37 protein-coding genes and 2 pseudogenes are annotated in these 42,956 nt (G+C 55.2%); 16 read left to right on the plus strand and 23 right to left on the minus strand.

Annotated features, from left to right (window positions below):
- The 5 genes and pseudogenes from AC3WJN_RS14420 to AC3WJN_RS14440 form a co-directional block, all read right to left on the minus strand.
- Positions 1 to 539: ISL3 family transposase (locus tag AC3WJN_RS14420; protein ID WP_492329297.1), on the minus strand; the 539-nt coding region annotated here is incomplete at its 3' end.
- Positions 540 to 954: 415 nt separating this feature from the next.
- Positions 955 to 1,398 carry an ABC transporter transmembrane domain-containing protein gene (locus tag AC3WJN_RS14425; RefSeq protein ID WP_005837148.1) on the minus strand — a complete coding sequence of 148 codons (444 nt, stop codon included), beginning with the start codon at positions 1,396 to 1,398 and terminating at the stop codon, positions 955 to 957.
- 26 nt (positions 1,399 to 1,424) lie between these two features.
- Positions 1,425 to 1,940 (minus strand): annotated as a pseudogene (locus AC3WJN_RS14430) (aminotransferase class IV); the annotation flags it as partial.
- 239 nt (positions 1,941 to 2,179) lie between these two features.
- Positions 2,180 to 2,608 carry a hypothetical protein gene (locus AC3WJN_RS14435; protein WP_005836938.1) on the minus strand — a complete coding sequence of 143 codons (429 nt, stop codon included), beginning with the start codon at positions 2,606 to 2,608 and terminating at the stop codon, positions 2,180 to 2,182.
- A gap of 354 nt (positions 2,609 to 2,962) precedes the next feature.
- Positions 2,963 to 3,859 carry a PhzF family phenazine biosynthesis protein gene (locus AC3WJN_RS14440; protein WP_007783351.1) on the minus strand — a complete coding sequence of 299 codons (897 nt, stop codon included), beginning with the start codon at positions 3,857 to 3,859 and terminating at the stop codon, positions 2,963 to 2,965.
- A 131-nt stretch (positions 3,860 to 3,990) separates the two neighbouring features.
- On the opposite strand from AC3WJN_RS14440, the gene AC3WJN_RS14445 reads away from it, so the two are divergent.
- From AC3WJN_RS14445 to AC3WJN_RS14460, 4 genes are all read left to right on the plus strand, one after another.
- Entirely contained in the window at positions 3,991 to 4,863 is an 873-nt protein-coding gene (locus tag AC3WJN_RS14445) for a LysR family transcriptional regulator (RefSeq protein ID WP_327953572.1), read from the plus strand.
- 18 nt (positions 4,864 to 4,881) lie between these two features.
- Positions 4,882 to 5,259, plus strand: a complete 378-nt coding sequence (locus tag AC3WJN_RS14450) for a DUF3899 domain-containing protein (protein WP_122952538.1) — start codon at positions 4,882 to 4,884, stop codon at positions 5,257 to 5,259.
- Between the two features lie 282 nt (positions 5,260 to 5,541).
- Positions 5,542 to 6,081: an RNA polymerase sigma factor gene (locus tag AC3WJN_RS14455; RefSeq protein ID WP_005833729.1), complete on the plus strand. Its 540-nt coding sequence runs from the start codon at positions 5,542 to 5,544 to the stop codon at positions 6,079 to 6,081.
- Complete coding sequence (locus AC3WJN_RS14460) at positions 6,065 to 7,132, plus strand: hypothetical protein (RefSeq protein ID WP_290426462.1); 1,068 nt, start codon at positions 6,065 to 6,067, stop codon at positions 7,130 to 7,132. The genes AC3WJN_RS14455 and AC3WJN_RS14460 overlap by 17 nt, the downstream gene beginning before the upstream one ends.
- A gap of 52 nt (positions 7,133 to 7,184) precedes the next feature.
- Here the strand turns inward: AC3WJN_RS14460 and AC3WJN_RS14465 are convergent, their stop codons facing one another.
- The 10 genes from AC3WJN_RS14465 to AC3WJN_RS14510 all read right to left on the minus strand — a co-directional run bounded on the left by AC3WJN_RS14465 (position 7,185) and on the right by AC3WJN_RS14510 (position 19,662).
- Positions 7,185 to 7,928 (minus strand): suppressor of fused domain protein, encoded by a 744-nt coding sequence (locus tag AC3WJN_RS14465; protein ID WP_290426461.1) that lies wholly within the window; start codon positions 7,926 to 7,928, stop codon positions 7,185 to 7,187.
- Positions 7,929 to 8,174: 246 nt separating this feature from the next.
- Positions 8,175 to 9,125, minus strand: a complete 951-nt coding sequence (locus tag AC3WJN_RS14470) for an ABC transporter ATP-binding protein (protein ID WP_005833735.1) — start codon at positions 9,123 to 9,125, stop codon at positions 8,175 to 8,177.
- Positions 9,122 to 10,144: an ABC transporter ATP-binding protein gene (locus tag AC3WJN_RS14475; RefSeq protein WP_026557784.1), complete on the minus strand. Its 1,023-nt coding sequence runs from the start codon at positions 10,142 to 10,144 to the stop codon at positions 9,122 to 9,124. The genes AC3WJN_RS14470 and AC3WJN_RS14475 overlap by 4 nt, the downstream gene beginning before the upstream one ends.
- A 23-nt stretch (positions 10,145 to 10,167) precedes the next feature.
- Entirely contained in the window at positions 10,168 to 11,103 is a 936-nt protein-coding gene (locus tag AC3WJN_RS14480) for an ABC transporter permease (protein WP_206699011.1), read from the minus strand.
- A 9-nt stretch (positions 11,104 to 11,112) separates the two neighbouring features.
- A complete protein-coding gene (locus AC3WJN_RS14485; RefSeq protein ID WP_005833739.1) occupies positions 11,113 to 12,045 on the minus strand; it encodes an ABC transporter permease in 933 nt (310 codons plus the stop codon).
- 15 nt (positions 12,046 to 12,060) lie between these two features.
- Complete coding sequence (pepV, locus tag AC3WJN_RS14490; RefSeq protein WP_026557783.1) at positions 12,061 to 13,497, minus strand: dipeptidase PepV; 1,437 nt, start codon at positions 13,495 to 13,497, stop codon at positions 12,061 to 12,063.
- The gene (locus AC3WJN_RS14495) at positions 13,494 to 15,569 is read right to left on the minus strand and encodes a sigma-54 interaction domain-containing protein (RefSeq protein ID WP_492329293.1); all 2,076 of its coding nucleotides are present in this window, start codon (positions 15,567 to 15,569) and stop codon (positions 13,494 to 13,496) included. The genes pepV and AC3WJN_RS14495 overlap by 4 nt, the downstream gene beginning before the upstream one ends.
- A gap of 74 nt (positions 15,570 to 15,643) precedes the next feature.
- A complete protein-coding gene (locus AC3WJN_RS14500; RefSeq protein ID WP_492329294.1) occupies positions 15,644 to 17,317 on the minus strand; it encodes a peptide ABC transporter substrate-binding protein in 1,674 nt (557 codons plus the stop codon).
- 68 nt (positions 17,318 to 17,385) lie between these two features.
- On the minus strand, positions 17,386 to 18,411 hold the full coding sequence (locus AC3WJN_RS14505; protein WP_492329295.1) for an asparaginase: 1,026 nt from the start codon (positions 18,409 to 18,411) through the stop codon (positions 17,386 to 17,388).
- A 282-nt stretch (positions 18,412 to 18,693) separates the two neighbouring features.
- A complete protein-coding gene (locus tag AC3WJN_RS14510; protein WP_005833747.1) occupies positions 18,694 to 19,662 on the minus strand; it encodes a GDP-mannose 4,6-dehydratase in 969 nt (322 codons plus the stop codon).
- A gap of 294 nt (positions 19,663 to 19,956) precedes the next feature.
- Between AC3WJN_RS14510 and AC3WJN_RS14515 the strand changes: the two genes are divergently transcribed.
- Positions 19,957 to 21,705, plus strand: a complete 1,749-nt coding sequence (locus tag AC3WJN_RS14515) for a phospho-sugar mutase (protein ID WP_026557780.1) — start codon at positions 19,957 to 19,959, stop codon at positions 21,703 to 21,705.
- Here the strand turns inward: AC3WJN_RS14515 and AC3WJN_RS14520 are convergent.
- Complete coding sequence (locus AC3WJN_RS14520; protein WP_197186401.1) at positions 21,702 to 22,409, minus strand: hypothetical protein; 708 nt, start codon at positions 22,407 to 22,409, stop codon at positions 21,702 to 21,704. The genes AC3WJN_RS14515 and AC3WJN_RS14520 overlap by 4 nt on opposite strands.
- A 269-nt stretch (positions 22,410 to 22,678) precedes the next feature.
- On the opposite strand from AC3WJN_RS14520, the gene AC3WJN_RS14525 reads away from it, so the two are divergent.
- Genes AC3WJN_RS14525 through AC3WJN_RS14545 form a run of 5 tightly spaced genes read left to right on the plus strand, consistent with a single transcriptional unit; the run spans position 22,679 to position 28,446 of the window.
- On the plus strand, positions 22,679 to 23,662 hold the full coding sequence (locus tag AC3WJN_RS14525; RefSeq protein ID WP_005833752.1) for a GDP-mannose 4,6-dehydratase: 984 nt from the start codon (positions 22,679 to 22,681) through the stop codon (positions 23,660 to 23,662).
- Positions 23,662 to 24,903, plus strand: coding sequence for a glycosyltransferase family 2 protein (locus tag AC3WJN_RS14530; protein ID WP_197186400.1), 1,242 nt, complete (start codon positions 23,662 to 23,664; stop codon positions 24,901 to 24,903). The genes AC3WJN_RS14525 and AC3WJN_RS14530 overlap by 1 nt, the downstream gene beginning before the upstream one ends.
- 31 nt (positions 24,904 to 24,934) lie before the next feature.
- A complete protein-coding gene (locus AC3WJN_RS14535) occupies positions 24,935 to 25,891 on the plus strand; it encodes a GDP-L-fucose synthase family protein (RefSeq protein WP_290426457.1) in 957 nt (318 codons plus the stop codon).
- The gene (locus AC3WJN_RS14540) at positions 25,888 to 26,994 is read left to right on the plus strand and encodes a glycosyltransferase family 4 protein (RefSeq protein WP_221843294.1); all 1,107 of its coding nucleotides are present in this window, start codon (positions 25,888 to 25,890) and stop codon (positions 26,992 to 26,994) included. The genes AC3WJN_RS14535 and AC3WJN_RS14540 overlap by 4 nt, the downstream gene beginning before the upstream one ends.
- A 24-nt stretch (positions 26,995 to 27,018) precedes the next feature.
- A complete protein-coding gene (locus AC3WJN_RS14545) occupies positions 27,019 to 28,446 on the plus strand; it encodes an FkbM family methyltransferase (protein ID WP_290426456.1) in 1,428 nt (475 codons plus the stop codon).
- 77 nt (positions 28,447 to 28,523) lie between these two features.
- On the opposite strand, the gene AC3WJN_RS14550 is transcribed toward AC3WJN_RS14545, so the two are convergent.
- The 5 genes from AC3WJN_RS14550 to AC3WJN_RS14570 all read right to left on the minus strand — a co-directional run bounded on the left by AC3WJN_RS14550 (position 28,524) and on the right by AC3WJN_RS14570 (position 33,713).
- Entirely contained in the window at positions 28,524 to 29,420 is an 897-nt protein-coding gene (locus AC3WJN_RS14550) for an NAD-dependent epimerase/dehydratase family protein (protein ID WP_290426455.1), read from the minus strand.
- Between the two features lie 31 nt (positions 29,421 to 29,451).
- Positions 29,452 to 30,219 carry a glucose-1-phosphate cytidylyltransferase gene (gene rfbF, locus AC3WJN_RS14555; RefSeq protein ID WP_290426454.1) on the minus strand — a complete coding sequence of 256 codons (768 nt, stop codon included), beginning with the start codon at positions 30,217 to 30,219 and terminating at the stop codon, positions 29,452 to 29,454.
- Entirely contained in the window at positions 30,216 to 31,319 is a 1,104-nt protein-coding gene (gene rfbG / locus AC3WJN_RS14560; protein WP_197186398.1) for a CDP-glucose 4,6-dehydratase, read from the minus strand. Before rfbG ends, rfbF begins: the two co-directional genes overlap by 4 nt.
- Positions 31,316 to 32,686 carry a sugar phosphate nucleotidyltransferase gene (locus AC3WJN_RS14565; RefSeq protein ID WP_005833764.1) on the minus strand — a complete coding sequence of 457 codons (1,371 nt, stop codon included), beginning with the start codon at positions 32,684 to 32,686 and terminating at the stop codon, positions 31,316 to 31,318. Before AC3WJN_RS14565 ends, rfbG begins: the two co-directional genes overlap by 4 nt.
- Before the next feature lie 178 nt (positions 32,687 to 32,864).
- On the minus strand, positions 32,865 to 33,713 hold the full coding sequence (locus AC3WJN_RS14570) for a hypothetical protein (protein WP_005833766.1): 849 nt from the start codon (positions 33,711 to 33,713) through the stop codon (positions 32,865 to 32,867).
- 216 nt (positions 33,714 to 33,929) lie between these two features.
- Here AC3WJN_RS14570 and AC3WJN_RS14575 point away from each other — a divergent pair, with 216 nt between their 5' ends.
- Complete coding sequence (locus AC3WJN_RS14575; protein ID WP_005833768.1) at positions 33,930 to 34,778, plus strand: DUF1698 domain-containing protein; 849 nt, start codon at positions 33,930 to 33,932, stop codon at positions 34,776 to 34,778.
- A gap of 197 nt (positions 34,779 to 34,975) precedes the next feature.
- Positions 34,976 to 36,163, plus strand: a complete 1,188-nt coding sequence (locus AC3WJN_RS14580; RefSeq protein WP_007783306.1) for a glycosyltransferase family 2 protein — start codon at positions 34,976 to 34,978, stop codon at positions 36,161 to 36,163.
- Between the two features lie 6 nt (positions 36,164 to 36,169).
- On the opposite strand, the gene AC3WJN_RS14585 is transcribed toward AC3WJN_RS14580, so the two are convergent.
- Entirely contained in the window at positions 36,170 to 36,514 is a 345-nt protein-coding gene (locus tag AC3WJN_RS14585; RefSeq protein WP_005833772.1) for a DUF1360 domain-containing protein, read from the minus strand.
- A 94-nt stretch (positions 36,515 to 36,608) separates the two neighbouring features.
- On the opposite strand from AC3WJN_RS14585, the gene AC3WJN_RS14590 reads away from it, so the two are divergent.
- Entirely contained in the window at positions 36,609 to 37,706 is a 1,098-nt protein-coding gene (locus tag AC3WJN_RS14590) for a peptidoglycan-binding protein (protein WP_007783303.1), read from the plus strand.
- A gap of 55 nt (positions 37,707 to 37,761) precedes the next feature.
- Here AC3WJN_RS14590 and AC3WJN_RS14595 read toward each other — a convergent pair whose 3' ends face one another.
- On the minus strand, positions 37,762 to 39,270 hold the full coding sequence (locus AC3WJN_RS14595; RefSeq protein ID WP_007783302.1) for a hypothetical protein: 1,509 nt from the start codon (positions 39,268 to 39,270) through the stop codon (positions 37,762 to 37,764).
- A gap of 143 nt (positions 39,271 to 39,413) precedes the next feature.
- Between AC3WJN_RS14595 and AC3WJN_RS14600 the strand changes: the two genes are divergently transcribed.
- The 3 genes and pseudogenes from AC3WJN_RS14600 to AC3WJN_RS14610 all read left to right on the plus strand — a co-directional run.
- The gene (locus AC3WJN_RS14600; protein ID WP_007783301.1) at positions 39,414 to 40,298 is read left to right on the plus strand and encodes a glycosyltransferase family 2 protein; all 885 of its coding nucleotides are present in this window, start codon (positions 39,414 to 39,416) and stop codon (positions 40,296 to 40,298) included.
- A 105-nt stretch (positions 40,299 to 40,403) separates the two neighbouring features.
- On the plus strand, positions 40,404 to 41,606 hold the full coding sequence (locus AC3WJN_RS14605) for a BMQ_0737 family morphogenetic spore coat protein (RefSeq protein WP_492329296.1): 1,203 nt from the start codon (positions 40,404 to 40,406) through the stop codon (positions 41,604 to 41,606).
- Between the two features lie 167 nt (positions 41,607 to 41,773).
- Positions 41,774 to 42,956, plus strand: a pseudogene (locus AC3WJN_RS14610) (hypothetical protein); the annotation flags it as partial.

Consider the following 42,956-nt stretch of genomic DNA (forward strand, 5'->3'; position numbering starts at 1 on the left):
GGATCTTCTGCTAACCAAATCTTCAGTTCCTGAAGCTCTTCGGGCTTCAGCTTGTCAGGAATCGTATGGAGCAGGCGTTGCTCATGTCTGCCCCGACGATGTGTTCCACGAGCATGAGTGCGTTTTCGGGTAGCTTCCAACGCTTTAGAGAAAAGCTGGATCACGTGAAATTTATCTGCTACCACAAGGGTATGCTTCCAGACCTGGCGTACGGTTTCAGCCATTCCTGGAGCCAAATCCGTGACAACTACATGGGGAGCCTTACGAAAAGGCCATTGCTGCAGCGCGTGTCGTACTTGTTCACGTGAACGTCCTTCTGTGACTTGCCAGATATGACCGGTTTGAGCATCCATGAGGTTCACGCCATACGTATGTCCTTTTTGCAGAGCAAACTCATCCAGACAGACGCCTTCAGGAGCTTCATGTTCTTTTGGTTGAGCAAGGCGTTGGGGGGCCAGTTGGTAGTACCAGCGTTCGAGTGTCGAGTAGGCCACACTCAATTGCTTGGCAACCGAGAGCCAATCCCGACTGCGGCACATATCCACCGCCATCTCTTGAAAAGCAGAGGTGACGGATCCTCGAGGCGGGATACCGTTCCATTCCACTGTCCATGTAAGCACACAACTAGCACAGCGCTGGCGATACACGGGAACGGATACCCAGACGGTCCCCCAAGAAGGAACGAAGCGATGACGAAGAATACGCCGTCCAGGACGTGCATGGTTGGTACTGGCTCCGAGGCAGATCGGACAAAGATGACAGGCAGAATGCGGTTCCAGAACAGCGATCCAATCCGTTTCTTTGTTTTTTCCCAATGTGTGAGATGGAATGATGGAAGTCTGATAAAGTCTGTGCTAAAATCAAGGCACAACGCAGATTTCCTCCTTTTCAGTGGTTGTCTCGACAACTCCCACGATAAAGGAACATCTGCGTTTTTTCAATGTCTAGCACGGGTTATGGTGATGAATCTAAAATCTGGACATAAAACTGTGAAAAAAAGTTTGCTAGTACCGACACATCCCCATCTACACGCTCAATCATTTCACCAGGGGTTCGACTATTATGAAAGGTCATGTCCATATTCAAGCAATGCGCGGCAATATCAGAACGCAACTCATTGGTGGCCGACCACGCAAGATTTTGTGCAATGTAATTTGCCAAAATATTTACCATCTGTGAAGCTACTGCTACTGCTATAAAAAGGATAGCCGTCGTCAACAAACTGTCTTGAAATATCCCAGAAGTGGCCAAATCGATAAAATATCTGACAATTTGCGGAACTAGAAGCTGCAGGCCCGAACCAATTAAAACAATCATCAATAGAATCAGAATCTTGGTCAGTTGCGGTCTAAGATATCTTTTGGTTAGTTCTTTATATTCACTCAATACAGTTTGCATGTTTGACTAGGCTCCTTTAATAAAATCTATTTGCGATCTCGATAAACTGGTGTCAACCAACTCTGATATGACCGATTCTTACCCCGAACTGCGTCAAAATACATTTCTTTTATCTTTAACGTGATCTCACCGACCATACCGCTCCCAACTTTCCGGTGATCCACCATATAGACAGGGGAAATTTGCACACCGGTCCCACAAAGGAAAATTTCAGATGCCACATATAGCTCTGAGCGGTCAATTGTCCGTGTTTCCACTTTGAGACCTGCGTCTTTTGCCAATTCCATAATTGCTTGTCGCGTAATTCCTTCCAATATTCCATCTGAAACCGGGGATGTAATTAAAGTGTTTCCTCGTACCATAAATAGATTGGAAGAAGTTCCTTCAGCAACATGTCCATCTGAAGTCAGCATCACCCCATCATCATAGCCGCTTTGAATCGCATCATCTGTCGCTAGGGCTGCGTTTATATAACTCCCAGTAGTTTTAGCCCTTGGCGGTATAGCATTATCGCCCACTTTCCTCCAAATTGATGTGCCTAAATGTAAACTATTATCCTGATCGACGGAACCACTAGGGAGGAGTTATCAGGAAACCAAATTCTGAAACTGCAATTCCCGTTCCTGTTACCTCCTCTGTAAATAGCGCGAAACCTCTGTAAGCAACATAAATACCAAGAAGTTGCAATAGAACTAGCAATGACCAACGCATTGTATTTATCTCACCTCCAATATAATTATACCGATTATGGAAAAATCTTCAAAACAATAAGGTGCTATTTTTAAGGGATATTTACATTACCGCCACCATCCATGTAACGTGCTGTTTTAGCCACCATTCGAATATGATAATCATCACCTTCGGGAATATCAGAGAAGGTGTGAGATTGTAATCTGCCAGCGCTATTGTTCATTGTGAATGTCTCGGTATCTCCATACAATTCCCATCCATACCAAACATCCTCAACAACTCCATACTGAATTTTTGCTGGAGCAGAACTATCCCCAGTAGTTTGCCAAAACTTAATAGTTACTTCCTCATTAGAATCTGTTGAAAATGCATCTTCTGTATACAAATAACCACCGTTGCTCCAGCCATTATGGAAATCATTAAACTCCCAGTAATCTACTACTCCTGCGTACGCGGAAGAAGAAATTGCCAATACCCCTACAAACAATGCAGTCACGATAAATTTTTTATCGTATTTCATACTTTATACACCCTTTCATAATTTTTGTTAATTAAATTTACTTGTTTTCAACTGTAACAGACCCATCCACTATCAATTTCCATTCACCATCAACTTTTTCGACAGGAAGTGAGATTTCAACATCTTTGTTCTCATTTGCTATGAGAAATTCAGCCTTGATTGTGTCATCAGCCATTTTACCGTTTGATCTACAAAACGGCGGAAATCAGAAACTCATGTCTTCAGGCGAGCACGCTCCGGCCGCTTGCCATCTGCTTATTTGTATTTTTCCTCTTTTTTCAAAACCAACATCGCCCTCAACAAAAAAAACGCCCCTGGCCCCAGAAACGTCTTTTCCACTCGCTTTTCTTTTCCCTACACGCGCATAAGTCCCGCAATCGTCACGTGCGCCGCGCCCGCCACGCGAACAACCGGGTCCTGCCCAGTCGTGTCTACCGTCACGTACAACGTTCCCGGACGGTCGATGGCGTGGCCTTGGCCGATGACCAAATGATGCTGTTCTCCGGCAGGAAGCAGCTTTTCCAGCGCCAGATAACCTGCCAACGCGCCATTCGCGGCTCCTGTAACCGGGTCTTCCATAATTCCGATCGCCGGAGCGAAGTCGCGGGTGTACAAGTCGAAACCGCTGGACGCATCCGTCGTGAAAAGGTGCGTCGTTGTGATTCCGTGCTGTTTGTTCAGGTTGCCCAATTCGGCGAACAAAGGCTCGGCCTGGTCGATCGCCGCGCGGCTGCGGACGGGCACGAGCAGGTGCACGCCGCCAGTCGAGGCGAGCTTCAGCGGGTAGCGCTCGTCCAGATCGTCAGGGGCGATGCCGACCATCCGCGCGACGGCTTCGCGATCGAGCGCGATTTCTTTGACCGACGGCTTGATTTGCGTCATCTGCACCCGTTGCAGCCTGCCCTCCGCCGTTTCCAGCTCGACCGGAATCAGCCCTACATTTGTTTCAAAGACGATGCGGCTGCTTTTGGCAAGCCAGCCCAGCCCGGTGGCGAGCACCCACGAAGAGGCCACTGTCGCATGGCCGCAAAAGTCGATTTCGACGGTCGGCGAAAAATAGCGGATGCGAAAATCTGCCTCGGGGTGCTCGGCCGGCAGCAAAAAGGCCGACTCAGGAAGATTCAACTCATTGGCAATCTTCTGCATTTGCGGTAAAGTCAAAGTACCTGCATCCGGAACCACGCCTGCCGGGTTTCCCGCAAATGGTTCTCGGGTAAATGCGTCAACATGATAGACACGTATGTTTTTCATTCGCTTCCTCTCCCCTTTTCACCTGTGATCGCAGCTCTTGCTTCTCATCTTAGTCGGGAGAGCCGGACTTGTAAAATGAAGCTTTGGCATGTCAGACATGATAAAAACTTCATGGAAGGACGACGGCCTTGATGACGTTGTTTCAAATGGAAGTACTCATTGCGGTCATGAACACGGGCAACTTCACCCGCGCCGGGGAGCAAATCGGCCTCAGCCAGTCGGGCGTAAGCCACACGATCCGCTCTCTCGAAAAAGAGCTCGGCATCTCCCTGTTCATCCGCGAGCGCGGGGGAGTCAGGCTGACCGCTACAGGCGAGCAAATCGCCGCCTCGGCCCGGATTGTGCTGAACCAGGTCAGCCAGATGAAGCGAATCGCGGCAGAAGCGAACGGCGGCTCTCTGTCCGGGACGATTCGCATCGGGGCGTTTCCGAGCGTCTCCGTCCAGATGTTGCCCCGGCTGTTGAAGGCGCTGCACGGCTCCTATCCCGAGCTGGACACGCGGCTGTTTGAAGGCAGCTACCAGGAGATCAAAGAGTGGCTGCGCACAGGCGTCGTAGACGTTGGCTTTCTTCCCTGGCCAGATGATGAGCTGGAAGGCGTCTTGCTTTTGCACGACCCTTTGCTGGCCGTCCTGCCTGTCGGCCACTCGCTTGCGGCAGCCAAGGAGCTTGCGCTGTCCCAGTTGGCGGCTGAGCCGTTCATCATGCCGATGGCGGGCTGTGAAGCTCTGATCGGCTCGGCTTTTGCCGCCGCTAATTTGACGCCAAATGTCGCCTATGAGGTGGCGGACAACGCTACCATTCTCGCCATGGTCGAAGCCGGCGTAGGGGTGACGGTCGTGTCTGCGCTTACTTTGCCCGAGCCGCTTTCGTCCGTAGCCGCACGCGAGCTCTCGCCGCCTTTGAAACGCGAAATCGGCGTCGCCGTGCGCTCCTTGCGCGATGCCTCGCCAGCCGTCCACGCTTTTATCCAACTGGCCCAGCGCTTTTCTACCCTATCGTAAAAAGGACGTGCACTCACCTTGAAAAAATGGCCTGTACTCATTGTTGTTCTTGCTGTCGTCAGCAGCTTCGCGCTCGGCTTGAGCTTCCAGTCGCCTGCCTTGCTGCCCTACATCAACCAGAGCTTTCTGTTCGGCCTCGTCCTGTTGATGGCCGGATGTGCTGTCGTCGTGACCCGCTCCGGTTTTTTCACCATCTTTCTGCGCGGCTTCCAGCAGTTGAAAAGCTTCTTTTTCCGCAAGCCGCGGCTGATGGACAGCGATCTGGTGCGGGGAGACGACCCCGTTTTTGCGCAAAAAAAAGAAGCGGCCATGCGAGCGGCAACGACCCTGTTTCTCTCCTCCGGGACCGGAATGATCGTATTTTCGTTGGTGCTTACCTGTTTCTACTATTTATAAACAGCGTTTGGCTACGGGGGAAGGACCGCTCGATGGCGAGTGGGAAAAAGATTTTCCCCAGCGAAAAAGACGTCCGCGCTTTTCGCGACGTCCCAGGCTGTCGATCAAGTCGGCAGCCTTTTTGCTTTGGCACTTGGCGGGGACTCGCCAGCTACTGCCCGATTTTGCTGCGATCTGACGGATTTGACGGCCCCGTTTCGGAACTCTCCCATTTTTTTATGCGGGAACTGAAAGATTGCCCGCAGCTTATCCGTCTTTACAGTGTCAAGGAGGTGGAACACATTGGATGAGCGTACGGGCGCCCGCATCGAGCAATGGTTTCACGCATACAGCCAGGACGTCTATCGCTTTCTCGTCTACTATACCGGACGAACCGATATTGACGATCTGGTTCAGGAGACTTTTGTTCGTGCGCTGAAAGCTGTGCAACGGCGAGCGGAGATGATTGAGAATCCAAAAACGTGGCTGTTTGCCGTTGCGCGAAACGTAGCGATTGATGAAAGGCGCCGAGCCAAACTAATCGACTGGCTGCCAGATGTCTTTTTGCAGCATCTCGTTTCCCGCGATAAAACACCGGAAGAGTCACTGGAGCTAAGCGAAAACAAACGTCTGCTGTACGAGATACTCAATCAGTTGAAGCGTTCGTATCGGGACGTTTTGATCCTGCGCGGAATCAAAGGTTTGTCGAGCAAGGAGACGGCGGAGGTTTTAGGATGGACCGAAGCCAAGGTCAATCTCACTATGCACAGAGCAATGAAGGCAATTCAAAATAACATGCATGTTTCCATTGCGGAGGTGATGCACGATGCCATCACGAGATGAGCAGATCATCCTGGAAGAGCTGAATCAATTCCCGCAGCCCAGCCTGTCCCGGGAACGAAGACAGGCGATCCTAGAAGGTGTGCGCGAAGCAGGAGGTCGACTGGAAAAAGTGAACAAACGAAAAAGGTATTACGGCTGGATGGCAAACGGGCTGATTACTTGCGGCTTGCTGCTCGGTTTTTTCTGGTTGCAACCATTTTCCGCTCCGGTTGAACAGGCGGGCCATGCAGCTTTGACTCCCGAGGAGCAAACGTATTTTGCCGCTGCGCAAAAAGCCGTGCAAACAGCGAGCGGCATTGCGAAAACCTTTCCTTTTGCCGAGCTTGAAAAAGAAGCGGAATACACGATTGTGCGCGCGAAAGATTACGCAGCCATCGTGACGTTCCAGCCTGGCACGACAGAAGTTCGCACGGTCTCCGCCCAATTTGCGCTCAACGAATTGACGCCGTCCCAGCAAAAATATGCAGAAACGGCACAGCAGGCATTCCAGGAAGCTTCCCAGCAGGTTCACCTGCAAACAGCCCGGTTTTTCAAAAGCACGGGGGTGCACTATTTTTCCTTTCCGCTAGCGGACCAACAGTACGTCACCGTCGATCTTGCCACAAACAGAGTGGTTGACTTCCGCTTGCATTACAACCCGAAAGACGTAGATCCAAAAGTAGTCTCTATCGCGAAAACAGCCTTGCAGCGTTTCGCCAACGACAGCCACCTGTCCTTTTCCCAGGCCGAAAAACGGTCAGACAAAAGCGAAGAGATGTGGCTGCTCAGCAATGAACAAGGGCGCTATTCGGTGACAATCGGCGCGAAAACGGGGCAAGTGTACAAAGTGACCCATGTAACCGATGACTATCACATCAAAGCGCGCGATGAAGCCATTCCCGTGACCAGGCCGCTGATTCAAGCCATTTTTGGCGTGGACGTCAGCGGATATACGGCGCACGGCGGCAAAGACTGGGGCGGCTATGTGCTGCGAAGCCCGGGGAAACCAAGCTTCTCCATTCTCCTGCACGATCTCGATGCAGGCAATCTTTATCAAATCAGCATGGACTAAAAACGCGAGAAAGCTACGGACCCAAAACCACGGTCGGCAGCTTTCTCTTGTTTTACTTGCACGTATTTGCTCTGTTCGGGTTTAAAATGAGCGCGTCATCGCCCAGGGCAAACAGTTTTTCCAACAACGCATCCATGCCGTACTCCAGCTTGTACTCCATCTCTTCCTTATATAAAGGAAGCAAGAAGAAAGCGTGAATCCTCGTTCCGTCTTTTGCCGAAATGACGCTGACTTCTTCGGACAACTGAAACAAAATCACGCCGTTTAAGCCTGTCCCATCCGCATACGGCTCATAGTTCTCGTAGTTCGGAATCGTGTGCCCGTACCCCAGCCACGTATTGTACTGGTGCGGAAACCGCGCCATTTGCTTCATCAGCCGGATCGGCCAGTAGTTGTTTTCATCCTGCAGCGACTCTTCTGTCAGTTCCCAGGAGCCGGGCAAAAACATCATCACTTCCGCCCGATCGACCACCTCTTCCATCTGCTCCTGAATCTCATCCGGAATCGTCATCGGCAAATCGCTCATCCCGTTTGTGTACAACACCCAAAACGGCTCTTCTTCCGTAGGGCTCATCACGTTCACGTCAATATGGATAGTATCGGAAATAATCTCGTGAAAAACACTGCTGTCTCTGCCTGCAAACACCGCTTCAAAGTGGGTCACGATCTCTTCCACGTATTGCATCGGTGCGAGCGGTTCAAAAGCGGCTTGCTGGTTGTAGGTGTATATCGCCGTGCCGTCCTTTGCCTTTTCTTTGCTTTCCACACCGCCAAACAGCTTTTTGAAAAAATTCATGGCAGGTCCTCGCTCTCTTCCTGTTTTCCGTTACATCGGCAGTTTTGGCTGGTTTCGGGAGCGGGGAGCAGTGATTGGCCGATCGCTCCCCCACTTTCCTTTCAGCCCAGATCACTTTACTATATGTAAAAAAATAACTATTGTAAACAGCGAGACATAGAAGCGCTATCTCTCGCCCTTCACCACCAGCATGCGCAAAAGGACGCCCTTTTGACGAGGCGTCCTTCCCGAGTCTTTCCTTTTTCCTTATGCTTCGATCAAGTGGCACGCTACCCAATGTCCGCGCTCCGCCTCCAGCCACTTCGGCTCCTCCTCGGCGCAACGCGCGGTGGCGAGCGGGCAGCGCGTGCGGAAGCCGCAGCCGCTCGGCTTGTTCGCCGGGCTTGGCAAGTCGCCTTGCAGCACGATCCGCTCGCGCTTCACCGTCGGATCGGGGACAGGCACAGAGGAAAGCAGCGCCTGCGTGTACGGGTGGAGCGGCCGGGCGTACAGCTCGTTGCTCGCCGCCAGCTCGACCATTTTGCCCAAGTACATTACGCCGATCCGGTTGGAAATGTGCTTGACCATGGACAGGTCGTGGGCGATGAACAAATACGTAAGCCCGCGATCATGCTGCAAATCTTCCAGCAAATTGACGACTTGCGCCTGGATCGAGACATCCAGCGCCGAGATCGGTTCGTCCGCGATGATGAACTGCGGCTCGACGGCGAGCGCACGGGCAATGCCGATCCGCTGGCGCTGGCCTCCGCTGAACTCGTGCGGGAACCGCTGGGCGTGGTCTTTGTGCAGGCCGACCAGTTGAAGCAGCTCTGAGACGCGCTCCCGGCGCGAGCCTTTGGCGAGTCCATGAATGTCCAGCCCCTCGGCAATGATATCCTCGACCGTCATCCGCGGATTGAGGCTCGCCTGCGGGTCCTGGAAAATCATCTGGACATCGCGATTGAACTGGCCCACTTCTTTGCCGCGCAGTTGGTGGACGTTTTTCCCGCGGAACAGCACTTCTCCTGCCGTATTCTCATACAGCCGGATGATCGTCCGCCCCAGCGTGGATTTGCCGCAGCCGCTCTCGCCGACCAGGCCGAGCGTCTCGCCTTTTTGAATCGTAAAAGACACGCCATCTACCGCTTTCAGGTCAAAGCCAGGCCCGATGGAAAAATGCTTTTTCAAATCGCGTACATCAACTAACGCTTCTGTCATACTCCCTGCCTCCCTGCGGCGACCAATTCCTCGATGCGCGGCGCCCGCGGATCGTGCAGCCAGCAAGACGCCTGATGGCCGCACCCGAAGTCGGTTGTGACAGGCATCTGCTGGTCGCATATTTCCATGGCAAAATCACAGCGTGCTGCAAACGGACAGCCTTTTGGCGGATCAAACAAATCCGGCGGAGTTCCCTCAATCGGCACCAGCCGTTGCTTTTCTCCCTCGTCCAGCCGCGGCAGGGAGCGCATCAGGCCCCATGTGTACGGATGGCGCGGATTGGCGAACACGTCCTCGACCGTTCCGGTCTCCACGACCATGCCCGCGTACATAACGACCATCCGGTGCGCGATTTCCGCCACGACGCCGAGGTCGTGCGTAATGATGACGACAGACAGCTCCTGCTCTGCCTGCAGCCGCTTCAGCAAATCGAGAATTTGCGCCTGAATCGTCACGTCGAGCGCTGTAGTCGGCTCGTCGGCGATTACGAGGCGCGGCTGGCAGGCGAGCGCAATCGCGATCACGACACGCTGGCGCATACCGCCGCTGAACTGGTGCGGGTACTGGTCGATCCGCTTTTCCGGGTCCGGAATGCCGACCAGTCTGAGCATCTCGACGGCGCGCTGGCGCGCTTCCTCGCGCGTGACCTTCTGGCTGCGCACGAACCCTTCCACGATTTGCGCTCCGACCTTCATCGTCGGGTTGAGCGCCGTCATCGGGTCCTGGAACACCATCCCGATCTGCGTGCCGCGAATGCCCAGCAGTTCTTTTTTCGCAAGCCCGCTGATTTCCTGTCCGTCGAAAACGATGCTCCCTCCGACGATTTTGCCTGGCGGGTTGGGGATCAGTCCCATGATCGCTTGTGCGGTGACGCTCTTCCCGCAGCCGCTCTCTCCCACGATGGCGACCGTCTCTCCTTTGTCTACGTGAAAGGAGACGCCGCGCACCGCCTGCACCTCGCCACCGTAAGTCTTGAAGTTGACGCGCAGGTTGTCGATCATAAGCAGATGCTGATTCATCGTCATTTCCTCTCCCTCCCTCATCAGTCGCGCAGGCGCGGATCGAGCGCATCCTGCAAGCCGTCGCCAAATACGTTAAAAGCGAACATCACAAGCGAGATCATGAGCGCCGGGAAAAACAACCGCCACCAGTCTCCGGTCAAAATGACGCCCAGCCCGTCGTTGGTCATCGTCCCCCAGCTCGCCACAGGCGCTTGCACGCCCAGTCCCAAAAAGCTCAAAAACGACTCGGCAAAAATCGCGGACGGAATGGTAAAGGTCAAGTTTACGATAATGACGCCAAACGTGTTCGGAATCAAATGCTTGAGCAAAATCCGGTTGAATTTGGCCCCGAGCACTTGCGCAGCCAAAATGAACTCCTGGTTTTTCAACTGCAAAATTTGCCCGCGCACGAGCCGCGCCATCCCGACCCAGCCGGTGGCCGACAGCGCGATGATGATCGTCAACATGCCCGGCTCCATGACCACCATCAGCAAAATGACGACCAACAAATACGGCAAGCCGTACAGCACTTCAATGATGCGCATGATGATCGTGTCGATGCGGTCGCCGCGTTTGCCGCGCCCGGCCATGTAGCCGGCGATCCCGCCGACCGTCACCCCGATGACGAGGTCGATCAGCGCAGCGACTACCCCGATCGTCAAGGAAATTCTCGCTCCGTACCACGTCCGGGCGAACATGTCCCGGCCGAGTTCATCGGTGCCAAACCAGTGCTCTGACGACACGGGCTGATTTTTCGTCAGCAGGCTTTGATCCGAGTAGCTGTACGGGACGAGGCTCGGTCCGATAATCGCCATCGCCACGAGCGCGACGATAATGAACAGCCCGAGCATTGCCAGCTTGTTTTTCGCCAGCTTGCGGATGACTTGCTGTCCGTTGCTCAGGCTCGGCCGGGCAATGACGTTCGCCTGCACATTTTTGGTCAGCGGCCGAAATAACGGGTCTACTCTTTGTTCCATCGCCACAGGCTATCTCTCCTTGTTGGTCAGCTTGATACGCGGGTCGATCAGCGTATATGCGATATCGATCAAAAAAATCGTCACGATCAAAATCGCGCTGTAAAAAATGGTCGTCCCCAAAATGACGGGATAATCGCGGTTAAAAATGCCGTCTACGAAATATTTCCCGATGCCGGGAATCGCAAAAATTTTCTCGACGACAAACGTTCCGGTAATCAAGGAAGCGATCAACGGGCCGAGAAACGTCACGACAGGCAAAATCGCGTTGCGGATTCCGTGGCGCAGCACGATGATGAACATCGGAATGCCTTTCGCTTCCGCTGTGCGGATGTAGTTCTGGTTCATCACTTCAATCATGCTGGCCCGCATATACCGCGTAATGACGGCGACCGGACCAAACGCGAGGGCGAGCGACGGCAGCACGGTATGCATCCACGTGCCCCATGTCGCCACCGGAAAAACCGGGAGCTTGATCGCAAAAAAGTTGATGAGCAGCGGCGCCATAATAAAGCTCGGAATCGCTACCCCGAGTACTGCCAGGGCCATCGCCACGTAATCCAGCCACTTGTTGCGGTTGAGCGCCGCCACGATGCCAAACGTGATCCCGAACACGAGCGCAATCAGGATCGCTTGCGCCCCCAGCCAGGCCGAAGCGCCAAAGCCGTCGGCGATCATGTCATTGACGCCGCGCGAGTCCGACTTGATCGACGGCCCCAGATCGAGCAGCAGCAAGTTTTTCAAATAGAGCACGTATTGGACGGGCAACGGCTGATCGAGATTGTACTTTGCCCGCAGGTTGTTCAAAATCTGCTCCGGCAACTGATCCGACTCGGAGGCGAACGGATTTCCCGGAATGGCATGCATCAAGGAAAAAGTCAGCGTCACGATGATCCAAAGCGTGACGATCATCATCAAAACGCGTTTCACCAGGTAGTTTGACATGGAGTTCCTCCTCGTTTATCTGGCCAGCTCGTAAATGGCTTGGGCGTATATCGCCATCGCCCGCAGCAGGTCGTCGATCTCGACGTATTCATCGATCAGGTGCGCAGTCGATTCCTTGCCTGGAAACAACGGTCCGAAAGCTACGCCATACGGCATGATTTTCGCGTAAGTCGCACCGCCGGACGACAGCAGCGTAGCGGGCTGGCCTGTATGCTCCTCGTACACCTTGGACAAGGTTTGAATGACAGGGTGGTCTTTCGGCACGTAGTGCGACTTCGAGGTGCGCAGACTATCAATCGTCCAGCCCAGCTCCGCTACCCGTTTTTTCAGCTTTTCCACGTACTCCTCACAGGAGATAGTCGCGGGATAGCGGATGTTCAGGCGAACGCTGCCCCCGTCCGTCTCGCTGTAGCGCAAAATTCCTGCGTTGACGGTCAGCTTGCCGGATACGTCGTCCTCGCAAGCGAGCTGCAAACGTTGCCCGTAATAGTCTTCGTGAATAATGTCTGACAAGAGCGAAAGAAACGAAGAGGCAGAACCTTCAAACGACCGCTCCCGCAAGAAACAGGCGAGCAGCGTTCCCGCGTTGACGCCTTCTTCTGGCGCCATGCCATGCGCGGGCTTTCCGGCCACGGTGAACTTCAGCCTGTCTGGCGCAAGCTGCTCCATCCGCCCGCTTGTCGCTTTTTCCTGCAAAAACTGTTCCCACTGCGACGCAAGCTGCGCCAAAGCGAGCTGCTCTCCAGCCGCAGCCCCGAGGCAAACGACAGCCTCCGCCTTGTCCGGCACGCTGTTTCCTTGATCGCCGGAAACAAACGACAGGAGCCGCAAGCGCCCCTCCCCGTCTGCACTCCCTTGCGTGGGAGCGATGGTGAGGGTCGGGTTGATCTGGCCTTTTTCCGCATGGGTCATCGGAAAGGACGAATCCGGCGAAAAGCCGATCGGCGGCACGCGGTCGTGCTCCATGAAGTGCTTCATGCACAGCCAGCCGCTCTCTTCGTCTGTCCCGATAATCAGCCGCACCCGTTTTGTGAGCGCCAGCCCGGAATCGCGCACCAGCCGAAGCGCATAGTAGGCGGCCAGAGCCGGCCCTTTGTCGTCGAGCGCCCCTCTGGCGTACAGGCGGCCATCGCGAATGGTCGGCTCAAAGGGCGGAGTCGTCCAGCCCTCGCCAACGGTGACGACGTCGATATGGACGAGCACGCCGACTTCCTCTTCGCCGTCGCCAAGCTCAATCGTGCCCGCGTAGCCGTCGAGATTTTTCGTCCAAAAGCCGTCCTGCGCCCCGCGCGCAAGCAGCGACTCCAGCGCCGCCGCCACCCCTTCCCCGAACGGCTTGCCTGCGGTTGCGGTCGTCATATCTTCAATGCTGTTGATCGAAAGAAATGCCTTCACGTCTTCGACAAACGCTGCTTTTTGTAACAACGCCTGCTCTTTCCAGTACTCGCTCATTTTTGTCCACCTGCTTTCCTCTGCTGCAGGAAGGCCAGAAACGATTCGCCCTTGGCGGAAATCTGGCTTCCCTGCCTTCCTTTTCCTACATGGATCAGCTCGTCTTGCTGCATGAGCTTCAAGCGGTAGCGAAGCTGTTGCGACGAAAGCGCCACACCGCGCTCGCCAAGCTGCTCCATCAAGGAGTAACGGCCGCCGCTGCCCGCTCCCAGCTCCTGCAAAATCGCGATGATCTCCTGCAAAAAGCCTCGCCGCGCGTACTCGGCGCGTATCGGCTCGAACCATTCCTCCAGCCCGTCTGTTGCCAGCGGCACTTCCGGCACTTCGCTTAAAAACGGCAAATGATGCACATACGCTTCTTCCTCGACGACATGCGCCAAATACTCGATGACGTTTTCCAGCTCGCGAATGTTGCCGGGCCAATCGTACTCCACCAGCGCCTTCATCGCTTCGCGCGTCAGGGTGAACGGCGGGCGCCGCAAGTCGAGCGAGTATTTTTTCACAAACTGCTGCACCAGCCACGGGATGTCCTCCCTGCGCTTGCGCAGCGGCGGCAAATGAATCGGCAAGATGTTCAGCCGGTAGTACAAATCCGCGCGGAAGGAGCCTTCCGCCACCATTTTCTGCAAGTCCTGGTTGGTGGCTGCGACGACGCGAATGTCCGTCGGAATGACTTTGCTGCCTCCGACGCGCATGATCTGGCGCTCCTGCAACACCCGCAGCAGCCGATTTTGAATCGCTCCGCTGGCATCGCCAATCTCATCGAGAAAAATCGTTCCTTTGTGGGCCAGCTCAAACCAGCCGATATGGCCGCCTTTTCGCGCCCCCGTAAACGCTCCTTCCTCGTAGCCGAACAGCTCGCTTTCCAAAAGCGATTCGGAAATCGCCGCGAAGTTGACGCCGACAAACGGTTCGCGCCTGCGCGGGGAGGCGTTGTGGATAGCCTGGGCGAGCAATTCCTTTCCGGTTCCCGTCTCGCCGAGCAAAAGCACCGTCGAATTGCTCCGGGCAATTTTTTTGGCGATCTGGATCACCTTTTGCACAGAGGGGCTCTCGCCGTAAATATCCTCGAACTGGTATTTGGCAACCAGCCCTTTGCTGTACAGGCGCAGGCGGTAATCGTGCTCCAGCTTTTCGACTTCCGCCGCTTTGCGGAACAAGAGCAGGCTCCCTAAAAAGCTGCCCTCCATGACAATGTGCATCTTGCGGAAAAAGTAGGTTTTGTTCGCCCAATCTACCAGCACGTCCTCGTTTTCTTCACACTGCCGGATCAGCTCGTAAAAGTCAGACGGAAGACAGTCGGCTGCGCGCTCTCCTACCGCTTGCCTGCCTTCCAGGTGCAGCGACTCGATCGCTTTTTGATTGATGAAGCGAATCCGTTCCTTTTCATCAAAAGCGATGATCGCATCCTCGATCCGGTTGACGATCGCTTCCAAGTATTTGCTCAAAAGGTGCGCGTGCTGAATCTCGTTGTTCAGCTCTTTCGTGATGTAGACCAAAGATTGCATGGCTCGCGCCGTCACCTTTTGAAAATTTCCACTGTCAAAATGCGAGTAGATGGCCATCCAGGTGGACAGGTCAATAATCCGGAACCCGATGTCGACCACTTTGCGGATGTTCGGCGGGACGTGCTCCGCTTCGCCAGGCGTGACCGCGATTTCGATATCTGCCGGGTATTCCGCCCCCGGGTAATACGGGTACAGCTCGAAATCCATGCCCGACGCCCGCAGCAAATCCACGTTTTCCTCGGCGGTTTCCTTCGTATCGCTGACCAGAAGCACCTTGACTCCCTTCGGAATTTCCAGCATGCCGCGCAAATTGTGATACGGCAGCATGCGCTTGGCGATGAGAATGCCGGAATCGCCAGGCAGGTACGGTTCTACCAGCGGCACGATGCTTTTCGTGGACACCACCACCAAAGCCCCCGGTGTAATCGGTCGAAACGGAAGCTGATCGACGCGGATCGCTTCCACATGGATGTCTTCAGATATCCCCAATTCGTGGCATTGACTGACGACGGATTGCAGAAACTCGTCCATTTTCGCAACAAACGTAATCGTTTTTTTCGCCATGACACTCGCTCCAAGATGTAGTGTGAAGACAAGAGCACAAGATTCCCTTGCGCTCCTGTCTTTCGTCTATTCTACTATTTCTTTCCGATCTCTACCCATTTGTAGTCAAGTGTCCCTACTGGATGGCGAATGATGCCTTTCACATTCGGCTGGTCCATGAATACTTTTGTGCTGAAATAGATTGGCACAAGCGGCATGTCTTCCATGAAGATTTTTTCTGCGTCGTGCATCAGCTTGAAGCGCTCGGTTTCGTTTGCGGTGTTGCGGATTTTTTCTACCAGGGCGTCGTACTCTTTGTTGCTGTAGTTGATGCGGTTTCCAGGGTGATCGGTGACGAACAGCTCCAGGTAGTTGACCGGATCGCCGTAATCGGCCGAAATGGTGGAACGGGAGAATTGCAGCTTGCGAGCGCGCTGCTCATCGAGGAAAACTTTCCACTCTTTGTTTTCCAGCTTCACGTCTACGCCGAGGTTTTTCTTGTACATTTCTTGCAAAACTTGCGCGATAGCTTTGTGCGCGTCGCTCGTGTTGTAGGTCATGGTTACAGGCGGCAAAGTTGTCCAGCCTTCCTCTTCCATCCCTTTTTTCAACAGGGCTTTTGCCTGTTCAATGTCGTTGTCCTTGATGAAATCTCCGCCTTTTTCGCGGAAGTCTCCGCCTTCCGGCTCAGGGAAGCCGAATGGCACGTGCGCGAGTGCTGGCGCCTGCTTGCCTTGGACTACGTTGTCGATCAGCGTCTGGCGGTCGATTGCCAGGGCGAACGCTTTGCGGATGTTGACGTTGTTAAACGGCGGCATTTCGGTGTTCATCCGGTAGTAGTAGATGGCTGCCTCGGATTCTACCTTCGCTTCGCCGGAGTCGATCAGCTTTTTCTTCAGGTCGTTCGGCACAGTCTGGATCATGTCCAACTGTCCTGTCGAGTACATCTGGTATTGCGTGTTCTCGTCGTTGACCATTACCCAGTCGATCCCCGCGTATTTGACGGAGTCGCGATCCCAGTAGCCGTCGTTTTTCACCAGCTTGACGGACTGGTCATGCACCCAGTCTTCCATTTTGAACGGGCCGTTGGTCACGATGCTCGAAGCGTTCTCAGCCCATTTCGGATTGCTTTCCACCACTTTTTTGTTCACCGGGAAGAAGGTCGGCTGCGTGAGGATGTGCAGGAAGAAGCCTGCCGGCGCTTTCAGATGCACTTCCAGCGTCTTTTCGTCCACCGCTTTTACTTTCACGCCGTCTGCGGTTCCGGTTCCTTTGTTGTACTCTTCCGCGCCCTCGATGTAATACGCGAGGAAGGCAGACGGGAACGCGTTGTTCGGGTCGACGATGCGCTTGAAGGCGAACTCGAAGTCTTGCGCAGTAACCGGATCGCCATTGGACCATTTGCTGTCGCGCAGCGTAAACGTGTACGTCTTCCCGTCTTCGCTCACGGACCATTTTTCCGCCATGGCAGGCTGTGGCTTGTGGTCTTTGTCCAGACGTGCCAGACCTTCCATCGTCGCGTTCAGCACTTCATTGGAGGTGCCGTCGAAGCCTTTTGGCGGATCGAGGGATGGTGGTTCTGTCTTCAGATTGAGCTTCAGCCGCGCTGTCGCGTCAGCTTGTCCACCCGCATCGCCTGTTGGCTGGGCGGCAGGAGCAGTTCCTTCTCCCGTCTTAGCCGGAGCTGCCGACTGGCTACAACCTGTCACGGCCAGAACCGCGACAAGAGCCGCCGTGCTGAGCAGCTTCCATCCTTTTTGCAACTTCATTTGGTGTGACCCCCTTCTTCTTTTGCAAAATCTTTATAGATAAACGGCAACGATCAGGAAGCTGCCGCTTATACCCCTAAGACCACGCTAGCTTTGGTCAGCAAAAACGGCGTTTCGATTCGGCCCACGACGTTTCCGCTCATGTTTTTGATCGGCGGATTCGTATATTCCGCGAGCGCCTCAAGCGGGCCGTCCGTGCCGATTCCGAGCTGACGGAGAACCTCGTTCACGACCGGATTGATCGCGCGCGGGCCGCCATCCTCGATTTTGACCGCGATGCCAAGACCTGTTTGGCGATCGCCCAGGCAGTAGACGGACTCGGCGCCTGCCTTGCCGACGATGCGCCCGGCAAAAGCGGTCATCAGATCGGTGCAATAGCGGTTTTCGCCCCCGACCATTTCGGGATGGGCGGTCATCGCTGCGGTAATTCTTTCTACCGCTTTGCGGCGCTCCGGATTGGCGATCACCTCTGGCTTGGCCAGCTTGGCAAAAGCCCAGGCGTAGTGGGCGAGCGGCAACTGATGAACAGGGACGCCGCAGCCGTCCACCCCCAGATTGATCTTCTCTTTCGGATAGCCGGTGATGTCTTCCACTACATCGAGAATCCGCTGCTGCACCGGATGCTCTGGCAGATGGTACGTCGTGACATCTTCGCCCATGTGCGTCGCAGTCGCGATCATCCCCGAGTGCTTCCCGGAGCAGTTGGAAAATACCGGCGTGAGCGGCTTGCCCTCCCGGATCAGCTCCTTGTAGCTCTCCTCGTGGCGAGGGACGTGTGTCCCGCACTGCAAGGTCGCTTCCGGCTGGCCTGCGCGCGCCAGCATCGACAGCGCACGGGTGCGGTGGCGCGGCTCTCCGCTGTGGGAGGCGCAGCAAAGCGACAGATCGGCTGGCTCAAATCCAAAACGGTCCGCAGCCCCCGTCTCCACAACCGGAATCGCCTGCAACGGCTTCATGCTCGATCGGGCATATGTCATTCGGTGTGGATCGCCGAATGAGTAAAGCAATGTGCCTGCAAAATCCACAACCGCAATGTGACCAAGGTGAGAGCTTTCCACCTGTTCCCCCCGGTACACGTTGGCAACTACATTCATAACAAAGTCTCCTTTTGGCGAGTAAAGTTGGAATGTTTGTACCTCTTCTCTAAAGCAAGATGCGTGCCAACGTCTGAAAATTACACTCAAAGGCGAATTTTCTGCAAGTTTATCGCTGTAACGAGATAAAAAGAAGCCAGTTCGCGGCATAAACTGGCTATCCTATCAGACTTAACAGGTTGCTTATTTACAGTAATAGGTTGACTCATTTTCGTTCCCACAAAAAAACACCCCTTTTCTTTTGGTTCGCCAGAAATAGGGTGTCGCTATTGGTTCGCTACTTTACGCTTTTGCCACTCGCTGCAGATCGGCCTCGACCATCATGTGAATCAGCTCGGCCAGCTTTGTCTTCGGTGCCCAGCCCAGCTTGCGCTTCGCTTTTTCCGGATTGCCCAACAGGACGTCGACTTCTGCCGGGCGGTACAGGTCTGGATCAATCACCAAATAATCCTGATAGTTCAGCCCGACGTAGTCAAAGGCGATTTTGCACATGTCCTCGACCGTCGATGTTTTTCCGGTCGCAATGACGTAGTCGTCCGGCTTCTCCTGTTGCAGCATGAGCCACATCGCCTCTACGAAATCGCCTGCAAAGCCCCAGTCGCGCTTCGCCTGGATGTTGCCCAGCCGCAGCTCTTTTTGCTTGTTCGCGACGATGCGGGCGACGGCGTGCGTCACTTTTCGGGTTACGAACTCAAGCCCGCGCAAAGGCGACTCATGGTTGAACAAAATGCCGTTGCAACTGTACATTTGGAAGCTTTCGCGATAGTTTTTCGTCATCCAGTACCCGAACAGCTTGGATACGGCGTACGGACTGCGCGGATAAAAAGGCGTTTGCTCCGATTGTTGCGGCTCCTGGATCAGCCCGTACAGCTCGCTGGAGGAGGCCTGGTACATTTTGATTGCCGGATTCGTCTCGCGGATCGCCTCCAGGACGTGCAAAACCCCCATCCCGGTCGACTGCGCCGTCAAAATCGGCTGCTCCCACGAGGAGCCGACAAAGCTTTGCGCCGCCAAGTGGTACACTTCGTCAGGCTTCGTCGTCTTGAGCGCCCTCGTCAGGGACGCCAGATCCAAAATGTCGCCGTCCTTGTACTCCACCTCGTCGGCGATGCCCAAATACTCCAGCCGCCAGCGGTCCACGGTGCTGCGGCGCGGTACCAGTCCGACCACGCGATAGCCTTTCTCCAGCAAAAATTTTGCCAAATACGCGCCATCCTGCCCGGTGACTCCTGTAAGGAAAGCGGTTTTCATCAGCCACATCTCCCCTCGTTGCCATAGCAGCGAGCCGACTGCCTCCCGCCATCGAAAAGCGCACGGCGTCGGCCTTGCTGGCTCCTGTGCTGTCCAGCACGGCAATTTTCGCACTGTTTTATTTATATGCAAACCGGCTTGCAAATGTTTTGCGCCTCTTCCCATAGCCAGCTTCGGGCAAGCCCCTGACGGCCGCAGCCGAAAGCAATTTTGCCAAGAAGCCTTCACTCCCCTCCCCGCCCGGTAATATCTTAAAGCAACGACCAGCATTTTTCGGTGGGAGTGAAGACAACCATGACAACAGATTGGCGGGTACATTATACACGCTGGAACGAATATTCAGACCTGGAACCTGAGCTTCGCCGCCAGCTCGAACAGTTGGCAGGCGACGAAAAAAAGCTGGAGGACTGCTTTTACAAGCCGATTGCCTTCGGAACGGGTGGCATGCGCGGCGTCATGGGTCCGGGAATCAACCGGATCAACGTGTACACGATCCGCAAAGCTACCGCTGGTCTTGCCCTGCACCTGCTTGAACAAGGGACAGACCCGGCCGCGCAAAAGGTGGCGATTGCCTACGACTCGCGCGCCGATTCGTACACATTCGCCCTGGAGACGGCAAAAGTGCTCGGCCATTACGGCCTGACAGCCTGCCTGTTCGAGCAACTGTGCCCGACGCCGCTGCTCTCGTTTGCTGTACGCCACCTGGGAGCGAGCGCAGGGGTCGTCATCACGGCGAGTCACAATCCGCCCGAATACAACGGCTACAAAATTTACGGAGCGGACGGGGGCCAAATCCCGCCGGAAGCAGCGGCGCGGATTTTTGCCAAAATCGAGGAGGCCGGAGACGAACTGCGAATCGGCACGAGCGAAGTGAGTGCGCTCATCAACAACGGCCTGCTGCAGATGATCGGGGACGAAGTGTTTGCCGCCTACATGGCCTGTCAAAAACAGTTGCGCCTCCCCGCCGCCGAGCTTGCCCTCCGCACGCACCAGCCGCGAATCGTCTTTTCCCCCCTGCACGGCACGACCCTCGCGCCGATCACGCAAGGCTTGCAGGCCTTTGGCTTTACGCAGGTCAAAGTCGTCTCGGAGCAAGCTAAGCCTGATCCGCTGTTTCCCACGGTCGCCACGCCCAATCCGGAAGAGCCGGAAAGCTTCCGGCTGGCGCTGATGCAGGCACGCAAAAAAGGCGCAGACCTCATCATCTGCACCGATCCCGATGGAGACAGGCTGGGGGTGGCGATCCGGACAGGGCCGAACCAGCATCTCATCCTGAACGGAAATCAGACAGGCGTCTTGCTGCTCGACTATCTTTTGTCGCAAGAAAAGCAGGCGGGGACGCTGCCGGCCCAGGCTGCCGTCGTGAAAACCGTCGTCACCTCGGAAATGGTTCGGGCGATCGCCTCCGACTACGGAGTCGCCACAATAGATACGTTGACCGGGTTCAAATACATCGGCGAAAAAATTCACGAGTTCGCGCAAAGCGGCGCGCATGCGTTTTTGTTTGGGCTGGAGGAAAGCTGCGGCTACTTGCGCGGCGAATTTGTCCGGGACAAAGACGCGGTGCAGGCAGCCTTTTTGCTGGCGGACGCGTGTGCCTGTCAGCTCGCGCAAGGCTCCAGCCTGCATCGGCGTTTGCAGGAGCTGTACGAAACGTACGGCTACTTCCGGGAGGACCTCGTCTCCATCACATATCCGGGCATAGACGGATTGGAGACGATGACCGCCATCCTCGCCGCTCTGCGCAGCAAGCCGATGGCCTCTGTCGCAGGACATCGCGTCAGCTCGATTGACGACTATTTGCACGGCAAGCGCTGGCTGTCGGCGACGAACGAATCGGAGCCTTTGCCCTTGCCCGCAAGCGATGGCTTGAAGTACACCCTGGGCGAGCACGGCTGGTTTTGCATCCGCCCCTCTGGCACGGAGCCGAAAATCAAGCTTTATTTTGGCGTGAAAGACACATCAGAGAAAGCTGCGCTGCAATCGCTGGCGGACATCAAAAAAGCGGTTCTTGCCTATCTCGAGCAGCTTTTGCCCGCCTAGATTTCCAGCCAGGGGCCAGTTCCGTGCGGATGGCCCCCTCCCGCAGCGCCGTAGCTTGGCGGATGGTAGGCTGCTTCCGGAGTAAGCTCGGCAAAGCCGGATCGCGCAAGCAAATCACGGCGAACAAAAAAGGCGTTCACCCCGCGCGAGTCCGTCCCGATGAGCGCATAGCCGAGCTTTTTCCCCAATTCGGCCAAAGAAGTCAGGCTCGCGCCAAAATAGGTGGTCCCTTTCCACGAAAACGCCGGATCGTAGGCGACCACCCGTTTTTGCGGCGGAGGAAAAGACGCGTTGTATTCGATAATTACCACTCGCGGCTTGTAGGCGTGCAGCGCTTTCCACACCCAGTAATCAATCCCGTCCAGATCAATCGTCAGCAAATCAAATTCTGGCGGAACCTGCAAGCGGGCAAACAGGGCCGCGATGTTTTCCATCGTGATGAACGCCTGATGAGTAGCTACCTGGGGATAGACGGCGTAATTTTGCTGCAAGTACAGATGCTTGAGCGGGTGCCCCTCCAGCAGAATCCCGGACCAGTTGTGCACGCAGGCCAGATTGCGAGACATGCATTCCTCGCCCGTCTCGACGCCAAATTCAACAAAAAACCGATTCGTCGTCCCGATTCTGGAAAACAGTTCCTCGACGATGCCGTCTTCGCCGTTTTGTGAGAAAATTCGCTTTTCATAGCGATTGATGGAGTCCATCTCGGTTGTGCACCTCCCTTTTGGCGCTCTTTTCTTCATCGTATTTGGGATGCGGCCAAAAGGCTTAGTCATTTGCTCCCCTTGTTCCATAAAAAGGCGTACAGCACCTGCCCTTCCTTTTTCATGCGCCCTGCAAACTGTCGAGCCGCAAAAGACATTCGCCGTGCCAGCCTGTGCATGTTTTTACTATATATAAAGCATCTGCTTTCTCGCTTTTCAGGCGGTTCGCCTGTTTTCGCCAAACCATCACGAACAAGGGGGGACGCCTCTTGAAAGCTTTGATTACAGGCATTACCGGTTTTGCCGGCAGCCATTTGGCAGAGTACCTGCTCGCGCGAGGCGACGTCGAAATCTACGGAACCTACCGGGCACGCAGCCGGATGGACCATATCGCGCATATTGTGGATCACATCCGGCTCGTGGAATGCGAGCTGCAAGACCGCGAAGCTGTCGAACAGACGATTGCCCAGATCAAGCCGGAGCATATTTACCACCTCGCTGCCCAAAGCTTCGTCCCCGCCTCCTGGAGCTCTCCTGCCGAAACGTTAATGAACAACATCGTCAGCCAACTGCACATTTTTGAAGCGGTCAGAGCGGCGGATATCCCGTGCAAAATCCAGGTGGCATGCTCCAGCGAGGAATACGGCCTTGTCTATCCGGAAGAATTGCCCGTGCAAGAAACGAACCCGTTGCGCCCGCAAAGTCCGTACGCCGTCAGCAAGATCGCGCAGGACTTTCTCGGCTACCAATATTATCAAAGCTACGGGATGTCCATCGTTCGCACCCGCACCTTCAACCATACGGGTCCGCGACGAGGAGAGCGGTTTGCCACCTCGAACTTCGCCAAACAAATTGCCCAGATCGAGCTCGGCTTGCAGCCCCCGCACGTGTACGTAGGCAATTTGCAAGCGAGGCGCGACTTTACCGACGTGCGCGATGTCGTCAAAGCGTACTGGCTCGCACTGGAACGGGGCGTGCCCGGAAGTGTCTACAACATCTCTTCGGGAAGCACGCGCACCATCCAAGAAGTGCTGGATACGCTGCTTTCCTTTACCTCTGCTCCCGTCCAAATTTTGGTCGATCCAAAACGGCTGCGGCCTTCTGACGTGGAGGTCTTGCTCGGCGACGCCACCGCTTTTTGCGAGCAGACGGGCTGGAAGCCGGAAATCCCCTTCCGCCAGACGATGCGCGACCTGCTGCAATACTGGCGGGACACGCTGCAAGCCCAAGCGCGAAAAAAGGGGGAAGGCTGATGGGACATCCGGACCTGCCGCTGGTCAGTGTCATTACCCCTTCGTTCAACCAGTCCGCTTTTATCCGCAAGACCATCGAAAGCGTTTTGAGCCAGGACTATCCGAACATCGAGCACATCGTCGTCGACGGCGGCTCTACCGACGGCACGCTGGAAATTTTGCGGGAGTACGCGCATCTGGGGGACCGCCTCCGCTACATTTCCGAGCCGGATCGCGGTCAGTCGCACGCGATCAACAAAGGCTTGGCGATGGCGAACGGTCAGATCATCGGCTGGTTGAACTCCGACGACAAATACATGCCTGGCGCCGTCGCAAAAGCGATCAACGCCCTGACAGCCCATCCGCACTGGGCCATGGTTTACGGCAACGCCCTGCACATCAATGCCGAGGACAAGATCACCAGTGTCTACCCGACGAAGCCGTTTTCCCGGCAGGCGCTGTTTCTGTTTTGCATCATCTGCCAGCCGTCTGCCTTTGTCCGCAAAGAGGTGTTCCAGGCGGTCGGAGGCGTGGACGAAAATTTGCACTATTGCATGGATTACGATTTATGGATGCGCATTTCCAAGTCGTACGCGGTCGGCCACATCCAGGACTTTCTCGCTGCCTCCCGCCTGCATCCAGCCTGTAAATCTATCGCGTTGGAGGTCGATCTGGGCCTGCCGGAAATTTTGCTGGCCAGCGTCCGCCACTTCGGCACAGTCGCCAACCATTGGCTGTACCATTTTCTCACCCACTACCCTGACAAGGGCGTGTTCTGGTACCTCGACCTGTTCAAAAGCCACCGGGTTTTCGGCGACACGCCGATTCTCGTGGACAGCAACCGCCATTCTTCTTACTGGGTTCCGCCGCGCTACCGGCTGCACCTGCACGTCGATCCGGCCGAGCCGATGCACGCGCTGGTCATCAAAGGCGTAAACCTGTTGTTCAACCAACCCGTTCATGTGCACGTCATGGTCAACCAGACGCCCGTTGCCCATCACGTCATTCCGGCCGGGCCATTCGAAACGAGCATCCCGTTTCCCGTCAAGGAGCCAAACTCGGTCGTCGAGCTTGTGTGCAGCCGCCAGCAAGCGCTCCCTGAAAGCGAAATGGCGGCGAGCATCGGTACCGTCAGCTTTCAGGTGCAAAACGTAGTGCCGCTCTCCGCGCAGGAGTACCAGTTTTATTTGCAGTACAAAAAAAATCCCCGGGATGTCGCTGGCTGGCTGTTGAAAAACAGGAATCCAGTCCCTTCGTTGTGACCACATCCGCGAAAAGGAAGGTGTTGCTTTCATGAATCTGTCGGACAAACGAATCGTCGTTACCGGCGGAGCAGGCTTTCTCGGAAAGCATGTGCTAAGCCAGTTGCAAGCCCGGCACTGTCAGCATGTGTTCGTGCCGAGAAGCCGCGAATTTGATTTGCGCAAAGAAGACGACATCGTCCACATGTTGCAAACTTTTGCCCCGGACATCATCATCCATCTCGCTGCTGTCGTAGGAGGGATTGGCGCCAATCAAAAAAACCCCGGCAAATTTTTTTACGACAACCTGATGATGGGCACCCAGCTCATGGAGCAAGCGAGGCTGTTTGGCGTGAAAAAGTTTGTCGCCATCGGGACGATCTGCTCCTACCCGAAGTTTGCGGCCGTCCCTTTTCGGGAGGAAGACTTGTGGAGCGGCTACCCGGAGGAGACGAATGCCCCGTACGGCCTGGCGAAAAAAATGATGCTGGTGCAATCGCAGGCGTATCGCGAGCAGTACGGCTTCAACTCCATTTACTTGCTGCCCGTAAACCTGTACGGTCCCCACGACAACTTCGATCTGGAATCATCGCACGTCATTCCGGCCATCATCCGCAAATGTCTGGAAGCCAAGGAACAGAACAGAGACGAGATCGTGCTCTGGGGCACGGGCAACGTCACCCGCGAGTTTATTTATGTAGAGGATGCCGCACGCGCGATCGTGCTCGCCACACAGCACTACGACTCCTCTGATCCGGTCAACATCGGCTCTGGCGAGGAAATGACGATTCGCGAGCTGGCCGAAACGATTCAAAAGCTGTGCGGGTACGAAGGCCGGATTGTGTGGGATGCAAGCAAGCCCGACGGACAGCCGCGGCGAAAGCTCGCGACAGATAAAGCGACAGCCGCGTTCGGTTTTACCGCCTCCACTCCGCTGCTCTCGGGCTTGCAGCAGACGATCGACTGGTACCGCCGGCACAGGCGCGACGAAGAGGTGAAGACACTGTGAAAATCGGAGTGAACCTGCTTGCCTGCATTCCCGGAAAAATCGGCGGCATGGAGCAGTACGTGCGCAACCTGCTGGCCTACTCCATCCAAAGCGGCGATCAAAACCAGTGGTTCTTGTTTTTGACCAAGACCAACTACCACACCTTTCCCAACCATCCGAAAATCCAGAAGGTGATGATGCACGACCACATTGATGCGCACAAGCAGTTCCACAGTTGGATTCGCGGCCTTCGCCTCGATCTGTGGTTTTGCCCGCTCTTGGTGTTGAACCCGTTTGACGTCTCCATTCCGAGCGTCATTAACATTCCCGACATCCAGCACGAGTTTTACCCGCAGTTTTTCGACGACAACTCCTTGCAGTGGCGCAAGTCGACCTACCAATCGTCCGCGCTGAAAGCCAATGCGGTGCTGACTCTGTCGGAATACTCGCGGGAGAGCATCGTCGCCAAATTCGGGGTTCCGGCGAATCGCGTGCACGCCATCCATCTCGACTCTGCGCATGAGTTCACCCTGCCGTTCCACGAGACGAAAAATCAGCTTGTCCGGCATAAATACAAGCTGCCTGCGCATTACGGCTTTTATCCGGCCAACACGTGGTGGCACAAAAACCACGTCTCGCTGCTGCAGGCACTCGCCTATTTGCGCGACGAGCACAAGCTCAAAATCCACATGGTGTTCACCGGAGCGCCGCAGGAAGCGCACGGGCAGGTCATGGCGACGATCAACCAGCATCAACTGTCCGACCAGATTACGTGGCTGGATTACATTTTGCAGGAGGAAATGCCGTATTTGTTCCGCAACGCGAACTTCCTCTGCTTCCCGTCCTTGTTTGAAGGCTTCGGAATCCCGCTCGTTGAGGCGATGCGGACCGAGCTGCCGATCATCTGCTCGAACAACGGCAGCATTCCCGAGATCGTCGGAGACGCCGCCTTGACATTCGACCCGGTTTCTCCCGAAGACATCGCCAGAAAAATGGTCGAAGTGCAAAACGAGGAAGTGCGCTCTGGGCTCATCGCCAAAGGATTGCAGCAAGCGAGCAAGTTTTCCTGGTCCAAATGCGCGCAGCAGACACTCGCTGTCTTGCACCAGGTGGCAGGAAAATAACGCAATCACGAAAGGAGCATGCTCATGTCACGTATGGACGAAATCCGGCGGGTGTGGCAACAGGAGTTGCGCATTCCGTTTCCCCTCACCGCTCAGGAGACGTGGGATTTCTGGCTGCTGGAATCCCCGCAGTACGAGGTCAAAACCGCAGCCGTCACCGACTACGGAAAACGCCATCAGATTCGCACCTTCATTGAGACAGGCACATGCCGCGGTTACATGGTAGCTGCGCAAAAGGCGGCGTTCTCGCGCATTTATTCCATTGAGCTGGACCCCGCCCTGTACCTCGCCGCCAAAACCCATTTTGCCGCCGACGAGCACGTATCCATCCTGCACGGAGACAGCAGCAAGGTGCTGCCCGAGCTGCTCGCTTCCATCACGGAGCCTTGCCTGTTCTGGCTGGACGGACATTACATCCCGCTGTCGACCGAATCCGCCAAAGGCAATCTGGATACGCCGATTTTGGAGGAGCTGGCGGCCATCCTGTCCCATCCCGTTCGCAATCACGTCATTCTCATCGACGACGCCCGCTGCTTCATCGGCTCGAACCCGCTCTTGAAAGACTACCCGACCATCGCCGAACTGAAGCAATACGTTGCCGACCTGCGCCCTGATTTGCACTTCGAGGTCAAGGACGACATTATCCGCATCTACACGCCGATCCCGCAAAATGCGCAAAAAACGGTCACCTTCCGCTTGCCTTTTGACGACAAATCGTTTCTCGTTCACGGCAGTTCGTCCGACCAAAGCGTTTTGTACTACATCGAAATGGCGGGCGGCCTATACGAAGAATACGTACTCAACGTCCTGAAGCGCGTCGTCCAGCCCGATTACACGTGCCTGGACATCGGCGCCAATCTCGGCACAATCTCGCTCGCGCTCAGCCATCTGGCGCCGCGCGGCAAGGTGTACGCGTTCGAGCCTTCTGCCGTCAACCTCGCCTTTATGAAGCAAACGTTGCACGACAATGGCGCAAGCAACGTAGAGCCTGTTCCGCTCGGCGTATTTGACAGAAACGGCATCATCGAGTTTTGCGAGGTGGATCGCGGGGGAGGCTGGTCGTTTATCGCCAGCGAAGCGACCTCTGCCGCTACGAACACGATCTCGTGCACGCGCCTGGACGACTGGGTCGCCGCCCGCAGCCTGTCGCGAATCGACCTGATTAAGCTCGATGTGGAAGGCTCCGAAATCCAAGTATTGCAGGGGGGCATGGAGACATTCAGAACGTTTGACCCCGATCTGGTCATCGAGTTCAATCCTGACAACTTGCGCGGGTATTTCGGCAAGGACCCGAATGAGCTGTTCCTCTGCTTGTTCGCCCTCTACTCGCATCTGTACCTGATAAAACGGGATGGCGGGCTGATGAAAATCACCTCGTACACCCAACTGCTGGATGCCATCAAGCCGTTTCACGGCGACCTGTTTTGCACAAACAAAACAATCCTGCTTTGATCCGCAGCGAAAGAAAACCCCGACGAAAAAACACCCGGCTGCCTCCCACGAAACGAAAGGGCGCAGCCGGGTTGTTTTCAATTTTTCGCTGTTTGTTGCAAGGTCAGCGCCAAGCCTTCCTCCATCGACACTCTTCCTTGCCAGCCAAGCGCCTGAAGCGCGCGTGTGTCGGCCTGTGAGCACATAAGCTCCCCCGGCCGCTGCGCCAGTGCTCCGAATTGCAGTTGCGCCGTCGAGCGGGTCAGCGAATGGATTTTTTCCACCAGCTCGCGAACCGTGGTCGCGCTGCCCGTTCCCACCTGATAGTCCATGTACCTTGCTGGCAGCGAGTCTTTTTGCCGCAGCACGAGCAAATACGCCTCCACTACGTCAGCCACATACACAAAATCTCGCTTCTGCTCGCCGGAAGTAAGGGCGATCCTGGCCCCGTCCCGCATGCATTGGCGGATGATGAACGGGATGAATTTATCGGGCTGGTCGCCTGGCCCGTACACATGTTCCAGCCGCATATTGGCAAACGTCAGTCCGTGCTGTTTGGCGGTGAGCGCTCCCCATTCGGCAAACTGCTTTTTCGTCAGATGATAGCCCGCCAAATGCGTCGCGCCCGCAGCCGGGGAAGCGCGGGAAAACGTATCGGTATTCACAAACAACCCGGTTCCTTGCTCGCAGCATGCGTGGAGCAGGCGCAGAGGGAACAGCACATTGGCTTCCACCAGCGCCGCGTCCGACTCGTCCCGGCGTCCGTAAGCGGTTGCGGCATGAATGACGGCGTCAAAAGGGCCGTGCCGGGAAAAAACAGAAAGCAGGTCTGCCGCATCCGCATCGCAGGCGGCAAGCTCACTGGCGATATCTTCCAGCCGAGAGCAATCCGAGGTGCTCCGCTTCAAGATCGTCACCTGATGGCCCTCCCGCAGCAGCGCTCGCGCCAGATGGCTGCCCAAAAAGCCCGTCGCTCCGGTGAGCAATACTTTCATAATCGGCCCCCTTTTGCCTCGTCTGGCCGCGCTACTTCCACTCCGCTTTTCCGCTTTTCCATAAAGACTCCAAGTAGTTTTTGTCGCGCAGCGTGTCCATCGGATGCCAAAAGCCCGTGTGCCGATAGGCAGCGAGCTTCCCGTCCTGCGCCAGTTGCTCCAGCGGCCCCTGCTCAAAAACCGTCGCGTCGTCAGCCAGATAGGAAAAGACCTCCGGCTGCAACACGAAAAATCCGGCATTGATCCAGCCCACGTCGCCACTCGGCTTTTCCTGGAAACCTTTGACCTGTCCGCTGGCAGCAAGGTCGAGCGCGCCAAATCTGCCCGGAGGCTGCACAGCGGTAATCGTCGCCAGCTTGCCGTGCGACTGGTGATAGGCGACGAGCGCGGCGATATCAATGTTGCCTACTCCATCGCCGTACGTGAGCATAAACGGCTCGTCGCCGATGAACGGCTGAATCCGCCTGATCCGGCCGCCCGTCATCGTATCTTTGCCCGTATCGATCAAGGTCACCCTCCACGGGTCGCGGCAGCGATTGTGCAAAATGACTTCGTTGCCCTGGCGAAAATCAAACGTCACATCCGACTGGTGCAAAAAATAATGGGCGAAAAACTCTTTAATCATGTAGCCTTTGTAGCCGAGGCAAATGACGAAGTCGTTGTACCCGTACTTCGAGTAGATGGACATGATGTGGCAAATGATCGGCTTTTCCCCGATTTCAATCAGGGGCTTCGGCCGAAGCTGCGATTCTTCGCCGATTCGCGTGCCATAGCCGCCAGCCAAAATGACGACCTTCATGAAGCCCCCTCCTTTCTGTATTGCTCGATGTGCGCAAGGCACACCTGCCGCATGTCTTCTTTGCGCTGGTAGGCTCTTGTCCATTCGACGATGCGATCCAGCGCCTGCTCGACTGTCCAGTGCGGCCGCCAGTGCAAAAGCTCTCGCGCCCTGGAGCTGTCCAGCTTCAAGGACGTCGTCTCATGGTAGGCGGCGCGGTCGGGGATGTGATAGGTCGCCTGCGCCCCCCATTTTTCGCACAGCCGCGCCGCCAGCCACTCGACGGTTTTGGCATCGTCCGCATCCGGCCCGAAGTTCCAGCTCGCCGAGTAGCGCTGGCTGTCTTCGCACAGCTTTTGCACGAGCAGCAAATATCCGTGCAGCGATTCCAAAACATGCTGCCAGGGACGGATCGCCTGCGGTTGGCGAAGCTGCATCGGCTCGCCGTCGAGCAGACTGCGGAGCAGATCGGGAACAAGGCGGCCAGGCGTAAAGTCGCCGCCGCCGATGACATTGCCAGCGCGTGCGGTCGCAATGCCGATCGGCGGCAAATCAGCCTGCGCTGTTCCCCCCTGAAAAAAGGAGGCCCGGTAGCAGGCGGTCACAAATTCCGCGCACGCCTTGCTGTTGGAGTACGGATCGTGCCCGCCCAGCGTGTCCACCTCCCGATACCCCCACGTCCACTCTTTGTTTTCGTAACATTTGTCGGTAGTGACATTGACGAGCGCCCTGACCGGAATCCCTGCCTCGCGCGCAGAACGAACCGCTTCCAGCAAGTACACCGTCCCCATCACATTCGTCTCATACGTAGCGACAGGCTCGGCGTACGACATCCCGACCAGCGGCTGGGCAGCCATGTGGATGACGATGTCGGGCCTTGCAGCGAGCAGTTCTTCCGTCAGCTTTTGGCTGGCGCGAATATCGCCTGTCACGGAATGAATCAACGAGTCGATGCGGCACAGCGCAAACAAACCCGGCTCTGTCGGCGCTGGCAGCGCGTAGCCGGTCACCCGGGCGCCGAGCGCATGCAGCAAAAGGCACATCCACGAGCCTTTGAAGCCGGTATGCCCCGTCAGAAACACTTTTTTTCCTCGCCAAAAGGTCGCGTCTGGTCGCATCATGCTTCACTGACCATTTCCATAATGTCGTGCCAGCTCATGCCCAGCCGAACGATGTCGTCCTCGACCAGCTTGCTGCCCATTTGCACCTCGATAATATCCAGGTCGCTTATCGCCTTGATCGCATGCTTGGCTCCTGCCGGGATTTCGACCACATCGCCTGGCTTGACGCGGAGCAGACGGTCATTCAGGACAAAATCGCCCTCGCCTTCCACGATCATCCAGACTTCGCTGCGAAAATGATGGTATTGGTAGCTCAAATTTTTTCCGGCGTGCAGGTGAAGCTGCTTGGTCAACACCTCGACCTTGTCGTTCATTTTCTGAAACTGCAAGACGTGGTACCAGCCCCACCTGCGCTCTTCGAACATCGGCCGCCGCGACCAGTCGTTGGCAATGTCTTTGACGATATGGCTTTTGTCTTTTGCCGCGACGAGAATCCCGTCCGGGCTGGCGGCCACAACGACATCCGACAGGCCAATCGTGACAATCGGCAAGTCCAATTCGTTGATGACGTGCGTGTTGGCACTCTCTTCCAGATGCACACGCCCAACCGAGCTGTCGCTCATCTCTTCTGTCAGCGTGTTCCAGGTCCCAAGGTCCTTCCAGTCGCCTTCGTAGGGCACGACCACGACATGCTTGGCTTTCTCGACAATCTCGTAGTCAAAGCTGATTTTCGGCAGCTCCAAATAGCGCGCGACTAGCTCATCGTAGTCGACAGGCAGCTTTTTCTTCTGCAATTCGCCCAGCAAATAGCCCAGGCGAAACGCAAAAACGCCGCAATTCCACAGCGCGCCCTGCGCCAGCAGCTTGTTTGCCGCCTCCACAGAAGGCTTTTCGGTAAAACGCTCGACCTGCAGGCAGCTTTGCGGACCTTTTTTCGTCTGGACCGGAATGATATAGCCGTACTTGGTTGAAGGATACGTCGGCGCGACGCCCATCAGCGCGAGGTCTGCTCCCGACTCTTTGATGACGCGCTCCAATCCTTTGAGCTTTTGAAAAAAATGGTCCTCCACAAACGAATCTACGGGCATGACGGTGACAACCTCGTCTGGCCCCAAATGCTCGACACTGTGCAAATAGCTGGCAATCAACGCGATTGTGGGAAACGTATCCCTTTTTTGCGGCTCCAAAATCAGCGGCACATTCGGCCCCAGTTGGTTGTATATGAGATCCACCTGCGATTGACTCGTCGAAATATAGGCCATATCCAGACATTGATTGGAAGCTAGTTGCCTCCACACCCGCTGAACCATGGACTCCGGCTCGCTTTCCCCGTTGCGAATCAGCTTCAAAAACTGTTTGGAGCGAACATCGTTGGAGAGCGGCCACAGTCTTTTGCCCGAACCGCCCGATAGCAACACCAGTTTCATCCAGGCCACCTCTGTCCGTTAAACTTCATGCATGAATCATCATATGAAACGATGGTAGAGGGTGACCGTTTTGCGAGTGAAAATGGTCTGTTCTCCCGCTTTTTTCCGCAACCGCGCCTACCAGACAAACGCCCCGACGCTACAGGTCGGGGCATGGCCTCTATCGGATTGCGGCAACTCACGCCTGCGCGGTCCACTTGACTGCGGCGTAGTCGTAAAAGTAGATTCCCGGCTGCCGGGGAATGTGCGGAAACCAGAAGTCTTTCATGTAGCTTTTGGCCGTCAGCCCTTGAAAATGCAGCGAGTACAACCGCTTGAAAGCACCGCTGGCCAGATCCTTGCAAAAAAGCTTTCCGTCGATTGCATACACTTTTTTCTTGCCTGCCAGACTCTCGGCCCAGAGCGGTCGATTCAAATTTTCGTCGAAAAAGGCATCGCCAAACGTCCCGTGCGTATGTGATCTGCCGGAGTAAGAGCGGAAGTAAAGCAGAAAAAGCACCATATCCGACACAAGTGGCACCCCTTCGATCACCTGGTCGAATTCGAGAGTCTTCTGCACAAGCAGCCGAAACATTTGCGGGTTCACAAAATATTGCATCGTCATGTTGCAGAATCGATCCAGCGTGTCCAAGCCTATGAAACTTGTCCACGCGAACTCCATGGAAAACGCTTGAAACTCGGGCTGATTGACATTGGTGTAGAGCATCACGTCCGAGTCCAGGTAAAAGCAGCTCTGCAGCCTGTTTTTGCGCATGAAGTCGCGGAGAATAAACCAGCGCTGAAAACAGAACAGATTATATTCGTAGCTCATGACATGCATGTGCCGATACACCTTCGCAAACATTTGCGCCGTCTGCATGTACGAATCCAGCGGAACATGGATGATGCCCGGAGCGGCATGTTTGCGATTCGCCTCTTTGCCGAGCAGGTAGACGGGAGATTGGGGGTTGCTGAGCTTTGCTTGCCGCAAGCTGTAGGCTAGATAGTCGTCATCGCCCCTGTGCATGAAAATGATAGGCAAGGTCATCGGTGCACCCCTCCTGTTCATTCATTTTTCCTTCACCTTATGCGTTTTTGGCTGCGGCGGAAACGGCCACTGCTTGCGCCTGCTGCCTAAATCCGCCGCCCTGTGCCAGAGAATGGGGGATTACACCCGTTTCCCGCCATCTGCGGCGTTCATATCGTAATGTAGCATGATCGCTATTTGGCATAGTCAGCCGATTTTCTCGAAGGAGGTACATGAGTGGGAGGAACATGGACAGACAGGGAAATCCTGGCCGAAATCGGAAAACGTACATGGTACCATAAAATTCAACTGCGCCCTGGGATCGCCACCCCCGGCCTGAAAATTTTGGAGCCGCTCTGGGAGAGTACGCGCAAGTCCAGAGCACACATCAGCTACACGGGCAAACGCGTGCTGGACATCGCCAGCTTTGACGGGATGTGGGCTTTCGAGGCAGAGAAGCTCGGCGCCTCGCTTGTCGTCGCTACCGATTGCATGCAGCCTCTGTACTCCAATTTTGAACTGTGCAAAGACATTCTCGGCAGCAAGGTGCTTCCGTTGTATAACATTTCTCCGTACAACCTGTGGGAAGGGCTGAAAGTGCTGCTGATGGACGATTTTACCGTTCCGCTGCCGTTCCCGCAGCAAATCCGCCACAACTTGTTCGATATCGTTCAGCATACCGGCCTCCTCTATCACGTGCGCGATCCGCTGTGGACGTTGTCGCAAGCGCGCAGCGTCATCAAGACGGGAGGACATCTGCTTTTGGAGACCGCCTGCATCCTGGACGACAACGAATCAAAAATGATCTACAACGGCCCTCCCGGCAACATGACCCGAATCTATCACGACATCACCACCTACTGGATTCCTTCCATCAGGTGCTTGCGGGAAATGCTCGCCAGCACGCTGTTTGAAGTATTGCCGCAAAGCATCTCGACGATCAGCTCAGGAACGAAAAACAACTATCCGATCGGCCGCGTCACCATGGTGGCAAGAGCGATCAGCGGGCGCGAAACCGCCGCCGATTCGTATGCGGAGCTGCTGCGCATTTACCGTAATCCGGGCTTGGTTCCTGACTACCTGTAATCGCTGTACGCACGAGGCACTGTGGACGGGCAACCGGGTGTGCGCTCCCTCACCATCGCGAGGGCGCACACCTGCTTGCTTTTTGCCGCCCACAAAAATAAGAAAAGTATCCCGATGCAAAATCCGGTTCTTGTACATATTGTATTGCAGGCGTGCTGTTTATTGCTGCGCTGACTTCTTGGAAAGGAGTGACAGAAGTGTCTAGTGGGCAGCTACCTCTCGTCAGTATCGTAACCCCTTCCTTCAACCAGGCAAAATTTATTCGCGAGACGATCAACAGCGTGCTTCTCCAGGACTACCCGAATCTGGAGATGATCGTGATCGACGGCGGGTCGACAGACGGTACACTCGCCATTTTGCAGGAATACGCCAACGCGGACAGCCGCTTCCGATATATTTCCGAGCCGGACAACGGGCAATCTCATGCGCTCAACAAAGGCTTTACGATGTCGCAAGGAACGATCATCGGCTGGCTCAACTCGGACGATACTTATCTTCCCGGAGCGATCCGCAAGGCGGTTAACGCGCTTTTGCAACACCCGGCTTGGGGAATGGTTCATGGGAAATGCCAGGTCATCAATGAACACAGCCAGGCCGTCAACACATTTCCTTCCTCGCACGCCGATTCCAAGCAGTTGTACTACACCTGCTGCATCTGCCAGCCCGCTGCTTTTATTCGCCGCCACGTCATCGCGCAGATGGGCGGCGTGGACGAAAAGCTGCATTTTTGCATGGACTACGAACTCTGGATGCGGATCGCCAAGTTTCATCAGATCGGCTTCGTCCCGGAGTTTTTCGCCAACGCGCGCATCCACGCAACCTGCAAGTCGACGACCCAGTGGCACTCGGTCGGGATTCCGGAAGTGTTCAAGTCGCTCGCCAAGCATTATTCGAGCATTCCCAGCGGTTGGGTGTCACACGTCTCGCAATATCGCGGGATGGGCGTCATTGACCTGTTGAAAATATACAAGTCGTTCCCTTCCAATTCCGCGCAAGTCACGAGCATGAACCGTTTTGCCGGCTCATGGGCTCCCCCTGTCCTGCGCATTATCGTCCAGTCCGATCCGGCGAATCCCGCGCACATCCTGCTCATTAAAGGCCAAGTTCCCGCGGCCCGCGCGAAGCTGGAAAAACCTTTTCACTTGACTGCGCTCGTAAACGGGGGGCGAGCCAAGACATTTACCGTAGAAAAATCGCAGTTCGCCCTGGAAATTCCGCTCGATCCGCGCACGAACGTTCATCGCGTAGACATCTCTTCTTCGCTCATCACCCCATCGTCTGTCCCGTCCTTGCAAAACAGGCTGGTCGGAGGTTATCAGGCCGAAGAAGTGATTCCGCTCTCCCACGATGAATTTGTGGTGTACCAAACGTTTTCCAGAGCGTGACAGACTTCACATGTACAGTCTCGTTTCGATGACGGCCGCCGCTCCCGCGATTGCCAGCAGGAGCAGAATCGGGTAGGCGGCTGGTACATACGCGTACACCGCCACCGTCAATACGGCCACCCACATGCCCATGCACCAGTGGCAACTGAGCAGCTCGCCAATCCAGCGGCGCACTTTTCCTCCTTTGAACCGGTATTGGCGATTCATTTGCCCGCTGGCGTCCGCTTCGTACACGACGGTAAAAAATGGCTTGCGCAGAAAAGAAGTGATTTCGTCATAGACGATCAAATGAGTGAGACGAAAGCTGGCCAACACGAGAATGACCAGGTCAATCCACGAGATGCCAAACATCCACTTTTCCCTCTTTCCAATATTTTGTGGTTTTCTTTGCGGTGGAATCTCTAGTACCATGGGAGGGCGACAAACCAGAGAAAGGCGTGATGACATGAATCGCAACATTTCGAAGATTGCAGCTATCCTTTCCCTGTCCGTCACCTTCACCATGATCGGACAACCAGCCTTTGCCAAAACGACTTTTTCCCCTTTGAAAAAAGGGATGAATAATGCGCGTGTACTCGAAGTGGAAAAAATGCTCGATGCCCTGCACTTCGACCATAAGCTGAAAGTAGACAAGCTTTATACCGCCGACACGGTTTACAACGTCAAGCAATTTCAAAAGAAATACAAGCTCAAGCAAACGGGAATCGTCAACAAGGCTACCTACGACAAGCTGAAAAAGACGTACAATGCGCTTGCGAAAAAGCCTGCGCCAAAGCCGGAAACACCTGCCAAACCTTCCCAGCCAGCCGACCAGTCGGTGACGCTCAAGCTGGGCACCACAGGTGAGCGCGTCAAAGATTTGCAAAAGATGCTCGCCGACCTGGGCTACAAGGTAACTGCGACAGGCAATTTCGACGACTCGACCCGTTTTGCCGTCATGCTGTTCCAATCCCGCAACAAGCAAACGTTGACGGGTGAAGCGGATGCGAAGACGTACAAAGCGATTGAAACCCAGTACAAGAACAACAAAAATCAACCGAAGCCAGACCCGGCACCAACTCCAACGCCGAAGCCGCCAGTAACTCCAGCGCCGACGCCAACTCAGCCGGAACCCCCGCAAAAGCCGGACACGGGCGCACAAGTGCCGTTGCCTGCCGAGCTTACGGCAGACGAAAAAGAAATGGTGCAACTGGTGAACCAGGAGCGCGCGAGCCGCGGACTCGCTCCGTATCAGGTAGACATGCAACTGGTCAAAGTAGCGCGCGTCAAGGCGCAGGAAATGGTCAGCAAAGGCTACTTCAGCCACACCTCTCCGACGTACGGCTCGCCTTTCCAGATGATGGACACCTTTGGTATTCATTATATTGCGGCCGCAGAAAACATTGCCCAAAATCCGTCCGTGAGCGGCGCCCATCAAATGTTCATGAACTCTTCGGGCCACAAGGCGAACATCGTCAGCTCCACCTACGACTACGTCGGGATTGCTGTCGTGAACGGCGGCCCGCACGGAAAAACGTTCGTGCAAATGTTTTTGAAAAAGTAAACCACCCGAATGGAAAAGCCATCATTTCGCTTCCGAAATGGTGGCTTTTTTTTGCTCAAAACGACACAGCGATCCGGTTGTTGGCGGAAAAATGCACCGATTGATCGTTGCAGAGGACGATTCCTTCCACGACGATCGCTTTGCCCGACTCTTGCTTCAGGAAGGAAACCTGGAAGTTTTGAAACGATTCTGCCGACTGCGGGGGAATCACCACTGGCTGGATGGGCGCAATCCAGTATTCGCCCCGCTCCATCGCCTGCGCGAACCAGTCGTCGTCGAGGTATCTCCAGCCTTTCAGGCCGTTGCTTCCTTGCACGGCCAACGTTTCCACGAGCTTTGGCGGCAAAATTTGCCCGCCCATCTTGATCGAATCGGCAGGCGTCACCCGCAGGCACACGATCGGGTTGTACAGCACCTCTGTCCCCGTATTTTTGACTTGCAGCGTGCCGATCAACAAGTACGGCTTCTCGGCTGAGTCGGAGTGGATCAGCGTATAGTCGAAAAACACTTCTGCCGCCGTCCGCGGTTCTGTGGACGGTTCTTGAGGCTGGTCGGATGTAGTTGCTTCTATTGGAATAGGAGCAGTTGCTTCTGCTTGCAGCACCTGCACCGTTCCTGCTTGTTGCGCCGCTCCTGCCTGCTCCACGGTTCCTGCTCGCTGCGCCGCTTCTGCCTGCTCCACGGTTCCCGCGTCAGCCTGCCCCGCTACCGCCTGGGTCGCCCGTTCCTCCCCTTCGTTTTCAACCGCCAGCAAAGCCGCTTCCTGCTGCTCGCTTTCCTCTTTTCCATCCCGCTCATCCTCGTGCGCTTCCGGCCGATCAAGCAGCAGCTCTACCTCATCCAGCAGTTCCGCCTCAGCATCTGCCAGCGTCGTCGAATCTGCGGCACGGCTTTCTTCCGTTGTCCATACGCTGGAGTAAAACAGCTTCAAAATGTTCGGCGGGAGGTAGGCCAGCGGCTGAATGCGCAAGCCGCTCTGCATATACTCCAAAATTCCCGAAGCGAGGTAGAAAGCAATTTTTTCCCCATACGTCCTGCGGCGATGCACTTCGGTATGCAGCGGAATTTGCAGTTGGATGTGCACGATTCCGCTAGTTTGCTTTGAGCCTTTGCTCACCTTTTGCTGGCAAGGGATTCCGGTCTGCTTCAGCTCTGCCTGCAGGCATCTGATGAGCTCCCTTTGCCGCTCGTTCTCGTGCGGATACAGAACGAGCCGCGTTTTTTCCAGCAGACGCAGCTCCTTCATGCTGAACCTAATCGCGATATCGGTATTTTTGGCGAGGGCGAGGTTGTTTTTCGTCAGCACGACCTCCATGCCATAATCGGAGACGAACCGCTGCACCTTGCCCAGCACTTCCCATTCATAGGCGGCTTCTGTAGCAGAGCTTCCTGTGAAGAGAACGCAAACCTTGCCTTTCAATCCCGAATCCAGATCAATCCGTTTTTGTTTCGGGTCCCATTTCAGTTGAAATCCGTTTTGCTTGCAAAATAAGCGAAAAGCAGGCAGAGCCGCGTACGGCATCGTCCCGCCACGCTGCCCGCTGTAGTAGACCTCGACGTCCATCTCCGTTCACTCCCTTACGACACTAGCTAAACTCACTCCGCCATATTGTATGAATGCCCAGTGGCAAAAGTGAGCAATTTTGGCACTGGGCGTTCCTTCCCAGGCTGTACGGCATACCATGGCAACTAGAAAGGAGTGGTCATATGTCCGTCGAGCAACCGCCGCTGATCTCTATCATCATTCCTGTAAAAAATGAAGCAGACAATGTGCGCTCCACGATTACTTCCCTCGTCAATACGAGAACGAATATGAGCTATGAAGTCATCGTGGTCGATGATGCTTCTACTGATAATGGCTGTCATTTTTTGCGCCAACAGGAAACCGGCAAAAACATCAAGCTGATTACGACAGAAGGCATCGGGGCCGCTGCCGCGAGAAATCTGGGCGTGGAGCAGTCGCGTGGAAAATATTTGATCTTTTGCGATGCTCACCTCACTTTTGAAAACTTTTGGATCGACCGCATGCTGGAGTTGGTTCTCACGAAAAAGGCGGACGGCGTCGCCCCGGGAATCGCCTCCATGACCGAGCCGCACAAGATCGGCTACGGCCAAAAGCTCGATCAGAAGCTCGGCGTCGTCTGGTATCCGAACCCGCATCGCCCTTCTCCGGTCGCGATTTTGCCAGGGGGCTGCTTTCTCGTCACGCGGGAGGCGTTTTTGAAGGTGGGCGGCTTTGATCGCGGCTTTCGCGTCTGGGGCTTTGAAGACATCGAATTTTCCATCAAAATGTGGCTGTTCGGATTCACTTGCCTGGTCCATCCGTCCGTGAAAATTTTGCACCTGTTCCGGCAAACCCATCCTTATACAGTGGTGCACGAGCACATCTACTACAACATGCTGCGGATGGCGTACAGCCATTTTAACGAACAGCGGATCGAGGCGACGAAAAAGCTCATCGTGTACGCGAATGCGAACGAGATCGAAGACGACGTCCTCACCTCCGGCGCAGCGGCCCAGCGAATCCGCTACCTCGCCCAGCGCAAGCGCGATGACAACTGGTTTTTCCAACAGTTCCAGATCCCGTTTTGATCCGTCCTTCACCTAAAAATGGGCATTCGTTGACAAGCAAATTCCCCTTGCCCACATAGTATGTAACTGCAAAGCAAATCCCCTAGGAAAGGAAGGATTCTTACGGTGAAACATCCTGTGAAGCCCATTATGGGTCGCCAGCTCCCTACACCGACGCCGACCGCTACTCCTCCGATCCCGAACAACCTTCAGGAAGAGTGTATTCGCGTCCAAAAGGTGTACGACTGGGTCGTTCTAGCTAACAGCTACCGCAACAAGATTGCCCTTCCCGACGATTGTCGAGCGCTTGTGGACGCAGCTATTCGCGCTGGGCAAGAAATCACGATTTCGTGCGTGGAGCCTGTGTCTCCCGGACCTTCTTGCAATGTCGTCAGCATTCGCCGTGAAAACATCACCGTCAATGGAACCACCGTTCGCGTAGGTGTCGTCCGCTTCGTGTTCGGCGCAACCGTTGTCGTGCGTATATTCGCAGACGGAACCCCACTCTGCGAGTTCACGACAACCGTCCAGTTCGATCAGGAGGTCGTACTCTGCCTGCCTGAACCACTCGACGAGGACAACATCGTTTGCCGCATCAGCGCCCTGGAGTGCAACCCAACTGGAAACGTCCTCCTCGGCGGCATGGTTCAACTCGATGTCATTGTCTGCGTGGAAATCCAGGTCGAAGCGGAAGTCAAACTGGAAGTGCTGGCCAAATTCTGCTCGCCACGTCCTAACAACATTCCTGTACCATCGCCAACGCCTTCCTTCCGTTGCCCGCCGATCACGTTCCCGCCACAATGCCCGCCAATCTTCCCAGTTCGCAACTGCGATTGCCAGGCGTCCGTGAACGCACTGATTCCGAACGTTTCGATCAGCATCGGTATCCCGCTCGAACTCGCCGTCGGTACTATCCAACTGATCGCCGACATCTGCCCAAGCTGCGATCCGTCCAGCAGCTCGTTTACCTTTAACTTCTTTGACACTGTCCTTACTGATCTGTTGGGCGACCAAAGCTTCAACTTCTCGCCGACTTCGATCGGTTCGCCGACATGCATTACCGTCCTGCCAGGCATCGAGCTGTTGACTGGTCTCGTCGTGACAGGTACCGGGGTAAGGACGTTTACCGCAACCGGCACCCAAGAGATCCTGACCTACTCGTTGACTCTCGCCGAAACTGGCCTTGGCCTGCCGGACGTCATAATCCTGACTCTGACCGATACAAACGGCGTTCTCGTCTTCTCTGGCAACATCACCATCGTTCCAGACGAGCAACTGCTTGTGCGCGATTGCGTCACCTTCCAGGATATCGTCATCACCACACCGTAAAGACTCCGCGACCAATAAATGCGTTCCTACCGGGAGAAGGCCATGGCTTCTCCCTTTTTTGCGTTTCGTCTGCGGTTTCGTTTGCTCTACCGGGATACATGCACCATTTTGCATGCGTTACATATGTCTATAGAGGATCATCTTACGGAAAAAAGGAGGACAACACGGTGCTTAAAAAGAGAACCTCCAGCACAAGCAAGCCCAAAGCCGGAAACGAGAAGCTCCTTTTGCTGAAAAAACAGGCGTACTACTACGAAGACAAAGCAAACCAACTGGGCCTGCGCGTCGTGGAGCTTGAAGAACAAATAGAAGCGATCAGCCAGGAAAACCAGGAGTACCAAAACCAACTGGAGGAGCTGCAGCAGACGCTTTCCACGCTGGATCAGAAAGCAAATGAATGGCAACAGTACACCGATCAGTCGCAAAAGCTGCTCGCCGAGCTGGAAGCAAAGCTCGACCACTACCAGAACCTGTCGCAGCAGCGCGAAAAGGCCATTGCCGCCTATAAAGACCGGGAAGGCAAGCTGAAGCAAACGATCGAAGAGTTGAAACAAGAAATACACAACCAGGAAAAGTCTCCCCGTCTGGCAGAGGCGCTCTCCAAGCACGAGGCCCAGGAAGCCCACTTGCGGGAGCATATTGAACTGCTGCAGCGCAGGGTGGAGAGCTTCGAGAAAAAAGAAGCGCAATGGGAGCAGCGGCTGGCCGAGCTGAAAGCATTCGAGTCTGCGAGCGAGCACGCGCTAAAGCAACTGGAAAGCGCGAGGCAAAAAGAAGCTGAATTGACGCAGATTATCGCCTCCCAGGAGCAAATCAATGCGAAACTGCATGAAGAGCAGCAACAGCAGCGCAGTAATATGGAAGAACTGCTTGCGGAACGCCAGCATTTGCTCGAGGCGATTACCCGGCTGGAGCAGCAGGAACAATCATGGAAAAAAGCGTTTGACCATATGCACACCGAATACGAGAGCGCGCAGCAGATCGAGCAGGAGCAGCTTACCCAGTTGGAACAGTTGCAAGGGCAACTGGCGCAAAAAGACGCCGAGCTGCAAGCAGCCCAGCAAGCTTACGAGGAACTGAGCGACCAGCACGACCAGACGCTGGAACAGCTCCACACCGCCACACAGCAGCTCGATGCATCGAGCAAACAGTTGGAAGATACGACCTCGCAGTTGCACAGTACCTCTGCCCAGCTCGACGAAACGAGCAAACAGTTGGATGACACGACCTCGCAGTTGCACAGCACCTCTGCCCAGCTTGACGAAACGAGTAGGCAACTGGACGCCGCTTCCGAACAGCTCGAAGCTGCCAAAGATCGCGAAACGCAGCTTTTGGCGAAGCAACAGCAGT

The sequence above is a fragment of the Brevibacillus sp. FW306-2-1A-C05A genome (assembly GCF_058781555.1).

Bases quoted from the DNA above. Each gene is read 5' to 3' on its own strand.
- AC3WJN_RS14425 (WP_005837148.1), bottom strand. From the start codon at position 1,398: ATGCAAACTGTATTGAGTGAATATAAAGAACTAACCAAAAGATATCTT.
- AC3WJN_RS14435 (WP_005836938.1), bottom strand. From the start codon at position 2,608: ATGAAATACGATAAAAAATTTATCGTGACTGCATTGTTTGTAGGGGTA.
- AC3WJN_RS14440 (WP_007783351.1), bottom strand. From the start codon at position 3,859: ATGAAAAACATACGTGTCTATCATGTTGACGCATTTACCCGAGAACCA.
- AC3WJN_RS14445 (WP_327953572.1), top strand. From the start codon at position 3,991: ATGACGTTGTTTCAAATGGAAGTACTCATTGCGGTCATGAACACGGGC.
- AC3WJN_RS14460 (WP_290426462.1), top strand. From the start codon at position 6,065: ATGCCATCACGAGATGAGCAGATCATCCTGGAAGAGCTGAATCAATTC.
- AC3WJN_RS14465 (WP_290426461.1), bottom strand. From the start codon at position 7,928: ATGAATTTTTTCAAAAAGCTGTTTGGCGGTGTGGAAAGCAAAGAAAAG.
- AC3WJN_RS14470 (WP_005833735.1), bottom strand. From the start codon at position 9,125: ATGACAGAAGCGTTAGTTGATGTACGCGATTTGAAAAAGCATTTTTCC.
- AC3WJN_RS14475 (WP_026557784.1), bottom strand. From the start codon at position 10,144: ATGAATCAGCATCTGCTTATGATCGACAACCTGCGCGTCAACTTCAAG.
- AC3WJN_RS14480 (WP_206699011.1), bottom strand. From the start codon at position 11,103: ATGGAACAAAGAGTAGACCCGTTATTTCGGCCGCTGACCAAAAATGTG.
- AC3WJN_RS14485 (WP_005833739.1), bottom strand. From the start codon at position 12,045: ATGTCAAACTACCTGGTGAAACGCGTTTTGATGATGATCGTCACGCTT.
- pepV (WP_026557783.1), bottom strand. From the start codon at position 13,497: ATGAGCGAGTACTGGAAAGAGCAGGCGTTGTTACAAAAAGCAGCGTTT.
- AC3WJN_RS14495 (WP_492329293.1), bottom strand. From the start codon at position 15,569: ATGGCGAAAAAAACGATTACGTTTGTTGCGAAAATGGACGAGTTTCTG.
- AC3WJN_RS14500 (WP_492329294.1), bottom strand. From the start codon at position 17,317: ATGAAGTTGCAAAAAGGATGGAAGCTGCTCAGCACGGCGGCTCTTGTC.
- AC3WJN_RS14505 (WP_492329295.1), bottom strand. From the start codon at position 18,411: ATGAATGTAGTTGCCAACGTGTACCGGGGGGAACAGGTGGAAAGCTCT.
- AC3WJN_RS14510 (WP_005833747.1), bottom strand. From the start codon at position 19,662: ATGAAAACCGCTTTCCTTACAGGAGTCACCGGGCAGGATGGCGCGTAT.
- AC3WJN_RS14515 (WP_026557780.1), top strand. From the start codon at position 19,957: ATGACAACAGATTGGCGGGTACATTATACACGCTGGAACGAATATTCA.
- AC3WJN_RS14520 (WP_197186401.1), bottom strand. From the start codon at position 22,409: ATGGACTCCATCAATCGCTATGAAAAGCGAATTTTCTCACAAAACGGC.
- AC3WJN_RS14530 (WP_197186400.1), top strand. From the start codon at position 23,662: ATGGGACATCCGGACCTGCCGCTGGTCAGTGTCATTACCCCTTCGTTC.
- AC3WJN_RS14535 (WP_290426457.1), top strand. From the start codon at position 24,935: ATGAATCTGTCGGACAAACGAATCGTCGTTACCGGCGGAGCAGGCTTT.
- AC3WJN_RS14545 (WP_290426456.1), top strand. From the start codon at position 27,019: ATGTCACGTATGGACGAAATCCGGCGGGTGTGGCAACAGGAGTTGCGC.
- AC3WJN_RS14550 (WP_290426455.1), bottom strand. From the start codon at position 29,420: ATGAAAGTATTGCTCACCGGAGCGACGGGCTTTTTGGGCAGCCATCTG.
- rfbF (WP_290426454.1), bottom strand. From the start codon at position 30,219: ATGAAGGTCGTCATTTTGGCTGGCGGCTATGGCACGCGAATCGGCGAA.
- rfbG (WP_197186398.1), bottom strand. From the start codon at position 31,319: ATGATGCGACCAGACGCGACCTTTTGGCGAGGAAAAAAAGTGTTTCTG.
- AC3WJN_RS14565 (WP_005833764.1), bottom strand. From the start codon at position 32,686: ATGAAACTGGTGTTGCTATCGGGCGGTTCGGGCAAAAGACTGTGGCCG.
- AC3WJN_RS14570 (WP_005833766.1), bottom strand. From the start codon at position 33,713: ATGACCTTGCCTATCATTTTCATGCACAGGGGCGATGACGACTATCTA.
- AC3WJN_RS14585 (WP_005833772.1), bottom strand. From the start codon at position 36,514: ATGTTTGGCATCTCGTGGATTGACCTGGTCATTCTCGTGTTGGCCAGC.
- AC3WJN_RS14590 (WP_007783303.1), top strand. From the start codon at position 36,609: ATGAATCGCAACATTTCGAAGATTGCAGCTATCCTTTCCCTGTCCGTC.
- AC3WJN_RS14595 (WP_007783302.1), bottom strand. From the start codon at position 39,270: ATGGACGTCGAGGTCTACTACAGCGGGCAGCGTGGCGGGACGATGCCG.
- AC3WJN_RS14600 (WP_007783301.1), top strand. From the start codon at position 39,414: ATGTCCGTCGAGCAACCGCCGCTGATCTCTATCATCATTCCTGTAAAA.